We start from the raw sequence: 50,799 nt of genomic DNA, 5'->3' as shown, positions 1-50,799 counted from the left end.
TAATTTCCATCCAAATCTGACCCACGTAGGCACTACTCTGCTTGTTTTAAAAGCGGAGGGAAATTAGGAGTGATAGACGTGGCGACATTGAATGTCATCAGACGTTGGGCATTGCGAGATCAGATGTCCATCCGCGAGATCTCAAGGCGTACAGGCCTGGCTCGCAACACAGTGAAGAAGCACCTGCGATCAGAAGAGAGCGAGCCCAAGTATCCAAGGCGGGTCAGCTCAAGCAAGCTCGATCCCTATGCCGAGAAGCTGGCCACATGGCTGGGAATTGAGGCAACAAAATCGCGGAAACAGCGGCGCACTTTGAGGCAGATCCACACAACTCACCCACAGGTGTCATATCCTCGAGACCGGAAACGACAGCTATCGGTTCAAAAACAGCTCTGCAAAGACCCAGCCAAAAAAGGAGAACATCAAGAACTTATCCACATCGTGAGCACGTTCTGCTCACAAAGAGTGTGGGTCAAGATTCGATGGAAAACTCGGGTCAGACTTCAGCGCAATTCAACAGATGGCCACTATGTAGGCACGATAGTTGGCGATCGGTTGGTTTACCGGGCAATAGATAGAGCGGTGCTTGGCGCCCCCTTTGCTGTTGCTCACCGGGCAGGCAGTGCTAAAGCAACCCGTGCAGCTGCTACTATTTCCGGAGATGAACCAAATATTCCTGATTAGCTTGGAACGGTGTACGTTATTACTTCGTACTTATCTCAGGCTTGTGCCTTGTTAGAGCTAACAGGTTGCTAGGTGTTTCGGTATAAAGAACCTGCTTGAGCCGGTCTTGAAAGCGTTGTTCAAAGCCCTCGTTTCCGCCAGTATAAAAGCCGCCTTCGGGCGGCTTTTATCGTCTGGGTGACCGTGAAGCCACGACTTACCTGCGACTGATTACTGCTCTTCGGTTCAAGCAACCAAAGACGCCGCAAGCTCCCCCACCTTCGCCAACACCGCCTCACGTTGCGCAATCGGCCGGCTGGTCCCGGTGAGATAAGCCGCCACTACAAGCGGCGCACGCCCAGGCGGCCAGAGGATGCCGACGTCGTTGGTGGAGCCGTGACCGCCGGTGCCTGTTTTGTCGCCCACACGCCATCCGGCCGGCAGCAGGGCGCGCAGGCGGTTGTCGCCGGTCTTGTTGTCCAGCAGCCATTGCGTGATCTGTTTGCGTGATGCTTCTGACAGCACTGTGCCCAGAGCTATCTTCTGGATGGTGGTCACCATCGCGTCGGGTGTTGTGGTGTCTCGCTTGTCGCCGGTTGTGGCTTCGTTGAGACTGGGCTCATTGCGGTCCAGGCGGGTCATGGTGTCGCCTAGCGAGCGGGTGTAGGCCGTGAGGCCTTGGGGGCCGCCGAAGGTCGCTAGCAGCAGGTTGGCGGCGGCGTTGTCGCTGAGGGTGATGGTGGCTTCGCACAATTGCGCGATGGTGATGCCCTGTGGGCCGACGTACTGCTTGGTGGTGGGCGAGTGGGTGATGATGTCACTGGCCTTGACGATGACTTTGCGGGCCAACTGTTCCTGGCCTGCGTCTACGCGGTGCAGCACCAGGGCGGCGGCCAGCAGCTTGAAGGTGCTGCACATGGGGAAGCGTTCGCCGGCGCGGTGGCCCCAGCGGGCGCCGTTGGCGGTGTCGAGCACGCTGACGCCCAGCCTGCCGCCGCTTTCGCGCTCCAGGGCCTTCAGGCGTGCGCTGACGGCGTTGCTACTGTCGACCCCCAATGATTTCTGGGCATAGGCTGAAAAGCCCGTTCCGGCCACGATGGCCCCGAGTGCGCCGGTAAATTGCCTTCTTTGCATTGATTCTCCTTGGTTGTTTGATGAAATTGCCTGATTCAAGGCCGCAACGATAAGGAAAACCTGTCATGCCTACAAACGGCAATAATCGGTGCCACCCATAAGTAAATCTTGGCCTTAAATCCAAAATGCACCTTCCCCTGAATGCCCTGCGTGCTTTTGAGGTGTCCGCACGGCACCTGAGCTTCACGCGTGCCGCCGATGAGCTGAATGTCACGCAGACCGCGATCAGCCAGCATGTCAAAAATCTCGAAGAGCGCATGGGCGTGCCGCTCTTTCGGCGGCTGCCGCGCGGCCTGGCCTTGACGGATGAAGGCCTTGCCTTGTTGCCGGCCCTGGCGGAGTCTTTTGGCCGCATAGGCAGCCTGCTCGAACAGTTCCGCGACGGCCGCTTTCGTGAGGTGCTGACCGTGGGCGCGGTGGGCACGTTTGCCGTGGGCTGGCTGATTCCGCGTCTGGCGCAGTTTCAGGAGGCGCATCCTTTTGTGGATTTCCGCCTCTTCACCAACAACAACCGTGTTGACCTGGCGGGCGAGGGGCTGGACTACGCCATCCGCTTTGGCGATGGCGCCTGGCATGGCACCGAGGCGGAGCCCTTGTTTGCCGCGCCGCTGTCGCCGGTGTGTGCGCCGGCGATTGCCTCACGCTTGCGCGAGCCGGTGGACCTGGCCGGTGAACTGCTGCTGCGTTCTTACCGCTCCGACGAGTGGGTCAACTGGTTTGCAGCAGCGGGTGTGGATGCTCCCGTCGTCAGGGGCGCGGTGTTCGATTCTTCACTGACCATGGCGGAAGCGGCGGTGCAGGGCGCGGGCGTGGCGCTGCTGCCGGTGAACCTGTTTGCGCGCGAATTGCAGGCCGGCCGGCTGGCCAGGCCCTTTGCGCTCGAGATTGAAAACGGCAGCTACTGGCTGACCCGGCTCAAGTCAAAACGCACAACCCTGGCGATGAATGTGTTTCGCGACTGGATGCTGGCGTCAACGGCGCCCGGCGCGCCGGCTTCCTGATGCATCAGCGCCGCGCACGATAATTGCTGCCAGCCACCTCCTCAGCCCCGTACACCGGAACCCGCCATGCGCCTGCGCCACATCGAAGTCTTCAACGCCGTCATGCTGACCGGCAGCGTGAGCGGGGCGGCCCGGCTGATCAACGTGACCCAGCCCGCCGTCAGCCGCATCTTGCAACATGCCGAATTGCAACTGGGCTTTGCGCTTTTCCAGCGCACCAAGGGGCGGCTCACGCCGACTTCTGAAGCGCTCACGCTGTACCCGCATATCGAGCGGCTGTTTGCCCAGCTCGACGAAGTGCAGCGCCTGGCCGCCAACCTCAAGACGGGGGAAAGCGCCAAGGAGCTGCGCATCCTCACGGTGCTGGCGCTGAGCTATGAAATCCTGCCGCACGCCATCAAGCTGTTTCGCGTCAAGCATGCCGACGTGGCCATCAGCTTGCAGGCGCTGCATTCACCGCAAATCGTCTCGGCGCTGGCCTTGCAGGAGGCCGACGTCGGCTTTCTCTTCAGCCCGGTGGCGCATTCGGCGCTGGCGCAAGAACACCTGGCCGACGGCCGCATGGTGTGCGTCGCGCCCAAGGGCATGCTGCCTGCGCGACTGGTCAAGCGCGGCAATGTGGCGCTGGCAGATCTGACCAAGGTGCCTGTGGTCGGGCTTGATGTGCTCGACCCTGTGGGCCGCAGCCTCAACCAGGCTTGCCGTGAAGCCGGCGTGGGCCTGGAGTTTCACATCACCGTGCAGACCTATCACTCGGCGTTGGCGCTGGCGCACCACGGCCTCGGTGTTGCGGTGATCGATACCTGCACCGCCGCTTCGGCCGACCCGAACCGGGTTGATGTGCTGGAGCTGGAGCCGCTGATCCCCGTGCCCATCAAGGCCTTGCTGCCCGCGGGCAAGCCGGGCTCGGTGGCGGTGAGGTCGTTTGTGCGTTGCTTCCAGCAGGCCCTGACGCAGCGGGCTTGATCAGCGTGAAATCATGCGGCTGATGCGCTGGGCCGAACCAAACGCCAGCGTGAACCCAAGCGCCCCGTGACCGGTGTTGAACAGCAGGTTGTCCGGCCCCTTTGCATGCACACCAATCACCGGCAGGCCGGTGGGCGTGGCCGGGCGCATGCCGGCCCAGGGGCTGAGGCTTTCAAACGCGCTGGACTCGGGGAACACCGCCTGCGTCGATGCCTTGAGCGAGGCGATCTGCGCCGGGTCAACCGCGCTGTCGTAGCCTGAGAGCTCGGCCATGCCGGCCACCCGCATGCGCGAGCCGATGCGGGCGAACACCACTTTGCGTGCGCTGTCGGTCACACTGACTTTGGGTGCTGCGTCGGCTTCGGGCGCTACATCCACCGTGATGCTGTAACCCTTGAGCGGGTAGACCGGCAGGTGCACACCCACGCTGCCAGCCATGCGGGCTGATGCGGCGCCCAGCGCCATCACAAAGCGGTCGGCTTCAATGTGGCCTTGCGGCGTGGCAATCGCGGCGACGGATTTGCCGCGCAGCACCAATTGGTCTACCTGCGTGCCCAGCAAGAAGCGCACGCCGCGCCGGCGCAGCACTTCCATCAGGCCGTCGCAGGTTTTCTGGCAATCGGCGGCGCATTCGCCTGGGGTGTAGATCGCGCCGGCGATGTGGCCGTGGCGGCTTTTCAGCGCGGGCTCGATTTCCACGCAGCGGTCGGCATCAACAGCCTCCTGCGTGCTGCCCAGCTCACGCTGCAGCAGCATCTGGCGGCGCGCGCCGGCAAAGGCGGCTTCGTCGGAATACAGCACCAGCTTGCCGGTGGCAGAGAAATCGTTATCCAGTTTTTCTTCGAGCATCATCGCGTCGAAAGACTGCCGGCTCAGCGCCGCCAGCGACAGCAGCTGGCCCGTGGTGTCGCGCGATGTTTTGCTGTTGCACGCCGCCAGAAAGCGCACGCCCCACAGCCACTGGTGCACGTCCAGGCGCGGGCGCAGCTTCAGGGGTGAAGAGGGTGAGAGCAGCAGCTTGGGCAGCTGCCGCCAGATGCCCGGGTCGGCCAGCGGCTGGACGTAGGAGTAGCTCAGCTGCGCGCCGTTGCCGCCGCTGGCGCCGCTGCCGGGCGTGGCCCGGTCCACCACGGTGACCTCATGGCCTGCGCGATGCAGGCTGTAGGCAGTTGCCAGACCGACGATTCCCGCACCCAGCACACACACATGCATAACAACCCTTTTGTTCCTTGGATGTGAGCGACTTTACGCAGCGCACGCGGGTTTGAACAATGCTGAATTCGCCCATGGCCATGACTTATGGTTATGCCCTTGCGGGTGTCTTACGGCAAAGAGGGCGGCAAAGGAGGGGCAAAGGAGGGGCAGAGAGGGGCAGAGAGGGGCAGAGAGGGGCAAAAAAGGGACGAAGAAAAGCAAAAAAATTTGCAGCAAAGGCCCCTAGGGACAACCCTGCCACCGAGAGCGGGCGCTTGGGTAAACCATGAGTTTTGGTCATAGGTTTGCCGCGAAAATGAATGACACGGCTGGCGCTCCTCTTCCTACACTAGCGATGCCAGCTTCCCCGAACTACCAACCCCTGCCCCCGAAAGGACAAGCATGAAACTCACTACCCTCATGACCGCCGTGCTGCTGACAGCCGGCCTGGCCACCACCGCAGGCGCACAAACCACGCCCACGCTGAAAAAGGTTGCCGACACCAACAAGATCACCGTGTCCTACCGCGAGGCATCGGTTCCGTTCAGCTACCTGATCGGCTCCAAGACCTCGGTGGGTTTCTCGGCGGAACTGACCGAAGCCATCATTGACGACGTGCGCAAGAAGGTGAAAAAGCCGAATCTCGAAGTCGCCTACATGCCCGTGACCTCGCAAAACCGCATCCCCCTGCTGGTCAACGGCACCTATGACCTGGAGTGCGGCTCCACCACCAACAACACCGCACGCGGCAAAGACGTGGCGTTTGCCATCAACCACTTCTACACCGGCACGCGTCTGCTGGTGAAAAAATCGTCCGGCATCAAGAACTACGCCGACCTGGCCAAAAAGACGGTTGCCAGCACCACCGGCACCACCAATGCCCAGGTGATCCGCAAGTACAGCGCCGACAAGAAACTCGACATGCAGCTCATCCTGGGCAAAGACCATGACGACTCGCTGCTGCTGGTGGAAAGCGACCGCGCCGTGGCCTTCGCCATGGACGACATCCTGCTGTTCGGCCTGATGGCCAACTCCAAGAACCCGGCATCGCTGGAAGTCGTGGGCGACTCCCTGCAAGTTGAGCCCTATGCCTGCATGCTGCGCAAGGACGACCCCGAGTTCAAGAAGCTGGTTGACGGCACCATCACCCGCCTGATGAAGTCGGGCGAGTTCGCCAAGATGTACGCCAAGTGGTTTACCTCGCCGATCCCTCCAAAAGGCGTGAACCTGAACCTGCCCATGAGCGAAGAGCTCAAGGCCAACATCAAAGCGCTGAGCGACAAGCCAGCGATGTAAGCACTGTGGCGGGGGCGCCGCGCGCCGCTTCCCGCCGCTTTGCTTTCACCACTGCCGCGCCCGGCCGGGCCGGCGGCTTTTCTTCCCCCCAATATTCCCAGCCCAGGAGCTTTGTGCTCCAGTGGATGGGTGCGCGCGGAGTTTTGTTTTGGAGTTTCAAGCCATGAGCAGCATTGAAAGGCAGGGCCTGCACAGAACCCGCGTCGTCGGCATCCTGGGCGGCATGGGCCCGGCCGCGGGCGCCGACTTTGCCCGCCTGTTTGTCCAGGCCTGTGCGGACCATATGCGCTTGCTGCACATCCCGGTGTCCGACCAAGCCTTTCCCGAGCACTGGCTGGCCCAGGTGCCGGTGCCTGACCGCAGCACCGCGCTGGGTTCACCCGGCCCGGGCGGCCACCAGCCGCTGGACCCGATGCTGCACGCCATGGGCAAGTTGGCGGCGCTGGGCGCGACTACGGTGGCGGTGGCTTGCAACACGGCCCATGCCTGGCATGGCGCGCTGCAAGAGCGCTTCCCCCAGCTCGAGGTGCTGCATGTGGCGCGCGAGGTCGCACAGACCCTGGCCGCACGCGGCGTGCGCGAGGTAGGCCTGCTCGCCACCGAGGGCACCTACCGCGCCGGCCTCTACGACCAGGCGCTGCGCCAGGCCGGGCTCCAATGCCATATCCCCACCGAGGGCGAGCGTGAGCGGGTGATGCAAGGCATTTACGAAGGCGTCAAGGTGGGCAATATGGCCCTGGCGCATGAATGCTTTGCGGGTGTGGCGCGCGCCCTGGCTGAGCGGCACGGCCTTTCGACGCTGGTGCTGGGCTGCACCGAGATTCCACTGGCCCTCAGCGCGGTGCCGGGCATGGATGCGCTGGACCTGGTGGACCCGGCGGCCCTGCTGGCGCGGACCCTGGCGCAACGGGCTTATGCGGCGGCCTGAGCGTCAGGAGCCCGCGAAACCGGATTGACGGATTCACCCGACCAAATCAATCGGCCGAAGCACTCCAGCGGTTGTTCCAGGCCTTGTCCAGCGTGCGGCGGTCGCGTTTGGTGGGACGGCCGTGTTCCTGGCTGCCGGCCGGGTCGCCCGCCAGCCGGCGCTGCTCGGCGGCTTCGGCCCTCAGGCGCTGGCTTTCTTCGGTTTCTTCATACAGCTGCTGCGCGATGGGCGCGGCGCCGCGCTGGTTGCTGATGCCGCGTACCGTCAGCGTGCGCTGCACCGGGCCCTGGCGCAGCACGACGGTGTCGCCGGCTTTGACTTCGCGGGCGGGCTTGGCTTCAACGCCGTTGACCTTGACACGGCCCTTGTCGATTTCTTCCACCGCCAGCGCACGGGTTTTGTAAAAGCGGGCGGCCCACAGCCATTTGTCGATTCGCAATTTGTCCATTGGCGGCTATTTTGACCCAGCGCGCGGCGCCGTGCGTAGGAGGGCGCCGCAAGCCCAGGACGGTTTCAGGTGATCGGCAGGCGAACCGTCGCGTCCAGCCCGGTCACCCGGCCATGCACCACCCGGTTTTCCAGCGAGATGCCGCCATGCATGGCTTCGGTGATCTCGCGGCAAATCGCCAGCCCCAGGCCCGAGCCATGGCGCACATTGCCGGCCGAAAAGGGCTGAAACAGCCGCGCCGCCAGCTCGTCCGGTATGCCCGGCCCGCTGTCGCTGATGGTCATGGCGACAAAACTCTCGTCGCGCACGATGCGCACCGCCAGGCTGCCGCCGGCCGGCGTGTGTTTGATGGCGTTGTGTAGCAGGTTGCGGGTGAGCTCGCCCAGCATCCATTCGTGCGAGGTCACGCGGGCGGGCACGGTTTCAATCTCAAAGTCGATGTCTTTTTCGGCGATCAGCGGCGACAAGTCCAGCGCCACCGAGCGGACCACCTGCGCCAGGTCGATCGCCTGCAGGTCGGCCTGCTGGCGCAGCTGCTCGACCTTGGCCAGCGCCAGCATCTGGTTGGCCAGCACGGTGGCGCGGTCCACCGTCTGGTTGATGTCGCCCAGGGCGTCGCGCGCCTCCATGTCGCCGCGCAGGGCGGACTGCACCTGCACCTTGAGCACGGCCAGCGGCGTGCGCAGCTGGTGGGCCGCGTCGCGTACAAAGCGCTTCTGGTTGTCCAGCAGGTGCTGCAGCCGGCCCATCACCTGGTTGGTCGCCTCGATAAGCGGCAGCAGCTCGCGCGGCGCGTCGGGCGCGGAGATGGGCGTCAGGTCGCCTTCATGGCGCCCCTGCAGTTCGGCGCTGAGGCGGCGCACCGGGCGGGTGGCGCGCTGCACCACCACCACCGCCACCAGAGCAATCACCGCCAGCAAAATCGCCTGGCGCCATAACGTGTCGAAGAGGATCTTGCGCGCCAGCGTCTTGCGCAGCTCCAGGGTCTCGGCCACCTGCACCACCGCCATGGATCGGCCGGTGGCGCTGGCCACGGGTTGCAGCAGTACCGCGACGCGCACGGGTTGCTCCCGAAACACATCGTCATAAAAATCCACCAGCGCCGAATACGGCGGGCGTATGGGAATGGTGCCGCGCCAAAAGGGCAGTTCCCCAAAGCCCGAGATCATTTCGCCGTTAAGGCTGGACACCCGGTAAAACAGCCGGCTCTGGTTGTCGGCTTCAAAGGCTTCCAGCGCGGCATAGGGCACGGTCACGCGCAACTCGGACTGCTCGTCAAAGCCGGTCACGTCGAGTTGCTCGCCAATCGATTTGGCGGAGGCCAGCAGGGTGCGGTCGTAGGCGGTGTTGACCGCGGACAGCGCCTGGCGGTAAAGGCTGGCGGTGTTGACGATGATCAGCACGCCGACCGGCAGCAAGATGCCGGTCAGCAGATAGCGCCGCAGCGAGATCGCCCTGGTACCGGTGGCCGCGATGGTCACGTATCCACTTTCAGCAGGTAACCCAGGCCGCGCAGGGTGACCAGCGTGACGCCGGTATGCGCGAGCTTTTTGCGCAGCCGGTACACGACCACCTCTACCGCTTCGTACTGCACATCGGTTTCACCGGGGAAGACCAGCTCGAACAGCCGTTCTTTCGACACCGCGTGGCCCGGCTTGGCGATGAGGGACTGCAGCAGCGCCAGTTCGCGCGGTGTGAGTTCAAGCACCTGGTCACGGTGGTAGATGGCGCCGCTGTCTTTTTCGTAACGCAGGTTGCCGACGAATTGCGGGCTGGAGCCTGATTCCGTGCCCACACCCGGCCCGGTACCTGCCGAAGGGCGCCGGCGGCTGAGGGCGCGCAGCCTGGCCTCGAGTTCGTCCAGGTCAAAGGGTTTGGGCAGGTAGTCGTCGGCGCCGGTGTTCAGCCCGACGATGCGGTCGCCCACGGTGCCGCGCGCGGTGAGGATGAGCACCGGGGTGGTCAGCCCCTGGCCGCGGGCCTGCTCCAGCACCTGCAGGCCGTCCAGGCCGGGTAGGGTCAAGTCCAGCACCACCACGTCGGGCTGCGCGGCCGTCCATTGCGCCAGGGCCTGGCGCCCGTCGGTGCAGCCAAAAACTTCCATGCCGCGCCGGCCCAGGGCGCGCTGCAGCGCCGCCTGCATCGAGGCATCGTCTTCTATCAGCAGGAGTTTCACGGCGGGCATCATGGGTTGGGTCTGCAACACAGTGTTAACAGAACACAGAACAGGCCCTCGACATTAGCACTTTCCCCAGTCCCGCCGGACAGCCATTTGACAGCCAGGTGGCGCATGATAGGCAGGTTATCAGCCCCGGGCGCGCCTTTGCGCCTATTCCAAGATTCCCAAGATTTCAAAGGAGACATATTCATGCGTCGCGATACCTTTCTCAAATCCATGGCGGCCCTGGCCGCGACCGGTGCCTTGCCCCTGTCGGCTTTTGCCGCCGCCAATGTGAAGATGATGATCCCCGCCAACCCCGGCGGCGGCTGGGACACCACGGGCCGAGCCCTGGGCAAGGCGCTGACCGACTCCAAGGCAGCCGACACAGTGACCTACGACAACAAGGGCGGCGCCGCCGGTGCGCTGGGCCTGGCCCAGTTCGTCAACGGTTCCAAGGGCGACCCCAATGCCCTGATGGTGATGGGCGCCGTGATGCTGGGCGGCCTGATCACCGGCAAGCCGCCGGTCAGCCTCTCGCAGGCCACGCCGATTGCGCGCCTCTCGAGCGAATACAACGTGTTTGTGTTGCCCGCCAACTCGCCCTTCAAGTCCATGAAGGACGTGGTCGAGCAGCTCAAGAAAGACCCCGGCAGCGTGAAATGGGGCGGCGGCTCGCGCGGCTCCACCGAGCACATCGCTGCGGCCATGATTGCGCAAAAGGTCGGCGCCGATCCTTCCAAGATCAACTACGTCGCCTTCCGTGGCGGCGGAGAGGCCACGGCGGCCATCCTGGGCGGCAACGTCACGGTGGGCGGCAGCGGCTACAGCGAGTTCGCCGAATACATCAAGGCCGGCAAGATGAAGGCCATTGCCGTCACCTCCGGCAAGCGCCTGCCCGGCGTGGATGTGCCCACGCTCAAGGAGCAGGGCATTGACGTTGAAATCGGCAACTGGCGCGGCGTGTATGGCGCCCCCGGCATCACCGATGCACAGCGCAAGGCCCTGACCGACATGGTGCTGGCCGCGCTCAAGTCGCCCACCTGGGCCGAAGCCGTGAAGAAGAACGACTGGACGCCCGCTGTTCTGTCGGGCGACGCGTTCGCCAAGTTCGTCGACGACGACTTCGCCTCGCTGCGCGCCACCATGGTCAAGTCCGGCATGGTCTGACCTTCCGGGTCTTTCACGACCTCGAGGTTTTTACGCCTTGGCGTACCCGCGGCACGCCACCCTGATGCAAATTTGCTGACCCGGATTTGACGAAGGGTGGCGTGCCGCCAGACTGCCCCAGGTCTGCTTCACGTCTTACGGGAACTACAACGATGACAACTTCAGATCCCTCGGCCGTCTGGCCACAAACTCTGGTCGGTGGCGGCGTGCTGCTGACCGGCCTGGCGCTGGCCTTTGGCGCCATCGGTATTTCCTCCGAGGCGGGTTATGGCGGCGTGGGCCCCAACTTTCTGCCCTGGGTGGTGTCCATCGGGCTCACGATTTGCGGCCTCCTCATCATCTGGGAAGCGCGTAGCGGCGGTTTTCGCGAGCTGGACCCGCCTTCGGGCGCAACCCAGGCCTACTGGCCGGGTTTTGTGTGGGTGTCGGCGGGGCTGCTGCTCAATGCGGCGCTGATCACCGCCATCGGCTTTATTTTGAGCTGCACGCTGTGCTACCTGCTGGCGGTGCAAGGCCTGCGCCGCGCGGGCGGCCAGACGGCCGTCAATGCGCCTCGCACCTGGGTGACCGACTTTCTGGTGGGCCTGGCGATTTCCGCGCCGGTGTTCTGGATGTTCACGAAATTCCTGGCGATCAACCTGCCAGGCCTGACCAGCACGGGGTGGATCTGATATGGAAATCTTTAATGCCCTGATGGCGGGTTTCGCCACGGCGATCACGCCGGTGAATCTGCTCTGGTGCCTGGTGGGCTGTGCCCTGGGCACGGCCGTGGGTGTGCTGCCCGGCATAGGCCCGGCGGTCGCGGTGGCCATGCTGCTGCCTATTACCGCCAAGGTCGACATCACTGCCTCGATGATTTTTTTCTCGGGTATTTACTACGGCGCCATGTACGGCGGCTCGACGACTTCCATCCTGCTGAACACGCCGGGCGAGACGGCCAGCATGGTCACGGCGATGGAGGGCAACAAGATGGCCAAGAGCGGGCGCGCGGGTGCGGCGCTTGCGACAGCCGCCATCGGCTCGTTTGTGGCGGGCACGATCGCCACCGTCATCGTCACGCTGTTCGCGCCTTTTGTGGCCGAGTTCGCGGTCAAGCTGGGCCCGCCTGAGTATTTCCTGCTGATGCTGCTGGCCTTCACCACGGTGAGCGCTGTGCTGGGCAAAAGCACGCTGCGCGGCATGACGGCGCTGCTGGTCGGCCTGGCCGCCGGCTGCGTGGGCCTGGACCAGATCTCCGGCCAGGGCCGCTACACCGGCGGCGTTCCGGAGCTGCTGGACGGCATTGAAATCGTGCTGGTGGCCGTTGGCCTCTTTGCGGTGGCTGAGGTGCTCTACGCCGTGCTCTATGAGGGTAAGGTGGTGGAAGACCAGAACAAGCTCAGCCGCGTGCACATGACCAAGGCCGACTGGAAGCGCTCAATTCCGGCCTGGCTGCGCGGCACCGCCATCGGCACGCCCTTTGGCTGCATTCCGGCCGGCGGCACCGAGATTCCGACCTTCTTGAGCTACGCGACTGAAAAGAAGCTGGCAAGTCCTGAGGTCAAGTCCGAGTTCGGCACCAAGGGCGCCATTGAAGGCGTGGCCGGCCCCGAGGCAGCCAACAATGCCACGGTGACGGCGGCGCTGATTCCGCTGCTCACGCTGGGCATCCCGACCTCCAACACCACGGCGATTTTGCTGGGCGCGTTCCAGAACTACGGCATCCAGCCCGGGCCGCAGCTTTTCACCACCTCGGCCGCGCTGGTATGGGCGCTGATTGCCTCCCTCTATATCGGCAACGTCATGCTGCTGGTGCTCAACCTGCCTATGGTGGGCCTGTGGGTCAAGCTGCTGAAGATCCCCAAGCCGCAGCTGTACGCGGGCATTCTCATTTTTGCGACAGTGGGCGCCTATGGCATGCGCCAAAGTGCGTTTGACTTATTTCTTTTGTACGCTATTGGATTGCTGGGGGTGCTGATGCGCCGCTTTGATTTCCCGACCGCCCCTGTGGTGGTCGGCATGATCCTGGGCCCATTGGCCGAAGCGCAGCTGCGTAATGCGGTGTCCATAGGCGAGGGCAGTGCGATGGTGTTTTTCCAGCGTCCGATGTCGATCACGCTGGTTGTGATTGTGGTGGCTGTGCTGGTGTTGCCGCGCCTGGCCAAGTACTGGACGGCCAGAAAATCCGCCAGCTGAGCATTCCCTGAGCGGTCCATTAGTTCCAACAATCGAGGAGACAACATGCTGAATATCAAACGACGCACGGCTTTGGGGGGCATTGCAGGGCTGGGGCTGGCCACGCTGGGTGCTGCACCCGCGTGGGCGCAAACGGCCAAGGCGCCGGTAGCGGCAGCGCAGCCCAAGGGCAAGGCCGCCAAACTGGCGCCCAAGCTTCGCATCGTGATTCCGGCCAATGCCGGCGGCGGTTGGGACCAGACCGGCCGCGCCCTGGGCGCGGCGCTGGTGGGCGCCGGTGCGGCGGACGAGATTGAATATGAAAACAAGGGCGGCAAAGGCGGCACCATAGGCCTGTCTTATTACGCTGAAAAATACAGCGCCGACCCCAACACGCTGCTGATGGGCGGCATGGTGATGGTGGGCGCGGTGGCGCTGCAAAAGCCCGCCGTCGACATGAGCCGCATCCGCCCGATTGCGCGCCTGACCAGCGACTACCTGGTGGTCGTGGTGGCCGCCAGCTCGCCGGTGCGCACCATTGCCGACCTGGCAGGGCGCATGCGCGCCAACCCCAAGGATGTGCCGATTGCGGGCGGCTCGGCCGGCGGTGTGGACCACGTGTTTGCCGGTGTGTTTACCCGGGCGGCCGGCAGCAAGCCGGAAGAGCTGGTGTACCAGCCCTTTGCCGGCGGCGCCGAAGTGGTGCAGGCCGTGCTGACCGGCAAGGCTGCAGCCGGCATCTCGGGCTACAGCGAGTTTGCTGATGAACTGGCCAGCGGCAAGCTGCGCGCCATCGGCGTGTCGTCCAAGCGCGCGGTGTTCGGCATCCCTTCCATCCGCGAGCAAGGGGTGGATGTGGATATGGCCAACTGGCGCGGTGTGTTTACCGGCCAGAACGTGAGCGACGCACGCCAGGCTGAAATGCTGGAAGCGGTGAAGGCCGCGGCAGGCCACGAGTCATGGCAAAAAACCCTGAAGCAAAACCACTGGGAGTCTTCGCTGCTCTCAGGCCCGAGTCTGGCGAGCTTTATCGACTTTGACCTGACCACCTCGCGGGTCATGGTGCATTTGCTCAAGCTCAAGGCTTAAGAGCCTGTCTGCGCATTCCCTCTCGAGCGCGGCCGAATTGAGGCCCGCGCTCGCCCCGTGGCATGGAAAATGCTGCGCTGTGTTGGACGAGGCAGGTACTGGATAAAACACCTATCCGGGGCCCGCAAAGTACCACTACCATGGGTTTGGAGGGAAAACATGACGATCCAACGACGCACCGTTCTCGGCGGTTTCGCCGGCTTTGGGGCTGCCACATTCGGCGCCATCTCTGCACCGGCCTGGGCCCAGCCCGCACCCAAAAAGCTCGCCCCCAAGCTGCGCATTGTCATTCCCGCCATGTCACGCACCGCACTCGATGAGGCGGGCCGCGCCCTGGGCGACGCCCTGGTCGGCCAGGGCCTCACCGACGAGATCGAGTACGAAAACAAAGAGGGTGGGGGCGGCACCGCCGGCCTGGCCTGGTATGTGCAGAAGTACAACGCCGACCCCAATGCTTTCTTCATGGGCGACAGCAACCTGCTCGGTTCGCTGGCGCTGCAAAAGCCCGCCGTTGACCTGACCAAGGTCAAACCCGTGGCGCGGCTGATCACCGATTACCCGGTGGTGGTGGTTGCGGCCGCATCGCCCATCAAGACAATCAACGAGCTGGTGGAGCGCCTGCGTGCCAACGCCAAACAAACGCCTATGGCCATAGGCGCCGCCGGCGGTGCGGACCATGTGTTTGCCGGCCTGCTGGGCAAGGCGGCCGGCAGCCGGCCCGAAGACGTGGTCTACCTGCCGTTTGCCCGCAACTTCGAGCTGGTGGATGCGGTGATGGGCGGCAAGGCTGTGGCGGGGGTTTCCGGCTACGGCACCTTCAGCGCGGAACTCGCCAGCGGCAAGCTGCGCGCCATTGGCGTGTCATCCAAAAAAGCCACTTACGGTGTGCGCTCTGTGCGCGAGCAGGGCCTGGACGTGGACATCACCAACTGGCGCGCCGCGTTTACCGGCCAGGGCGTGCCGGCCGCACGGCAGGCCGAGATGGTGGAGGCGGTGAAGGCCTCGCTGGCTTATGAGCTGTGGAAAAAAACGCTCAAGCAGGCCTATTGGGAGCAGTCCTGGCTGTCGGGGCCGGATCTTTCCAATTTCATCGACTTCGACAACAAGACCACGCAACTGGTGGTGCAGTTGCTCAAGCTCAAAGCCTGAACCGGGGCTCTTTTTTTTATCGGGTTGCGCCCAGGGCCAGGGCCCGCTCGCGCGATGCCGCCTGCGCCTTGGCGGTTTCCGCCGCATCGGCCTGCACAGGCCAGCCCGCCAGATGTTGCTGCGCCACCTCGGCCAGCCCGGCGATCCATTCATGGCTGTCGTTCAGGCAGGGGATGTAGTGAAAATCTGTACCGCCCGCGTGCAGGAAGGCTTCACGCGCTTCCATGTTGATTTCTTCCAGCGTTTCCAGGCAGTCGCCGGTAAAGCCTGGGCAGATCACATCGACACGCTTTACACCGGCCTGCGCCATCGCTACCAGCGTGGGCTCGGTATAGGGCTCCAGCCACTTGGCCTTGCCAAAGCGTGACTGGAAGGTCACCTTGTATTGCGTGGGCTCCAGGCCCAGCTGGTGCGCCAGCAGGCGGGCCGTCTTGTGGCATTCGCAGTGGTAGGGGTCGCCCAGCTTCAGCGTGCGCTCGGGCACACCGTGAAAACTCATGACCAACTGCTCAGCCCGGCCCTGCGTGCGCCAGTGCTCGCGCACGCGCGCGGCCAGGGCGGCGATGTAGCCGGCGTGGTCGTGGTAATGGTTGACGAAGCGGAACTCGGGGATGCGGCGTATGTGCGCGGCCCAGGCATAGACCGCATCAAACACGCTGGCGGTGGTGGTACCGCTGTATTGCGGATAGGCCGGCAGGATCAGCACCCGCGTCACGCCGTCTGCCTTGAGGCGGTCCAGCTGCGAGGCGATGGAAGGGTTGCCGTAGCGCATGGCGTAGCGCACATCAACGGGCTGGCCGCGCACCGCCAGGTAGCCGCGCAGCATGGTGGCCTGCTTCTCTGTCCAGACGCGCAGCGGCGAGCCTTCTTTCATCCAGATGCTGGCGTACTTGGCGGCAGACTTTTTGGGCCGCACGCGCAGGATGATGCCGTGCAGGATCAGCCACCACAGCGGCTTGGGGATCTCGACCACACGCGGGTCGCTTAAAAATTCGGCGAGGTAGCGGCGCAGCGCCGGGGCCGTGGGCTCGTCCGGTGTGCCCAGGTTGCACAGCAGGACGGTAGTGGTAGAGGAGGCGGAGGAGCCGGCCGGCGGCGCGCCATGGGTGAAGGGGGGTTCAGGGGAGAAGCGGGCGCGAAAAAACATGGGTTATTCTCGCCTATCCCTTCGTTCTTTCATATGCTCGACCTGACCCTCATCAAAGCCATCTCGCTCGACCTCGATGACACCTTGTGGCCGATCTGGCCCGCCATTGAAAGGGCCGAAAAAGCACTGGATGACTGGCTCAGCCGGCATGCGCCCATGACGGCGGCCCTGTTTTCAAACCCCGCGGCGCGGCATGAAATCCGCGAGCATGTGACCCGCTCGCGCCCCGAACTCAAATACAACCTGAGCGCCATACGCCGGGAGGCGATACGGCTGGCGCTGTACCGCTCGCGCGAAGACCCCTTGCTGGCCGAGAAGGCCTTTGATGTTTTTTTCGAGGCGCGCAACAAGGTCACGCTGTTTGAGGACGCCGTGCTGGCGCTGGAGTTTTTGTCGGACCGCTACCCCCTGGTAGCCGTGTCCAACGGCAATGCCGATATCAAGCGCATCGGCATCGACGGCTACTTCAAGGCCAACATCAGCGCCCAGCAGTTCGGCGTGGGCAAGCCCGATCCGCGCATCTTTCATGCGGCCGCAGGTGCGGTTGAAGTGCAGCCCACCGAGGTGCTGCATGTGGGCGACGACGCCACGCTCGACGTGCTGGGCGCACTCAACTGCGGCATGCAGACGGTGTGGGTGAACCGATCCGACCAGCTGTGGGCCCACCCGGCAGTGCCGCATGAGACGGTGGCCACGCTGACGGAGCTGTGTGATTTGTTCCCGCGTTGAAACCGCCGGGCTGTTCAGGTTCTAAGGGGCTTTTATGACAGTCAAGATCTACGGCACAGCAGCCTCTCGCGCGGCACGCCCGCTCTGGCTGGTTCACGAAATGGGCCTGGCCCACGAACACATTCCGCTACCCTATGCCGGCGGCGCCACGCGCACGCCCGAGTTCCTGGCCATCAACCCGAATGGCCGCATTCCGGTGGTGGACGACGACGGCGTGCTAGTCTGGGAGTCCATGGCTTGTGTGCTCTACCTGGCCGAACGCTTCAAGACACCCGGCGCGCCTTTGCTGGCCGCGCAAGATCATGCGGAGCAGGCCGAGATCCTGCGCTGGAGCTTCTGGGTGGTGACCGAATGCGAGAAAGACGCGCTGGCGTTTTTGATGCACCGCATCATGATGCCGGCGGACAGGCGCAAACCCCAGCTGGCCGATGATGCCGAGCGGCACCTCTTGATACCGCTGCGTGTGCTGGACCAGCATCTGCAGGACCGCCCGTATCTGGCTGGTGAGCGCTTCACCGCAGCCGATATCTGCGTGGCTTCAGTCCTGGCCTGGGTGCAGGGCGCCGCCAGCCTGATGGCGCAATGCCCTCGGGTGGACGAGTGGCTCAAGCGCTGCCTCTCGCGCCCGGCTTATCGCACCGTGCGCTTGCTGGCGAAAAGCGCCTGAAACCCGCATAGAGATAGCGTGAGCTGCTATCGATTTAATATCGGGGCGTTTTTGCCTGGAGCAGCTCAGTGCAGGCGCCGGGCCGCTTCCAGCCCTGAACGCACAGCGCCTTCCAGCGTGGCGGGGTAGGGCCCCTCGATGTAATCGCCACAGGCCCAAAGGCCGTGCGCCACATCGGCACCGGGGCGCTGCAAGCCGGGCGTGCAGGCAAAGGTGGCGCGCTTTTCCACGATGGTCTGTACCGCCTCCAGCGGGCCCATGCCCAAATGCCACAGCTGCGCTTTTGCCTGTGCGAGCACTTGCGTGGTCAGCGCGGCGCTGTCGCCGGTGCTGGCGCTGATCACAAAAGCCAGCAGGCCGGCCGGGCCGCCAAGCTGGCCGCGGTCAAATACAAACTGGGCCGGCTCATTGGGCTCGGCGGGCAGCGCAAGCATGGGCTGCTCAAGCCGCGCTTCGGGCGCCCAGGCATAGACGGTCGTCAAGGCTTCGTGCTGCAGGCCGCCGGCCTGGGCGAGCCAGTCTTCAGCCGCGACGCCGCTGCCTTCGATCAGCCGGGCCGCCTCATTCGGCGGGCAGGCCAGCACCACGCAGTCAAACGCGGCGCTGACGTCGGTGGTTACCACCCAGCTGGAGCCGACCGGCGCGATCGACTGCACGCGCGCACCCAGACGCGCTGTGCCGCCTTGCGCGCTCAGCCAGGCCAGGGCCGCATCGGGCAGCAGGGCGCTGAGGTCGGTGCGCGGCAGCAGCAGGTTGGAGCCGCCGCTTTCGGAGAAGAGGGAGTCGTGCATCACGCGCAGGAAGACCTGGCCGCTGGCGCGTTCAGCCGGCGTGTTGAGGGCCGACACGCAGAGGGGCTCGATCAGCGAAGCCATGGCGCCGGGCGACAGGCCCCGGCATAAATCCGCCACCGACTGGCCGGGCTCGCACTGGAATTTCTTGAGCTGCCAGCCCACTGCGGTTTTGAGCATCGAAAACTTGTCGGCCAGCGACCAGCCCTGCGCCAGGATGATGCCGGTGAGCGCGTCCAGCGGCGCCGGCAAATTGGGCAGCTTCAGCCCGCTGCCGTCGGGGAATCGCAGCGTCAGCGGCAAGCGCAGCAACGCGGTGTCGGGATCAATGCCCAGGTCTTTCATCAGGCGCAGCGTTTCAGCGTAGGCGCCGATCAGGATGTGCTGGCCGTTGTCGAGGGCGACGGCCTCACCGGCCACCGTGCCGCCCACACGCCGGGCGCGGCCACCGGGGATGCGGGCGGTTTCAAACAGCGTGGTCTGGTAGCCCAGGCGTGTGGCCTCGACGGCGGCGGCGCAGCCGGCCCAGCCGGCGCCAATCACTGCAACCCTCATGGCTTGCACGCTGGCAGCAACGGAGAACAGGTGCGATGAGCGATCACAGGAGCTATATGCAAGCCGGGGCCGCGGAACTGGCTTTGCCAGGCCGCAGGCGCAGCGCCCCCGCGGGGTGCAGCGAACCACACGAAGTGGGGAGCGTGGGGGCTCATTGGATCCGCCCGAAGGCCTGGGTCTTCCACGCCAGCCAGAATTTGCGCAGCGGCGTGAGGCTTACCCGCTGGTGCAGCACCTGGTAGCCGTCAGCGGCGATTTCGCGAAGCAGGGTGCGGTAGATGCTGGCCATCATGAGGCCGGGTTTTTGCGCGCGGCGGTCGGTTTCGGGCAGCATGGCCAGCGCTTCGTCATACAGCGCCAGCGCGCGGTCGGTCTGAAACTTCATGAGGGCGGTGAAGCGCTCGGAGTACTGGCGCTTCAGAATTTCATGCGCCTTCACGTCAAACTGCTGCAGCTCGTTGACGGGCAAATAGATACGCCCGCGCATCGCGTCTTCGCCCACGTCGCGGATGATGTTGGTCAGCTGAAAGGCCAGGCCCAGCTTGTGGGCGTAGGCCGTGGTGGCTTCGTCGGCCTGGCCGAAGATGCGCGCGGCTACCTCACCCACGATGCCGGCCACCAGGTGGCAGTACTGCTTGAGGCCGGGAAAGTCGAGGTAGCGGTTTTGCTCCAGGTCCATCTGGCAGCCGTCAATGACGGCTTGCAGGTGGCGTGCTTCGATGCGGTAGGTGGCGGTCAGCGGCATCAGCGCCTTCATCACCGGGTGGGTCGGCTCACCGGCGTAGGACTTGAGCACCTCGGTTTGCCACCAGGCCAGCTTGGTGCGGGCCACGCCGGGGTCGGTGACCTCGTCCACCACATCGTCGATCTCGCGGCAAAAGGCATAGAAGGCGGTGATGGCGGCGCGCCGCTCTTTGGGTAAAAACAGGAAGGCGTAATAGAAACTGCTGCCGGATGCGGCGGCTTTTTGCTGGACATACTGCTCAGGCGTCATGCGGCAATTGTCCCATGGGAGTTGAGGCCTGCATGCGCGTCAGGCGACTTTGGTGACGGCGATGCGGTGGGCGACATAGACCTTCAGGCCCAGCACGGCGGCGATCAGCGCGGACCAATACGCCAGCACATCGCCAAACTGCCAGAAGAGCCAGAGCGGCGAGCCCAGCTGGCCCAGGAAGGGCAGCAGGAAGGGCTGCAACCGTGGCGTCCAGAAGCCCAGCTTCGCCATGCAGGCCGACACCAGCGGGTCAAAGGCGCCGGGGTTGCATCCAATCATCTGCAGTATTTCGCGCGCCAGATAAGTGCTCAGGAAGGGTGTGCCGAAAGCGATGCAAAACGCGATCAGCCCGATCAGCAGGATCCAGAAGCTGGCTTGCAAGACCTGGTGCAGGCTTTGCTGAAGTGAAATGGTTGCAGGCACGGACGCATGCCGGGCGGTGCTGGCCGGGCTGGGCGAACTGGGGTGTTGCCAGGCATGGCGGCTCCAGGCGATGGCGGCCAGCCAGACCAGGATGAGCCCCCAGAAATTGCGCAGCAGCATGAAGGGGTAGTCGAGTGGCGTGTCTGCAGACAGAAAGGGCGTGAGCCTGAGCGCCAGTGCGTTCTTCAAAAAAGAGCAGGAGCCGGCCCGGATATCCGCGTGGGGCTGGCAGTTGAGCAGCGTCATGGCGTGCTCTGCGATGACGCCGCCTATCAGTGCAAAGCTGACGCAGAAGAGGAACAGGCCCCACACCAGGGCGCGGTAGATGCCCGAAGGTGGCCGTTGTGCCTGTGGAGTTGTCATGCGTTTGTTTGTTGTTTGTTATATGTATCGTTGTCTTGAGCATTGAGCGTGACAAGCCCGCCTGCTACATGAACAGCGCCCGCCAGCCCATCACCACCACATCCCAGGCGCCCAGCTTGGGCCGGCGCTGCAGGGTGTTGAAGCCTTGCGCCTCAATTTTCTCCAGGATCCGCAGGCCGCCTTGCACCACCAGGCGCAGCTCCCAGCCCCCGCGCCCCGGGATTTTTTTAGCCAGGGGTGCGCCTTTTAGCATGGTAGCCCGCGTCGAATGTGCGTAAGCTGCTATCAAATCAAGAGTGGATGGGTTGACTTCCAGCGCCAGTAACTGGGCCTCTTCCACACCGTGGCGCGCCCAGCCGTCGGCCGGCAGGTAGATGCGCCCGCGCGGAATGTCCACGCTCAGGTCCTGCCAGAAGTTGATGAGCTGCAGGGCGGTGCAGATGTCGTCGCTCATTTGCAAAGAAGCGGCGTCCTGGATACCGTAGAGGTGTAGCAGCAGCCGGCCCACCGGGTTGGCCGAGCGGCGGCAGTAGTCGTTCAGTTCAGCCTCGTCGGCGTAACGCTGTTTGACGGCGTCCTGCTCAAAAGCGCTCAGCAAATCGGCGAGCAGGTTTACCGGCAGGCCGAATTGCGCCATCTGGGGCTTCAATTGGCTGAAGACAGCGGCCCAGCGCGGTGAAGGCGGCAAGCCTGCCGCGGTGGCCATCAGGTCAGCCCGGTAGGCCGCCAGGTCGTCCAGGCGGGTTTGTGGCGGGGCGTCGCCTTCGTCGGCAATATCGTCCGCGGTGCGGGCGAACCAGTAAATGGCGGCGATGGGCGGGCGCAGCCGGGGCGGGCACAGCAGGGACGCCACGGGGAAGTTTTCATAATGCGACACGCCTTGAAGCGCGGGTGCTGAAGGGAGGGTGTCGGGGGGCCGGGTGCCTTGGGTCATGCGGGCGATTGTCGCTTGACAAGCCTAGTGATTTACCCTAGATTACTAACCGGTCAGTCAGTAACGTTCTGTTGAACCTGTTTCAGGTGCATCGTTGACGACTTGATCACCCGTCTGCCCGCCCGAGTTTTCATCCCGAATCAGACCATGAATAAAACCGTTTTTTCCCTGGTAAGCGCCGCTGTATTGCTGGCCGCCTGTTCCAAATCCGCCCCGCCTGAGGAGCCGGTTCGCGCCGTCAAGGTGATTACCGTGGGCACCAACGGATTTTCTTCCGTGCATGAATATGCGGGCGAGGTCAAAGCCCAGGTCGAGTCGCGCCTGGGCTTTCGGGTCGGCGGCAAGATCATCAAGCGCCAGGCCGAGCTCGGCCAGCGCGTGAAGGCCGGGCAGGTGCTGGCCCAGCTGGACCCGCAGGACTTCAGGCTGGCCGCCGATGCGGCCCGTGCCCAGGTGGCCGCAGCCACCACCAACCGCGACCTGGCCGCCGCCGACTTCAAGCGCTACAAAGAGCTCAAGGAACAAAACTTCATCAGCGGCGCCGAGCTGGAGCGCCGCGAAACCACGCTCAAGGCAGCCCAAGCGCAGCTGGAACAGGCGCAGTCGCAGTTCTCGGTGCAGGGCAATCAGGCCAACTATGCGTCGCTGGTCGCCGATGTGTCCGGTGTCGTCACGGCGATTGAGGCCGAGCCGGGCCAGGTCGTGACGGCGGGCGCGCCTGTGGTCCGCATCGCGGCGGACGGCGTGCGCGACGTGGTGTTTGCGGTGCCGGAAGACAAGGTAGGCGCCATCAAGGCGGGCTCTGCGGTCAAAACCCGCCTGTGGTCGCAAAGTACTGAATTTGCCGGCAAGGTCAGGGAAGTGGCGGCTAGCAGCGACCCGGTGACGCGCACCTATACCGTCAAGGTATCGATCGACTCCAAAGAGCCGCCGCCGCTGGGCGCGACGGTGTATGTGGTGCCGGAGGCCGGCGGCATCGTCGGCCTGCCGGTGATCAAGCTGCCGACCACGGCCCTGCGCCAGGAAGGCAAGGCCACGGCCGTGTGGGTGGTCGACAAATCCACCATGACGGTCAAGCCGCAGGTGATTCAGGTTGCTACGGCCGACGGCAACGAGGTGGTGGTGGCTTCGGGCCTGCAGCCCGGCATGCTGGTGGTGAGCGCCGGTGTGCATGTGCTGTCGCCCGGGCAGAAGGTCAGCTTCTACCAGCCCAGTGTGGCGCTGGCCGGCGCCACACCGGCGCAGACAGCTGTTAATTCTGTAGCGACCTTGCCTGTGGCATCCACGGCCGCAGCCGCCCCTTCACCCGCGGCACCGGCCGCCTCCACCGCCCCTGCGGCGAAGTGAGGCTGGCATGACGCAAGCCGAACACGACAGCCATTCTGCCGGCGGACTCGATTCGCCTTCCAGCCGCTTTAATCTGTCCAAATGGGCGCTGGACCATCCGGCCCTTACGCGCTACCTGCTGGTGGTGCTGATGATCCTGGGCTTCGCCTCCTACTTCCAGCTGGGGCAGGACGAAGACCCGCCTTTCACCTTCCGTGCCATGGTGGTGCGCACTTACTGGCCGGGCGCCACGGCGCAGCAGGTGGCCGAACAGGTCACCGACAAGCTCGAGCGCACGCTGCAGGAGGTGCCGTTTGCCGACCGCATCCGCAGCTATTCCAAGCCGGGCGAGTCGCAGATCATTTTCCAGATCAAGGATTCGTCCAAGCCGGGCGATGTGCCGAATGTCTGGTACTCGGTGCGCAAGAAGATCGGCGATATGCGCGGCACCTTGCCGGGCGGTATCCAGGGGCCGTTCTTCAACGACGATTTCGGCGATGTGTATGGCGTGATCTACGCGCTGGAAGCCGACGGCTTTAACTACGCCGAGCTCAAGACCTTTGCCGACGACGTGCGCCAGCAACTGCTGCGCGTGCCCGACGTGAGCAAGGTCGAACTCTTTGGCGTACAGGACGAAAAAGTTTTTATCGAGATCTCGCAAAAGCGCCTGGCCCAGCTGGGGCTGGATCTGAACCAGGTGCTGGCGCAACTCGGCCAGCAAAACGCGATCGAGTCGGCCGGTGCGGTGCAGACGCCGCTGGATGTGGTGCAGGTGCGCGTGGCGGGCCAGTTTGAAGTGATTGAGCAGTTGCGCGCCATGCCGATACGCGGCAGCTCGGGCAACCAGCTGCAGCTGGGCGACATTGCCGTGATCAAGCGCGGTTATGTGGATCCGCCTTCCGTGAAGATGCACCACCAGGGCAAAGAGGTGATCGGGCTGGGCGTGTCCATGGGCAAGGGCGGCGACATCATCGCGCTGGGCAAGTCGCTGACGGCGCTGTCGGAGCGCATTGAGAAAACCCTGCCGGCCGGCATCAAGCTGGTGAACGTGCAGAACCAGCCCAAGGCGGTGTCTACGTCGGTCAACGAGTTTGTGCGCGTGCTGATCGAAGCCGTGGTGATTGTGCTGGCGGTGAGCTTCATCGCTCTGGGCTTTCACAAGCGGCCGCACAACGGCCCCGGCCAGCTCCCATTGTGGAAGCGTTATTACATCGACATGCGGCCCGGGCTGGTGGTGGGCATCACGATTCCGCTGGTGCTGAGCCTGACCTTTCTGGCCATGTGGTACTACGGCATCGGGCTGCACAAGATTTCGCTGGGCTCGCTGATCATCGCGCTGGGCCTGCTGGTGGACGACGCGATCATTGCCGTCGAAATGATGGTGCGCAAGATGGAAGAGGGCTACGACAAGGTACGCGCCGCCACCTTTGCCTATGAGATCACCGCCATGCCCATGCTGACGGGCACGCTGATCACGGCCACGGGCTTCTTGCCCATCGGCCTGGCCAAATCCACGACGGGTGAATACACCTTCGCGATTTTTGCGGTGACGGTGATCGCGCTGGTGCTCAGCTGGATCGTCTCGGTTTATTTCGTGCCCTATCTGGGAACGCTGCTTTTGAAGGTTCCGCCGCATGTGCAGGAAGTGGCCGCAGGCCAGGACAGCCCGCACGAGATGTTCGACAGCCCGTTCTACAGCAACTTCCGCAAGACGGTGAACTGGTGCGTAGAGCACCGCTGGCTCACCATAGGCGCCACCGTGCTGATCTTTGTCTTGGGTATTGTCGGCATGGGCAAGGTGCAGCAGCAGTTCTTCCCGGACTCCAGCCGCCCTGAAATCATGGTCGACATCTGGTTCCCGGAAGGCACTTCCTTTGCCGCCAACGAGGTCACGGCCAAGCGGGTGGAGGAGCGCCTCATGAAGGAAGAGGGCGTGAGCACCGTCAGCACCTGGATAGGTTCGGGCGTGCCGCGCTTTTATCTGCCGCTGGACCAGGTCTTTCCGCAGACCAATGTGTCGCAGATGATTGTGGTGCCAAAGGACCTGAAAGTGCGCGAGTCTTTGCGCGTCAAGCTGCCGGCCCTGCTGGCCACCGAGTTTCCTGAAGTGCGCGGCCGCGTCAAGCTGCTGCCCAACGGCCCGCCTGTGCCATATCCGGTGCAGTTCCGCGTCGTGGGCATAGACCCGCTGGTGCTGCGCGAGCGTGCAGACGAGGTCAAGGCCGTGATGCGCGAAAGCGGCAACACCCGCGGTGTGAACGACAACTGGAATGAATCGGTGAAAGTGCTGCGGCTGGAAGTGGACCAGGCCAAGGCGCGTGCCCTGGGTGTGACCAGCCAGTCGATTGCGCAGTCTTCGCGCACCATCCTGGCGGGCACGCCGGTGGGCCAGTTCCGCGAGGGCGACAAGCTGATCGACATCGTGCTGCGCCAGCCGCTGGACGAGCGCAATGCGATCACCGATATCGGCAACGCTTACCTGCCTACGGCCTCGGGCAAGTCGATTCCGCTGACGCAGATTGCCAAGCCGGTGTTTACCTGGGAGCCGGGCGTGATGTGGCGCGAGAACCGCGACTACGCCATCACCGTGCAGAGCGACATTGTGGAAGGCATGCAGGGCGCCACCGTCACCCAGGAACTGATGCCCAAGCTCAAGGCGCTCGAAGCCAAATGGCTGGAAAAAGGCATGCTGGGCTATCGCATCCAGGTGGCCGGTGCGGTCGAGGAAAGCAGCAAGGGCTCGTCGTCGATTGTTGCGGGTCTGCCGGTTGCGCTCTTTATCGTGCTCACCTTGTTGATGCTGCAACTGCACAGCTTCAGCCGTTCCATCCTCGCCTTTGTGACGGGTTTCATGGGCATCGCGGGCGTGGCTGGCGCATTGCTGGTGCTGAACCGGCCGTTTGGCTTCGTCGCGCTGCTGGGCGTGATTGCACTGTTCGGCATGATCATCCGCAACTCGGTGATCCTGATCGACCAGATCGAGCAGGACCGCGCCCGCGGCGTGCCGACCTGGAACGCGATCGTCGAGGCGGCCGTGCGCCGGCTCAGGCCCATCGTGCTGACGGCCGCCGCTGCGGTGCTGGCCATGATCCCGCTGTCGCGCAGCGTCTTCTGGGGCCCGATGGCGGTTGCCATCATGGGCGGCCTGATTGTGGCGACGGTGCTGACGCTGCTGGCCTTGCCGGCGATGTACGCAGCGTGGTTCCGTGTCAAACCGGGCGACAAACTGGAAGTTCAGCCACACGCTGGCGAAAAGCCATTGCCGGCCTGATTCTCTTTGCTATCGGCCCCGGACGCAAAAACCGGGCCCGATAACGGCTAAAATAGAGAGTTGACCGATTTCAAGCGGGGATTCGGAAGTTTTTCGGATTCCCGTTTTTGTTTCCGGCGCGCGGGTGGCGAAATTGGTAGACGCACCAGGTTTAGGTCCTGACGCCAGCAATGGTGTGGGGGTTCGAGTCCCCCCCCGCGCACCACCCTGAGGCTTGCGGGCGGCATTTGCCGCACGCCATGTGCTCAGCCGTTGCGGCAAAGCCCGCAGCATGCCAGGTGAAAACCTGTTTTGACTATTTTTGATCTTAGGAAACCATCATGGCCGTGACTGTTGAAACCCTTGAAAAGCTCGAGCGCAAAATGACGCTGACGCTGCCCGTCAACACCATCCAGTCGGAAGTTGACACCCGCCTGAAGAAGCTGGCCCGCACGGTCAAGATGGACGGCTTCCGTCCCGGCAAAGTCCCCATGAACGTGGTGGCGCAGCGCTACGGCTATTCGGTGCACTACGAAGTCATGAACGACAAGGTGGGCGAGGCTTTTGCCGTTGCCGCCAATGAAGCCAAGCTGCGCGTTGCCGGCCAGCCCCGCATCAGCGAAAAAGAGGGCGCCCCTGAAGGCGAACTCGTGTTCGACGCGGTGTTCGAGGTTTACCCTGAAGTCAAGATCGCCGACCTGTCGGGCGCCGAAGTCGAAAAAGTCAGCGCTGAAGTCAGCGACGCGGCCATCGACAAGACCCTGGACATCCTGCGCAAGCAGCGCCGCACCTTCGCCCAGCGCGCAGCCGATGCGCCGGCGCAAGACGGCGACCGCGCCACCATCGACTTCGAAGGCAAGATCGACGGCGAACCTTTCGCCGGCGGCAAAGCTGAGGACTACCAGTTCCTGATCGGCGACGGCCAGATGCTGAAAGAATTCGAAGATGCCGTGCGCGGCATGAAAACCGGCGAAAGCAAGACTTTCCCGCTGAACTTCCCCGCCGACTACCACGGTAAAGACGTGGCCGGCAAACAGGCCGATTTCCTCGTGACGGTCAAGAAAATCGAAGCCGCCCACCTGCCTGAAGTCAACGAAGCGCTGGCCAAGTCCCTGGGCATCGCTGACGCAACGGTCGAAGGCCTGCGCGCAGACATCAAGAAAAACCTCGAACGCGAAGTCAAGTTCCGCCTGCTGGCCCGCAACAAGAACGCCGTGATGGACGCCCTGGTGGCCAATGCCGAGCTCGACCTGCCCAAGTCCAGCGTGCAGGCTGAACTGGACCGCATGATCGAAGGCGCCCGCGCCGACCTCAAGCAGCGCGGCATCAAGGACGCCGAAAAAGCGCCGATTCCTGAAGAAATCTTCCGCCCGCAAGCTGAAAAGCGCGTGCGCCTGGGCCTGGTGGTCGCCGAACTGGTGCGCAGCAACGAGCTGCAGGCCAAGCCCGAGCAGCTCAAGGCCCACATCGAAGAGCTGGCCGCCAGCTACGAGAAGCCGCAAGACGTGGTGCGCTGGTACCTGAGCGACAACCGCCGCATGGCTGAGGTCGAGGCCGTTGTGATCGAAAACAACGTGACCGACTTCGTGCTGGGCAAAGCCAAGGTCACCGAGAAAGCGATTTCCTTCGACGACCTGATGGGCCAGAACTGATTCTTCCCGGCCTTTGCTGATCTTTCCTGAAATTGGGGCTTGCGCTTTGCGGCGCAGGCCCCAATTTATTTTGGGTACAGTACAAACATCTCTGGAGAAAACATGATGGTCCGAAACAGTATTTACGGCGGCGCCTATACCGGCCCGCAAGCCGGCGCGCAGGATGCACAAGGCCTGGGCATGGTGCCCATGGTTATCGAGCAATCCGGCCGCGGCGAGCGCTCCTACGACATTTACTCGCGCCTGCTGAAGGAACGCGTGATTTTCCTGGTGGGCCCGGTCAATGACCAGACGGCCAACCTGGTGGTGGCCCAGCTCCTGTTCCTGGAAAGCGAAAACCCGGACAAGGACATCTCCTTCTATATCAACTCCCCAGGCGGCTCGGTCACGGCCGGCATGGCGATTTACGACACGATGCAATTCATCAAGCCGGATGTCTCGACTCTCTGCGTGGGCATGGCAGCCAGCATGGGCGCTTTCCTGCTGTCGGCCGGCACCAAGGGCAAGCGCTTCTCGCTGCCCAATTCGCGTGTGATGATTCACCAGCCCTCGGGCGGCGCACAAGGCCAGGCAACGGACATCGAAATCCACGCCCGGGACATCCTCAAGACGCGCGACCAGCTCAACCGGATCATGGCGGCCAACTGCGGTCAACCGGTTGAAAAGATCGAACGCGATACCGAACGTGACTATTTCATGTTTGCGGACGAGGCCAAGGAATACGGCCTGGTCGACCAGGTGATCGCCAAGCGGCCCTGACCCGTCGCATGGGCTTTTGATGGGGCTCAAAGTGGCCAAAATCGCTTAAAGCCCTTCAAGTTGCACTGCAACAACGGCGTTTTCTGTAACAGAAAACGCCGTTTTTTAATTGGTTATCATTAGGTAACAGTTCCTCCTCCAGGCACCTTAAAGGCATCCCCACCAATGGCCGAGAAAAAAGGCTCCTCCAGCGAAAAGACCTTGCACTGCTCTTTTTGCGGCAAAAGTCAGCATGAAGTCAAAAAACTGATCGCTGGCCCCTCGGTTTTTATCTGCGATGAGTGCATCGATCTCTGTAACGAGATCATTCGTGACGAACTGCCAGCGGGCGAAGATGTCCGTGAAACGCGCACCGATTTGCCCACTCCTTCCGAGATCAAGGGAACGCTGGACGGCTATGTGATTGGCCAGGAACCTGCCAAGCGCACCTTGGCCGTGGCTGTGTACAACCACTACAAGCGCCTGCGCCACAAGGAAAAAGCCAAGAAGGACGACGTCGAGCTGACCAAGAGCAACATCTTGCTGATCGGCCCGACCGGCTCCGGCAAGACTTTGCTGGCCCAGACGCTGGCGCGCACGCTGAACGTTCCTTTCGTGATGGCAGACGCCACCACCCTGACCGAAGCCGGTTACGTGGGCGAGGACGTGGAAAACATCATCCAGAAATTGCTGCAGAGCTGCAATTACGAGGTGGAGCGGGCCCAGCAAGGCATTGTTTATATTGATGAAATCGACAAGATCTCGCGCAAGTCCGACAACCCGTCCATCACGCGTGACGTGTCGGGCGAGGGCGTCCAGCAGGCGCTGCTCAAGCTGATCGAAGGCACCATGGCTTCGGTGCCGCCCCAGGGCGGCCGCAAGCACCCGAACCAGGATTTCCTGCAGGTGGACACCACCAACATCCTGTTTATCTGTGGCGGCGCTTTTGCCGGCCTGGAAAAGGTCATTGAAAACCGCACGGAAGCTTCCGGTATGGGTTTTGGCGCGACCGTCAAAAGCAAGAAGTCGCGCACCCTGACCGAGGCCTTCAAGGAAGTCGAGCCGGAAGACCTGATCAAGTTTGGCCTGATTCCCGAACTGGTGGGCCGCATGCCTGTGGTTGCCACGTTGGCCGAACTCAGTGAAGACGCGCTCGTGCAAATCCTGACCGAGCCGAAAAATGCCGTGGTCAAACAGTTCAGCAAGCTGCTTTCCATGGAAGGGGTAGACCTCGAGATTCGCCCCTCGGCCCTCAAGGCGATTGCCCGCAAGGCATTGGCCCGCAAGACGGGCGCCCGCGGCCTGCGCTCCATCCTCGAGCAGTCCCTGATCGACACCATGTTTGACCTGCCCAATGCCAGCAATGTGGACAAGGTTGTTGTGGACGAGTCCACAATCGAAGAAAACAAAGCCCCCCTGCTTGTGTACCGTGAAGCGGCCAAAAAAGCCTGAATACCCAAAGGCTGGCCGGAATGCTTGAAAAGCGCTCCCCTGCGCCCCATGTCTGGGTTGATTGTGTTTCGCCGGGCCACGCAACTGGCCGCCACGGCTAACGTTTAAGGTTTATATGTCCGGACAAACTTCATTGCCTTCCACCCCCATCGACCTTCCTCTCCTGCCTCTGCGGGACGTGGTGGTCTTTCCGCACATGGTGATCCCGCTTTTTGTGGGCCGCCCCAAGAGCATCAAGGCGCTGGAGTCGGCCATGGAAGCCGAACGCCGCATCATGCTGGTGGCGCAAAAGGCCGCCGCCAAAGACGAGCCTTCGGTCGAGGACATGTTCGAAGTCGGCTGTGTCGCCACCATCCTGCAATTGCTCAAGCTGCCTGACGGCACCGTGAAGGTGCTGGTGGAAGGGCAACAGCGCGCCACCGTCAACAAGATTGAAGAGGGCGAGCAGCACTTCACGGCCAACGTCACACCGGTTGAAACGGTTGTTGTGATCGCCGGTGACAAGACCAGCGAAATCGAAGCATTGCGCCGCGCCGTGATGCAGCAGTTTGACCACTACGTCAAACTCAACAAAAAAATCCCGCCAGAAATCCTCACTTCGATTTCCAGCATCGACGATGCCGGGCGCCTGGCCGACACGATCGCAGCGCACTTGCCGCTCAAGCTGGATGCGAAGCAGGTCATCCTAGACCTTGATAACGTCAAGGCGCGGCTTGAGAACCTTTATGAGCAGCTCGAGCGTGAAGTCGACATCCTCAACGTCGACAAGAAAATCCGTGGCCGCGTCAAGCGCCAGATGGAGAAAAACCAGCGCGACTTCTACCTCAATGAGCAGGTGAAAGCCATCCAGAAGGAGCTGGGCGAGGGCGAAGAAGGCGCGGACATCGAAGAGATCGAGAAAAAGATCAAGTCGGCCAAGATGCCGCAAGAGGCCCGTAAAAAGGCCGAGAGCGAGCTCAAGAAGCTCAAGCTCATGTCACCCATGTCTGCCGAGGCGACCGTGGTGCGCACCTACATCGACGTGCTCACCGGCCTGCCGTGGAGCAAGAAGACCAAGATCAAGCACGACCTGGGCAACGCCGAGAACGTGCTCAATGAAGACCACTACGGCCTGGAGAAAGTCAAGGACCGCATTGTTGAATACCTCGCGGTGCAACAGCGCGTCGACAAGCTCAAGGCGCCTATCCTGTGCCTCGTGGGGCCGCCCGGTGTGGGCAAGACCTCTCTGGGCCAGTCGATCGCCAAGGCGACCGGGCGCAAGTACGTTCGCATGGCGTTGGGCGGTATGCGGGACGAAGCGGAAATTCGCGGCCATCGCCGCACTTACATCGGCGCGTTGCCCGGCAAGGTTTTGCAAAGCCTGACCAAGGCCGGCACCCGCAATCCGCTTTTCCTGCTCGATGAAATCGACAAGCTGGGTACGGATTTCCGTGGTGACCCATCCAGCGCGTTGCTGGAGGTGCTGGACCCTGAGCAGAACCACACCTTTGGTGATCACTATGTTGAGGTCGACTTCGACCTGAGCGACGTGATGTTCGTGGCCACATCGAACTCGATGAATATCCCGCCGGCCCTGCTGGACCGCATGGAAGTCATTCGGCTTTCCGGCTATACGGAAGACGAAAAAACCAGCATTGCCATGCGCTACCTGCTGCCCAAGCAGGTCAAGAACAACGGCGTGAAGGAAGGCGAACTCGAAGTTCAGGAGCAGGCCGTGCGCGACATCGTGCGCTACTACACGCGTGAAGCCGGCGTGCGCTCGCTGGAGCGCGAACTCTCCAAGATCTGCCGCAAGGTCATCAAGGGAATCCAGCTCAAGAAGATGACGCCCAAGGTCGTCGTCACGCCGGACAACCTCAATGAGTACCTGGGCGTGCGCAAGTTCAACTACGGCCGGGCCGAGCAGCAAAACCAGGTCGGCCAGGTGGTGGGCCTTGCATGGACGGAAGTCGGCGGCGACCTGCTGACGATTGAAGCCGCCATGATGCCCGGCAAGGGCGTGATCACGCGGACGGGTTCGCTGGGCGACGTCATGAAGGAGTCCGTCGAAGCTGCACGCACGGTGGTGCGCAGCCGTGCCAAGGTGTTGGGCATCAAGGACGAGATGTTCGAGAAGCGCGACATCCACATTCACGTGCCCGATGGCGCAACGCCCAAGGACGGCCCGAGCGCCGGCGCCGCGATGACGACTGCTTTTGTTTCCGCATTGACCGGTATTCCGGTGCGCGGTGACGTCGCCATGACAGGCGAGATCACGCTGCGCGGCGAAGTGACGGCCATCGGCGGGCTGAAAGAGAAATTGCTGGCGGCTTTGCGCGGCGGCATCAAGACGGTGCTGATCCCTGAAGAAAATGCCAAGGACTTGCAGGAGATCCCCGACAACGTCAAGAGCGGTCTGGAGATCGTGCCGGTGAAGTGGATAGACCAGGTTCTGCAGGTCGCACTTGAGCGCCAGCCCGTTCCTCTTACCGATGAAGAAGCAGCCGTTGCTGCGGCTGCCGCAGTGGTGCCACCAGCGGAAGCTGCCGGCACGGTGAAGCATTAATTCAGAAGTTTTTTCGAAGTTCTGGAAAAGGCCGAAAAGTTAAGCTATAATTTGAGGCTGTAATCGCGGGAGTAGCTCAGTTGGTAGAGCGCAACCTTGCCAAGGTTGAGGTCGAGAGTTCGAGACTCTTCTCCCGCTCCAATTCAAAGGGCAGCACTTCAAAATGCTGTCCTTTTTCATTGGAGTTTCGTTGAACACCGGTAAAGCTATTGAGCTTTGCCGGGGCAGACAGAATACGGCGCGGTAACAAAGCGGTTATGTACCGGATTGCAAATCCGGCTAGCCCGGTTCGACTCCGGGCCGCGCCTCCATCAAGCCAGTTGTCATAAGCCCCAGCCATGGGGCTTTTTTGTTTGACAATACGCTGTTTGGTTCGAATACAGCGTTTGTATAAAGAGCTTGAGCCTGAGTGGTGAAATAGGTAGACACAGCGGACTTAAAATCCGCCGCTTCGTGAATAGCGGGCGTACCGGTTCGATTCCGGTCTCAGGCACCACTGCCGGCTCACCCATGCCCCTGGCGCGCCTTTGAAAACTGGGTAAGATAAATTCCATCATGTCCCGCTACAACACACCTTTTGAAATCCACGTCCACGGCGAAGTGCCTTTGCGGCCCGACGTCAGCTTTGAGCAGCTGCAGGAGGCTCTCAAACCTTTGTGGAAGTACGCGGGCTCCAAGTCTTTGGCTGCGGGCGCTGCCAGTGCGTATGAAGAAGAGCCGGGCATCCGTTTTGATGCGAACAAACACTTGCTGCAGATGTGCTGGACAGTTCCGGGCGACGAAGACTTCCGCCAGGCGCTGGACGAGATGTGCATGGGCCTTAACGATCTCGCAGAAGCCGGCGCACCTATCGAGGTGACGTTTTACGACTCCGACTTTGACGAAGAAGAGGGCGCCGACGAAGAAGAGGCGCGTGACGACTTCGCTATGTATTTTGTCGGCCCAACGCCGGCGGCCATCATGCAGGTGCAGCGCGACCTGCTGGTGCAAGACATGATCGGCCTGATGGAGCGCCACTTTGACGGCTCCGAACTTGGTGAAGTGGTTGCAGCGGTCGACAAGCTCTTTGAGCAACGTTTTGATGCGCTGGTGAACTCCATGCAGCTAGGCAAGCCGCCACGAGGCTTGGGCGGGCCGCAGGGGGGCTCGGGCCATGGCGGCGGCCGCAAGCCGCGGCACCTGCACTAAACAGCCTGGGCGGGCCCTGCGCAAGCGGCTACGGCTTGCTGGTCACCCGGAAATCCCATGCCTCGCAGGTAAACGTCGATGGCGCACTGGCCGACTTCCAGCAAATCGAAAGCTTCCGGGTCAAGCAGCCAGTTTTGAATCAGTCCATCGATGAGCGCGTGCAATCCTTGCGCGGCCGTCGATGCTGAAACGGGCAATTTCAGATTCATCTGGGCTGCGGCGGTTTCCATGCCTTGCTGGATGCGGTCCAGAAAGCCTTTGCGCACGGTGAGATGGCGAAGGCGCACCGCCTGGAGTTCTTCGACATATTCCACTTTTTGGGTGGCGACTTCGAAGACCCGCCGTGTCTGGGCGTCGGTCACGATCTGGTGCAGGGCATTGACAGTGGAGTGCCGAATTCTCTCGATCGCATTGAGCTGCGATTCGCCCAGGTTTTCATGCAGCTTGTTTTCGTGGTTGAACGACTCTTCCAGGGGAAGCGTGACCCGCTCCATCATCGCGTTGAAGAGATCTGCCTTGTCCTTGAAATGCCAGTACACCGCGCCACGTGTGGCCCCGGCGCGCCGGGCGATGTCCTGCAGGCTGGTACGCGACACCCCCTGCACCTGAAACAGGTGCTCGGCCGCATCCAGCAGCTTGTGGCGTGTTGCCAGCGCTTCTTCTTTGGTTCGACGGGCCAAGTGGGGTCTCCTGAATGCAATTTTTCTGGTTGTCGTTATACATTCACAAATGTATGTAAACTATAACACTCGCAAAAACCCTTATTCTTTTTGTTTTCGGTGGCCGTGCTTTGCCCGGGCCGCCAGCTTTGCGTTCTGCTTTCGCACTTTTTTCCAAATAATTCGAGGAACAGCATGCCCAAGTCTCGCGTTGTCCATTCATTGATAACCCCCAAATTTGCGTTTCACCACACCCTCGTTGCAGTGGCTACGCTGTCATTGCTGCTTGCCGGCTGCGGCAAGGGCGACGCACAAGGCGGCGGTGCGCCGCCTCCGCCGCAAGTGGGCGTGGTCACGGTAACGCAAGGCGATGTCGGATTGGTTACTGAACTGCCAGGCCGTCTTGAGGCATCACGTGTCGCACAGGTACGGGCGCGCGCGGCCGGCATTCTGCAAAAACGCTTGTTCCGTGAGGGGAGTGATGTGAAAGAGGGCCAGGCGCTCTTCACCATCGACTCCGCGCCTTATGCGGCAGCCGCCGCCAGTGCAAAAGCAGGCCAGGCCCGCGCCGAAGCCAATCTGGCCCAAGCCACCGCTCTGGCTGAACGCTACAAGCCGCTGGTTGAAGCCAACGCCATCAGCAAACAGGAATACGCGAACGCCGTCGCGGCCCAAAAGCAGGCTGAAGCCGACGTTGCAGTCGGCAAGGCCAATGTGCAGACCGCCAGCATCAACCTCGGTTATGCCGCCGTGACGTCCCCCATCTCCGGCCGTATCGGCCGTGCATTGGTTACTGAAGGCGCGCTGGTCGGGCAGGGTGAGGCAACGCAATTGGCGGTGGTCCAGCAGATCAACCCGATGTATGTCAACTTCACGCAGTCCGCTACAGATGTGATGAAGCTGCGCGCCGCGATGGAAAGCGGGCAATTCAAGCGCGCCAGCGGCGCCGATGCCGCCAGCGTGCGCATCGTGCTCGAAGACGGCACCGAATATGCCAAACCCGGGCGCCTGCTGTTTTCCGACCTGACTGTGGATTCCACGACCGGCCAGGTGACATTGCGCGCTGAAGTTCCCAACCCGAACGGTCAGTTGCTGCCTGGTCTCTATGTGCGCGTGCGTCTGGAGCAGGCGCAAGCCACCAACGCCATCACCTTGCCCCAGCAGGCTGTCACGCGCACCAACCAGGGCGACTCCGTCATGGTGGTAGCCGCCGACGGCAAAGTCAGCCCGCGCAACATCAAGATTGGTTCTGCCCAGGGCAACCAGTGGGTGGTTCTCGATGGGTTGAAGACTGGCGAACAGGTCATCGTGGATGGCTTCCAGAAGATGCAGCCGGGCGCTCCCGTGAAGCCGGTGCCATGGCAGCCGCCTGGAGCCACCCCGCCCGCCGGCGCGGCTTCATCCGCGGCAGCGCCAGCCTCCGGCGCCGCCAAAGCCGCAGCGCCTGCCGCCTCCGCCGCATCCTCGGCAGCGAAGTAAGGAGCCCAGTACATGGCCAAGTTTTTTATTGATCGGCCGATCTTTGCCTGGGTGATTGCTTTGTTCATCCTGGTGGTCGGCGGCGTGGCGATCACGCAGCTGCCGGTCGCGCAGTACCCACCGGTGGCGCCGCCCGCCATCGTCGTCAACACGGCTTATCCGGGCGCCTCTGCCCAGACACTCGAAGACAGCGTACTGTCGGTGATCGAGCGCGAAATGAACGGCTCGCCCGGCCTGATCTACATGGAGTCGGTCGCGCAAGCTGACGGCACCGGCAGCATCACGCTGAGCTTTGAACCCGGCACCAATGCCGATCTGGCCCAGGTTGATGTGCAAAACCGGCTGTCTCGCGCCGCACCCCGCCTGCCCGCCGCCGTGACGCAGCAGGGTGTGCGTGTCGACAAGTCGCGCGCCAACTTCCTGCTGTTCATCATGCTGTCGTCCGACAATCCCGCGCACGACCCGGTCGCGCTCGGTGACTACGCTTCGCGCAATGTCGTGCCCGAAATCCAGCGTGTCAAAGGCATCGGCCAGGCCCAGCTCTTCGGCACCGAGCGCGCCATGCGCATCTGGCTGGACCCTGCCAAGCTCACGGGCTACAGCCTGTCGGCGAACGACGTCAACAACGCCATCCGCGCACAAAATGCGCAGGTGTCCGCCGGCAGTATCGGCGACCGCCCGAACGTGGCGGGGCAGGGCATTGCAGCCACTGTGGTAGTCAACGGCCAGCTCGCCAATGTCGAGCAGTTCGGCAACATCGTGCTGCGCGCCAACACCGACGGTTCCTCCGTGCGCCTCAAAGACGTGGCGCGCATTGAGCTGGGTGGGCAGTCTTACGGAACATCGGCGCGCCTGAACGGCAAGCAGGCCATCGGTATCGGTGTGCAGCTTGCCCCCAGCGGCAATGCCCTGGCTTCGGCCAAGGCGGTGCGCGACAGGATGACCGAGCTGGAACGCTTCTTCCCCCAGGGCATGAAGTGGAATATTCCGTACGACAGCTCGCGCTTCGTCAAGATTTCGATCTCCCAGGTGGCCGAGACGCTGTTTGAAGCAGTGGCGCTGGTGTTCCTGGTGATGTTCCTGTTCCTGCAGAACTGGCGCTACACCATCATCCCGACCATCGTGGTGCCTATCGCGCTGCTGGGCACGTTTGCCACGCTGCTCGCGCTGGGTTTTTCGATCAACGTGCTGACCATGTTCGGCATGGTGCTGGTGATCGGTATCGTGGTGGACGATGCGATTGTGGTCGTCGAAAACGTCGAGCGCATCATGACCGAGGAAGGCCTGCCGCCGCTGGAGGCCACACGCAAGGCCATGCAGCAGATCTCGGGCGCCATCATCGGCGTGACGGTGGTGCTGATCTCCGTGTTCGTGCCGCTGGCGTTTTTTGCGGGCTCCACCGGCAATATCTACCGCCAGTTTTCCGCCGTGATGGTTTCGTCCATCGCGTTCTCGGCCTTCATGGCGCTATCGCTCACGCCGGCGTTGTGCGCGACGCTGCTCAAGCCGGTTGAGGCGGGGCACCATCATGAGAAGAAGGGCTTCTTCGGCTGGTTCAACCGCGGGTTCTCGCGCACGGCCAAGAGTTATGAAAGCATGGTTGCCCGCATCCTCAAACGTGCGGCACGCTATCTCATCATCTACGCGGCCATCATCGGCGCCGTGGCGGTGGTATACCTGCGCCTGCCGACATCCTTCCTGCCCAACGAAGACCAGGGTAACCTGATCGTGAACGTGCAACTGCCGCCGGGCGCGACCTACGAGCGCACGCTGGCCGTGATGCAGGATGTCGAAGGTTTCATACTCAAGCAGCCTGAAGTCGAAAGCATGGTCGGCGTGCTCGGTTTCAGCTTCTCGGGCCAGGGCCAAAATGCTGCGTTGGCATTCGTGACGCTCAAGGACTGGCATGAACGCGAGGGCGAAGAGCATTCAGCCAGCGCTCTTGCGGGGCGTGCTTTCGGTGCGCTTATGGGCATTCGCGATGCGTTCATCTTCCCGCTCAGCCCACCACCGATTCCCGAACTGGGCACCGCTTCAGGCTTCAGCTTCCGGCTGCAAGACCGCTCCGGTGCGGGCCATCAGGCGCTCGTCAATGCGCGCAACCAGCTGCTGGGCATGGCGTCCAAGAGCAAGGTGATTACGCAGGTACGGCCCGACGGCCTGGAAGACGCGCCGCAGCTGCAGATCGACATCGACCGTGACAAGGCCAACGCGCTGGGCGTGCCGTTTGACTCGATCAACTCCATCCTGTCGACCGCGCTGGGCTCCAGCTATGTGAACGACTTCCCCAACCAGGGGCGGTTGCAGCGCGTGGTGGTGCAGGCCGATGCGCCAGCACGCATGCAGCCCGACGACCTGCTCAAGCTCAACGCCAGCAACAGCCGCGGCCAGCCCGTGCCGCTCTCGGCATTCGCAACGACGCGATGGATCACCGGCGCGATGCAGACCGTGCGCTACAACGGCTACCCCGCGATGCGCATTGGCGGCAGCGCCGCACCGGGCTACAGCACCGGCGCCGCCATGGCCGAGATGGAAAAGCTCGCCGCGCAACTGCCGCAAGGCTTCGGCTTTGAGTGGACAGGCCAGTCCCGCGAAGAAAAACTCGCCGGCGCTCAGGCCACCTTGCTGTACGGCTTCGCCATCCTGGCGGTGTTCCTGTGCCTGGCCGCGTTGTATGAAAGCTGGAGCATCCCGCTGGCGGTGATTCTGGTTGTGCCGCTGGGCGTGATCGGCGTGCTGCTGGCCACCTTGTTCCGCGGCTACGCGAATGACGTGTACTTCCAGGTGGGGCTGATCACCATCATCGGCCTCTCAGCGAAGAACGCGATTCTGATCATCGAGTTCGCCAAAGACCTGCAGGCGCAGGGCAAGGGCGTGATCGAGTCGGCGCTGGCTGCGGCCCACCTGCGGTTCCGCCCCATCGTCATGACTTCGCTGGCCTTCGGCCTGGGCGTGCTGCCCCTGGTGCTGGCCTCTGGCGCCGGTTCTGCGAGCCAGCGTGCCATCGGCACCGGCGTGATCGGCGGCATGATCACCGGCACGGCTCTCGCGGTGATTTTTGTCCCGGTGTTCTTTGTGGTGGTCCGCGGCCTCTTCAAGGGCAGCGAGCGCCAGAACAGGATGTATTCCGAACATGCCAAAGCGGCGGGCATCACCGGAGAAGAAGGAAATGAAGGCAAGGCCCATGACTAAAACAAGGCTCCCACAACTTCTGACGCTGGGCGCGGCAGCGATGCTGGCCGGCTGCTCGATGATCCCGAAGTACGAACGTCCGGCGGCGCCTGTGGCTGCCGACTGGCCCGTTACGTCCACCTGGGTGGCTGGGTCGGCCCAGGCGCCGGCCGCCACCGCACCGGCAGCGGCTTCGGCGCCTGCCGCAGCCGACATCGAATGGCAGGCTTTCTTCAGCGACCCCAAGCTGCGCCTGCTGATCGACGCCGCCTTGCGCAACAACCGTGACCTGCGTATCGCGGTGCTCAATATCGAGCAGGCGCGCGCGCAGTTCCAGATCCGCCGTGCCGACCAGTTCCCGACGATCAATGCCGGCATCACTGGTTCCCGCCAGCCGAACTCCAACGGCAATGGCAGCATCACCAGCGCCTACACCGGCGGCCTGTTGATGACCTCGTATGAGCTCGACTTTTTCGGCCGGGTCTCCAGCCTGAAAGAGGCGGCGCTGGCGCAGTACCTGGCGACGGAAGAAGGGCGCAAGACCACGCAGATCAGCCTGATCGCCGCCGTGGCCAACACCTACCTCAGCCTGCTGGCTGATGAAGAGCTGCTGGCCATCACGCAGCAAACCCTGGTCACGCGCGAAGAGTCTTTCAAGCTGAGCAAGCTGCGCTTTGACAACGGCGTGTCGTCCGAGCTGGACTTCCGCCAGGCCGAGTCGCTGACCGAAGCTGCCCGTGCTTCCCTGGCCCAGCAAGTGCGCCAGCGTGCACTGGACCAGAACGCGCTGACCCTGCTGTTGGGCCAGCCGCTCACGGGTGACCTGGCTGTCGCCTTGCCGGCCGGCAAGGGCCTGGCCGATGCGCCCATGATGGTTGATGTGCCGGCAGGCCTGCCGTCTGATTTGCTGACCCGCCGCCCTGACATCCGCCAGGCCGAGCAGCAGCTGTTGTCGGCCAATGCGGACATCGGAGCTGCGCGCGCAGCGTTCTTCCCGCGCATCTCGCTGACGGCATCCGCCGGCAGCGCCAGCTCGCACCTGTCAGGCCTCTTCAAGAGCGGCTCATATGGCTGGACGCTGGCGCCGCAACTGATCCTGCCGATCTTTGACGCCGGCCGCAACCGCGCAGGGCTGGATTCCGCCAACGCCGGGCGCGACATCGCCGTGGCGCAGTACGAAAAAACCATCCAGACGGCGTTCCGCGAAGTGTCCGACGCACTGGCAGGCCGCGCCACCTTGGGCGAGCAGTTGCGCGCCCAGCAGGCCCAGGCCAATGCCGAAGCCACGCGCTTCAAGCTGGCCGACTTGCGTTACCAGAACGGCGTTGCCAGCTACCTGGACCAGCTCGATGCGCAGCGCTCGCTGTTCGCCGCGCGCCAGGCCGTGGTGCAAACCCGCCTGGCCCAGCTGCAAAGCCAGGTCACGCTGTATAAGACACTGGGCGGCGGCTGGAAAGAGCCGCCTGAAGAAGGCTTGACGCTCAAGGCTGATACCCAGCTCAGCCGCTGAGCGGGTGTATGACCAGTCCCTTCTGCATCCGGCGGTGCAGAAGGTGCCCAGAGGCGTAAACTCCTCCGCTACTAAATTAATAGCTGCCTGCGCCCATGTCGATTGGGCCGGCGGCTATTTTTTTATCCATTCCCCAGCCGGCAAGACGAACGGCCTGCGTCGGGATCGCTCCAGGACCAACTACCGGCTTCCCCAGCCCTTCAGTTGTGAGCAAGTGTTCCTGATGTATCCAGCTGCCATCATCCTCCCTGCGGGCCTCGCGAAGGCACGCTAATTGCTGAAGGGTTACTCCCTACGGGGCCGCGCTGGGCGCGGCGGTATATTCGCTGCCGACTGACAGGCAAACGTGGACTCTCTCATGGAGGCGAAGCGTTCCATCAACCATGGCGGGCCACAAGCCCGCCAATTTTCTATTCGGGAGTGCAACAAGCATGAGCTCAAACTGGACGATGAAGGCGCTGACAGGCGCCATGCTGCTGGCCTCGGCCGGCATGGTTGCCGCGGCCACCGTGCCCGCGGGCGTGAAACTGCATGAAACGCAGGAACTGGTTCGCAACAACGGCTCCGAGCCTGAAACCCTGGACGCCGCGCTGGCGACCGGCGTGCCGGCCAACAACGTCATCCGCGACATGTTTGAAGGCCTGGCCGCCGCCGACCAGAACGGCAAAATCGTCCCCGGAGTAGCCGAAAGCTGGAAGCAGATGGACCCGCTGACCTGGGTCTTCAAGCTGCGCAAGAACGCCAAGTGGTCCAACGGCGACGCAGTCACCGCCGAAGACTTCATCTACAGCATGCGCCGTTTCGTCGACCCGGCGACCGCCTCGAAATACGCCTCCACCTACGGCGTCTTCCTGCTCAATGCCAAAGAGATCATTGAAGGCAAGAAACCCGTCACCGAACTCGGCGTGAAGGCCGTGGACGCTTACACCCTCGAAATCAAGACGCCTTTCCCGGTCGGCTTCCTGCCCGAAGTTGTTTCCAATCCGCAGCTGGCTCCCCTGCACAAAGCCACCATTGAAAAATTCGGCAAGGACTGGACCCGCCCCGCCAACATGGTGAACAACGGCGCCTTCTCCCTGAAAGACTGGCAGGTCAACAGCAAGATCATCCTGGTCAAGAACCCGGCCTACTGGGACGCGAAGAACGTCCAGCTCACCAAGCTGACCTACCTCTCGGTTGAAGACGGCAATGCCGACGTCAAGCTCTATGAATCCGGCGAGAACGACTGGGTCTACCAGTTGCCGCCCGGCACCTTCGACAAGTACAAGGCACAGTACCCGAAGGAAATCCGCAACACCGACATGCTGGGCTTGCGCTACTACTCGCTCAATAGTGCGGACCCGGCGCTCAAAGACATCCGTGTTCGCAAGGCGCTGTCGATGGCGCTGGACCGCGACATCCTCGCGCAGCGCGTGACGGCCGATGGCCAGACACCTGCTTACGGTGTGATCGTCAAAGGCACCTCGGGCGCCGACGTTACGTCTTACGACTGGGCCAAGTGGCCCGCCGACAAGCGAATCGCCGAAGCCAAAAAGCTGCTGAAGGAAGCCAATCTGCCAGCCGGCACCAAGCTCAAGTTCTCCTACAACACCAGCGACTATCACAAGAAAATGGCCATCTTCGCGGCCTCCGAGTGGAAGACCAAGCTGGGCCTGGACGTTGAGCTCGAAGCGATGGAGTTCAAGGTGCTGATCAAGAAGCGCACCGACAAGGACTACCAGATCGCCCGCAACGGCTGGATCGCCGATTACAACGACGCCACCACCTGGCTGACTTTGGTGCAGTGCGATTCAGACCAGAACTACCACAACAGCTGCAACCGCAAAGCCTCCGCGCTGATCGACGAAGGCAACCAGTCGATGGACCCGGCCAAGCGCAAGACACTGCTGACGCAGGCCGCAAAGATGATCATGGAAGACTATCCCATCATCCCGCTGCTGCAATACACCGTGCCTCGCCTGGTCAAGCCTTACGTGGGCGGTTATTCGACGACCAACGCGCTGGACCGCTACCGCGGCAAGGACCTGTACATCATCAAGCATTGATGTCCGCCCGGGCAGGCGCCGTTGCGTGCCTGCCTGCGGCCTTCTCTTCTTTTTCACCGCATTCCGACATTTTTCTGATGCCATGCCGGCCGTTCAGGGCTAAGCTGTATCCGGCCCATGCGTTTATGCGCTCACACTGACATAGCCCGGAGATATCCCTCATGTGGTCCTACACCTTCAGGCGCATCCTGGCGACGCTTCCGACCTTGCTGGCCGTCGTCACCGTCTGCTACCTCCTGCTGCACGGCACGCCGGGCGGCCCGTTTGACGATGAACGCAAGGTGTCTGCCGCGGTGCTGGCCAACCTGCAGGCCAAGTACCACCTCGATTTGCCGCTGTGGCAGCAGTACCTGTATTACCTTAACAGCCTGCTGCACGGCGACCTGGGCGCTTCCTTCCGTTATGCCGACTGGTCGGTCAATGAGCTGGTAGCCAAGGCGCTGCCGGTGTCTGCCGCCATAGGCGGGGGTGCGATTGTTATCTCATTGTTTGCCGGCGTGTTCCTCGGCACCGTGGCCGCCTTGCGCCAGAACAGCGTGGTCGACTATCTGGTGATGCTGCTCGGCAATGCCGGGCATGTGTTTCCGTCGTTTGTGATCGGCCCGGTGCTGATTCTTGTCTTCGCCGTCTGGCTCAAAGTGGCGCCGGCAGGCGGCTGGGATGATTTTTCGCCGCGCTTCATGGTCCTGCCCATGCTGCTGCTGATTTTTATCAACGTGGCCACCATAGGCCGCGTCATGCGCGGCAGCCTGATTGAGGTGCTGCACAGCAACTTCATCCGCACCGCGCGCGCCAAGGGCCTGCCCATGCGCACCGTCATCCTGCGCCATGCCTTCAAGCCCGCGCTGCTGCCGGTGGTGTCTGTCATGGGCCCGCTGGCGATTTCATCCATCACCTCGGCGATCGTGACCGAGTCGGTGTTCTCGCTGCCGGGTATCGGCAAGCTGATCGTCAACGGCGCTGCCAACCGCGACTACACCCTGGTGCTGGGCCTCGTTGTGCTGGTGACCGTGATCGCCGTGACGCTGAACCTGCTGGTCGATCTGGCCTACGCCTTGCTTGACCCCAAGATCCGGTATTGAAGCGCCAGCCCCATGCTGTTCAGGAACAAAGACAAACAAGACCGCCTGGCTGCGGTGCTGGGCCAGGCGCTGCATGCGGCGCCGGCCGACATTGCGGGCCGCAGCCCCTGGGCCGATGCGCGCGGGCGCTTTTTGCGCAACAAGGCGGCAGTGTTCAGCCTGGGCCTGCTGGCTTTCATCACGCTGTGCTGCATCGCCGGGCCCTGGCTGCTGCCTCACGCCTTCGATGCCGCCGATTGGGACGCCATGAGTTTGCCGCCCACACTCAAGAACGCGCATTTTTTCGGTACTGACGAATCAGGCCGCGACCTGCTGGTGCGCAGCCTGGTCGGCGGGCGTGTGTCGCTGCTGGTGGGTTTTCTGGCCACGCTGTCGGCCGTCACGCTGGGTATCGTCTGGGGTGCGACGGCGGGTTTCCTTGGCGGCCGGGTGGACGCCTTCATGATGCGCGTCGTCGACATGATGTATGCCGTGCCTTACCTCTTGATCGCCATCCTGATGGTGACCATTCTCGGGCGTGCCTTTTACCTGGTGGTGATCACCATCACGGTGTTCTCCTGGATGGACATGGCGCGTGTGGTGCGCGGTCAGACGCTTTCGCTGCGATCCAAGGAATTCATTGAAGCGGCGCGGGCCCTGGGCGTGCCGACGCGGCGCATCATCTTCCAGCACATCGTTCCCAATCTTCTGGGCATTGTGGTGATCTACACCACGGTCACCGTGCCGGCCGTGATTCTGGTGGAGTCGGTGCTGTCTTTTCTGGGCCTGGGCATCCAGGAGCCGATGACGAGCTGGGGCGTGCTGATTCATGACGGCGCCTCGGTCATGGAGGTTTCGTCGTGGATGCTGCTCTTTCCGGCCGGCCTGCTGTCGCTGACGCTCTACTGTTTTAACTACATCGGGGATGGCCTGCGCGATGCGCTGGACCCCAAAGAACGCTGATCGCATGAAGGCACAAGTTTCATCATGAGCCTGATTGAAGTCAAAAACCTCGGCGTCCAGTTTCAAACCCAGGACGGGCTGGTCTATGCCGTCAACGGGATCAACTTCGCGCTTGAGCGCGGCCAGACTCTGGGCATCGTTGGCGAAAGCGGCTCCGGAAAAAGCCAGAGCGTGCTCGCCATGATGGGCCTGCTCGCAGCCAATGGCAAAGCCACCGGACAGGCCTTGTACAAAGGGCAAGACCTGCTGGCCATGAAGCCGTCAGAGCTCAACAAGATACGCGGCAACCGCGTGGCCATGATTTTCCAGGACCCGATGACCTCGCTAAACCCTTACCTCACCGTAGAGCGGCAGATGACCGAGGTGCTGCAGTTCCACAAGGGCATGGACCGCAAGGCGGCGCGCGCCAGGTCGGTGCAACTGCTCGACGCCGTGAAGATTCCCGATGCTGCGGGCCGTATCACCCTGTACCCGCATGAGTTCTCGGGCGGCATGCGCCAGCGCGTGATGATCGCCATGGCCTTGCTGTGCGAGCCCGAGGTGCTGATTGCCGATGAGCCCACCACCGCGCTGGACGTGACGGTACAGGCGCAGATCATTGCATTGCTGCGAGACCTGCAGCGCGACTTCGGCACCGCCATCGTCATGATCACCCACGACCTGGGTGTGGTGGCAGGGCTGTGCGATGAAGTCATGGTGCTCTACGGCGGCCGTGTGATGGAGCAGGGCAGTGCCGACAGTATTTTTTACGGCGCCTCTCACCCCTATACCGTGGGCCTGCTGGGCGCCATACCGCGCCTGGACGCGGACGACGAGGCGCTGGTCGCCATCCCCGGCGCGCCGCCCAATATGGCGCGGCTCCCTGAAGGCTGCCCGTTCAGCGAGCGCTGCACGCTGGCCAGCGCACAGTGCCGGGACGTGATGCCCGCCTTGCTGCCAGCTGCGCACAACCCGGCGGTGCTGAGAGCTTGCCATCAGTCAACAGAAGCCGTGGCCGAACTCGCGGCGAAGGGGGCTGTCCATGCTTGAGGTCACCCAGCCCATTTTGTCGGTGCGTGACCTGAAGGTGCATTTCAGGATCAAGACCGGTGCCTGGCCCTGGTCGGCGGTCAGAACCCTGAAGGCTGTCGACGGCATTTCGTTCGACATCCATGCGGGCGAAACGCTGGGTGTGGTGGGCGAGTCCGGTTGCGGCAAATCGACCCTGGCGCGTGCCGTGCTGAACCTGATCCCCGCCACTGACGGCAGCATTGTCTGGATGGGGCAGGAGATGACGTCCGCTTCCTCTCAGGCCTGGCAGGGCGCCCGGGCAGACATCCAGATGATCTTCCAGGACCCGCTGGCCTCGCTGGACCCGCGCATGACCATTGCGCAAATCATTGCCGAGCCTTTGCGCACGCACCGCCCGGGCATGGGCGAAGCCGAGGTGATGCAGCGAGTCAAGACCATGATGGGCCGCGTCGGCCTGATGCCGCAGCAGATCAACCGCTACCCGCATGAGTTCTCCGGCGGCCAGTGCCAGCGCATCGGCATTGCGCGGGCGCTGATCCTGGAGCCCAAGCTCATCATTTGCGACGAGCCGGTGTCGGCGCTCGATGTCTCCATCCAGGCGCAGATCATCAACCTGCTCAAGGCCCTGCAAAAATCCATGGGCCTGGCGCTGATCTTTATCGCGCACGACCTGGCCGTCGTCAAACACATCAGCGACCGCATTCTGGTGATGTACCTCGGGCATGAAATGGAAGTGGCAAAAAAGAAAGCGCTGTATGCGGCGCCGCGCCACCCCTACACGCAGGCGCTGCTCTCGGCCATCCCGATTCCAGACCCGGTGCTGGAGCGCAAGAAGGTGATCCAGCTGTTGCAAGGCGATTTGCCGTCACCCTTGTCTCCACCCTCAGGGTGCGTGTTCCGCACGCGCTGCCCGGTGGCAGTCGCGCGCTGTGCCGAAGAGGTGCCTGAGCTTCGCCGACTCGACGAGCAGACGGAAGCCGCCTGCCTGTTGGCCTAGAAGCCTTCTAGCGGAAGGCGCAGAGGTAAACCACGAAGACGGCGACCAGCCACAGCGTCTCCACCACCATCAGGACCATAGGCCGCCAGCCGAGTTTGACCAGCGCTTCAAGCGAGGTCTTGATGCCCAGCGCCGAAATGGCGATCACAAGACATGCGCGCGACATCTGGCTCAGCGCGTCGTTAAGCCGCGGCGTCACCACGCCCAGGCTGTTGGCCAGCACCAGCGCCATAAAACCCAGCAGAAAAAAGGGCAGCAGCGGCGCCCGCTTTACGGCATCGCCGTGGCCGCTGCTGCTGTTGCGCCGCCAGTACCAGGCCAGCGCGGCCACTACCGGCACCAGCAGTGTCACGCGAAAGAGTTTGACGATCACCGCGATGTCGCCGGTTTCGTGCGACATCATCAGGCCCGCGCCCACGACCTGCGCCACGTCGTGGATGGTGCCGCCCAGGAAGATGCCGGCGCCGGTGTCGTCCAGCCGCCAACCTTTTGCCAGCAGCGGAAACACCACCATCGCCAATGTCGAGAGGCCGGTGACGCCGACAACGGTGAGCAGCGTGTAGCGCTCGTTCTCCTCGCTTTTGGGCATGACTGCCGCCACGGCCAGCGCTGCGGAGGCACCGCAAATGGAAACGGCCGCGCCGCAAAGCAGGCCGAAATCGGCCTTCAAGCCAAAGCGCCGCGCCAGCCACGCGCCCAGGGCAATCGTGCTGGCAATACCCAGCACAGCGGTGGCCAGCGGCCCGACGCCCAACTGCCCGATCTGCGAGAGCGTGATGCGCGCGCCCAGCAGGGCCACGCCTATGCGCAGCAGGGTTTTGGCGCAGAACTCGATGCCGGGCCGGCAGCGTTCGTCCTGGTGGAGAAAGTGAAAGGCCAGGCCGAACAGCAGGGCATACAGCAGCTGCGGGCCGCCGTAGTGCTCGGACACAAAGGTGGCGGCCAGCATGATGAGCAGCGGCAACGCCACGCCGGGCCAGAGGCTGCGGGAATGGAGAAGCCAGGGACGCGCAGAGCCGGGCATGGTCGTGCAAACCTCGTGGGGAAAGGCCAAGAAAGAAAGGTGAAGGGAGAAAGGCGAAGGCAGGGGCTCAAGGGCCCCGGTGGTCAGGCTTCCAGCGCGGCGAAGCCCTGCTGCAGATCGTTCAGCAGGTCGGCCGGGTCTTCGAGCCCGATGTGCAGGCGGATGATCTGGCCGCGGCCGGACCAGTCGGTCACACTGCGGGCATTGCTGAGATTGGCCAGCGTGACCAGGCTTTCGTAGCCACCCCACGACGCACCCAGGCCGAACAAGCGCAGGCCGTCGATCAGTCTTTCGGCGGCGGCCTGGTCGAAAGTGCGTTGCAACTCGAAGGACAGCAGGCCGTTGGTGCCCGTGCAGTCGCGCTGCCAGATGGCATGGCCCGGATGCTCCGGCAGGGCCGGGCAGAACACGGTCGCCACCTCACTGCGCGCCTGCAGCCAGGCCGCGACTTTCAGGGCATGGCTTTCGTGCAAGGCCAGACGCGCGGCCATGCTGCGTGCGCCGCGCAGCACCAGGTAAGCGTCGTCGGGGCTCACCGTCATGCCGAAAGCGTCGCAGCGTTCGTTCAGCGCCTGCCAGGCATCCCGCGTGGTGGCCACGGTGCCCATCATCACGTCGGAGTGACCCGACAGGTATTTGGTGGCGGCCATCACCGACACGTCGGCGCCCAGCGCCAGCGGCCGGTACTGGGAGCCTGAGCCCCAGGTGTTGTCGGCCACCAGCAGCGCGCCCCGTGCATGGGCGATGGCAGCCAGGCGTGGCAGGTCGCACATTTCATACACCAGCGAGCCCGGGCATTCGGTGTAGATCATGCGCGTGCCGGCCTCGATTTTTTCTTCCACGTCGCTGCCATCGGCTGCAAAAAAAGTGCAGCGGATGTTGTAGGGCGTGAGAAAGGCATCCACCAGCTTGCGCGCAGGTTCGTAAACGCTGTCCGACATCAGCACATGGTCGCCGGGCTTGAGGTAGGACAGCAGCGCCATTGCGATGGCCGCCAGGCCGGTGGGGAACAGTCGCGTCCGATAGGCGCCTTCAAGTTCGCTGACCAGGTCTTCCAGCGCGTAGTTGGTCGGGTTGCCGCGCGCCCCATAGGTGAACACACGCTCTTCGCCGCGGCGCAGGCGCATCTCGCGCTGGTGCGCCGTGTCGTCGAACAGCACGGTGCTGGCGCGCACCACCGGCGGGTTGACCGGCCGGCCACCTTCATAGGCCGGGTGCTTGCCTGCGTGCACCAGGCGGGTCAGGGGCGACTGGCTGGACGGTGAGGTGGCCGGTGGTTTTTTTTTGTTCATGTCGGTGGCGCCTTGATGAATAACGGCTCAGTCTAGCTTGGCGCCCGATAGCTTGACGACGCGAGACCAGCGTGCGATGTCTTCCTTGAGCTGTGCGGCAAAGGCCGCCGGCGTATTACCCACCACTTCACTGCCGCCCTCGGTGATCAGCTTGCTGACTTCCGGTGACTTGAGGGAGCGCACGATGCTGGCGTGCAGATAAGCCACGCGATCAGGGGGCGTGCCGGCCGGCGCGAAGAACCCGTACCAGTCTTCAAAGGTGGTGTTGCGGTAGCCGAGCTCTTCCAGCGTCGGGACCTTGGTGAACACGCCGATGCGGCGCGGGCTGGTGACGGCCAGCGCGCGCATCTTGCCTTGCTGGATGAAGCTGGCTACCGAGGCGGTGGAGGTGATGAGCACGTCTACCTGGCCGCCCAGCAAGTCGGTGATGGCTGGCGCCGCGCCTTTGTAGGGCACGTGGGTCATGCCGATGGCGCTGTCTTTTTCCAGCACGACGCCGACGAGATGCGAGAGTGTTCCATTGCCAGGCGTGGCATAGGTGACCCGGCTGCCGGGGGCTTTGGTTTGCGCGGCCAGGTCGGCAAAGTTTTTAAAGGGCGAGCCGCTGGCCACGACCAGGACCAGCGGCGCTGCGTTGATCTGCGTGATGGGCAGGAAGTTCTTCAGCGGATCAAAGCCGGGTGAGGTGTACAGCGTCGGGTTGACCGCCATCAGCGACACCTGGCCCGTCAGCACGGTGTAGCCGTCGGGTTTGGCGTCGGCCACCGCCTTGGCGCCTATGTTGCCGCCGGCGCCGCCGCGGTTGTCGACCACGGCGCTCTGGCCGGTGATGTCGGGCAGGCGGCTGGTCACGAAGCGTGTGGTGGCGTCATTGCCGCCGCCGGCCGGGAAGGGTGAAACAAACTTGATGGCCTGGTTCGGGAAGCCGCCGACCGGAGCCATGGGCTGCGCCGGCGCGGCGCCGTGCACGGCGAGCAGGGCGCTGCAAAGCAGGGCGGCAGTGGATTTCAGCTTGGCAAACATGGCGGGCTCCTGAAAAAAAGAAAGCACAAAGATGAAGAAGGGCGAGGCGGCCCGGCCGGCAGGGCTCAGGCGGGCGTATGTGCGGCTGCGGCCGTGGTATCAGGCAGTTGAAATGCCTTCAGTTCAAGCGCATCGAGTTGCCCGATCAGGTTGACTTCCCAGGCCAGGTATTGGCGGGCCGCTTCCTTGTTGCCGTCATGCCGGTCGTGCACGAAGAACAGGTAGTCGATGCAGTCGCTGTCGGCAGGCGTGTTTTCCGTCGCTTCCACCGGCAGGCCGGCGGCGCGCCAGGCGTCCAGGCCGCCTTCAAGCAGGCTGGCCTTCAGGCCCAACGCCTGAAGGTCGACGGCCGCGCACGCCGCGACGGCCGGCTCGTCGGCAATCAGCACCACCGGACGGTGTTCGCCGCTGAGGGCCTTTGCCAGTTGCGGCCGTATGGACCAGCGTGTGCCCGGGATAT

At 63.1% G+C, this 50,799-nt stretch carries 41 protein-coding genes, 4 tRNA genes and 2 pseudogenes (1 of these 47 only partly in view); 32 read left to right on the top strand and 15 right to left on the bottom strand.

Features of this window, described 5'->3' with window-relative positions:
* Positions 1-69: 69 nt before the first annotated feature.
* Positions 70-351 (top strand): annotated as a pseudogene (locus BM408_RS07480) (IS21 family transposase); the annotation flags it as partial.
* Positions 329-445, top strand: a pseudogene (locus BM408_RS23045) (ATP-binding protein); the annotation flags it as partial. The pseudogenes BM408_RS07480 and BM408_RS23045, both read left to right, overlap by 23 nt.
* 464 nt (positions 446-909) lie before the next feature.
* On the opposite strand, the gene bla reads toward BM408_RS23045, so the two are convergent.
* Complete coding sequence (gene bla / locus BM408_RS07475) at positions 910-1,797, bottom strand: class A beta-lactamase (RefSeq protein ID WP_092128453.1); 888 nt, start codon at positions 1,795-1,797, stop codon at positions 910-912.
* A 125-nt stretch (positions 1,798-1,922) separates the two neighbouring features.
* Here bla and BM408_RS07470 point away from each other — a divergent pair, with 125 nt between their 5' ends.
* Together BM408_RS07470 and BM408_RS07465 are read left to right on the top strand one after the other, a co-directional pair.
* Entirely contained in the window at positions 1,923-2,798 is an 876-nt protein-coding gene (locus BM408_RS07470; RefSeq protein ID WP_092128451.1) for a LysR family transcriptional regulator, read from the top strand.
* 66 nt (positions 2,799-2,864) lie between these two features.
* Complete coding sequence (locus BM408_RS07465) at positions 2,865-3,764, top strand: LysR family transcriptional regulator (RefSeq protein ID WP_092128449.1); 900 nt, start codon at positions 2,865-2,867, stop codon at positions 3,762-3,764.
* Here BM408_RS07465 and BM408_RS07460 read toward each other — a convergent pair whose 3' ends face one another.
* Positions 3,765-4,976, bottom strand: a complete 1,212-nt coding sequence (locus tag BM408_RS07460) for a D-amino acid dehydrogenase (RefSeq protein ID WP_092128447.1) — start codon at positions 4,974-4,976, stop codon at positions 3,765-3,767.
* A gap of 384 nt (positions 4,977-5,360) precedes the next feature.
* Here BM408_RS07460 and BM408_RS07455 point away from each other — a divergent pair, with 384 nt between their 5' ends.
* The gene (locus BM408_RS07455) at positions 5,361-6,254 is read left to right on the top strand and encodes a transporter substrate-binding domain-containing protein (protein ID WP_092128445.1); all 894 of its coding nucleotides are present in this window, start codon (positions 5,361-5,363) and stop codon (positions 6,252-6,254) included.
* A gap of 163 nt (positions 6,255-6,417) precedes the next feature.
* Positions 6,418-7,182 carry an aspartate/glutamate racemase family protein gene (locus BM408_RS07450; RefSeq protein ID WP_175541714.1) on the top strand — a complete coding sequence of 255 codons (765 nt, stop codon included), beginning with the start codon at positions 6,418-6,420 and terminating at the stop codon, positions 7,180-7,182.
* Positions 7,183-7,228: 46 nt separating this feature from the next.
* On the opposite strand, the gene BM408_RS07445 is transcribed toward BM408_RS07450, so the two are convergent.
* From BM408_RS07445 to BM408_RS07435, 3 genes are all read right to left on the bottom strand, one after another.
* Complete coding sequence (locus BM408_RS07445) at positions 7,229-7,630, bottom strand: RNA-binding S4 domain-containing protein (protein WP_092128443.1); 402 nt, start codon at positions 7,628-7,630, stop codon at positions 7,229-7,231.
* A 65-nt stretch (positions 7,631-7,695) separates the two neighbouring features.
* Complete coding sequence (locus tag BM408_RS07440) at positions 7,696-9,111, bottom strand: sensor histidine kinase (RefSeq protein ID WP_092128441.1); 1,416 nt, start codon at positions 9,109-9,111, stop codon at positions 7,696-7,698.
* Complete coding sequence (locus BM408_RS07435) at positions 9,108-9,818, bottom strand: response regulator transcription factor (protein ID WP_092128439.1); 711 nt, start codon at positions 9,816-9,818, stop codon at positions 9,108-9,110. The genes BM408_RS07440 and BM408_RS07435 overlap by 4 nt, the downstream gene beginning before the upstream one ends.
* A gap of 180 nt (positions 9,819-9,998) precedes the next feature.
* Between BM408_RS07435 and BM408_RS07430 the strand changes: the two genes are divergently transcribed.
* The 5 genes from BM408_RS07430 (at position 9,999) to BM408_RS07410 (ending at position 15,350) form a co-directional block, all read left to right on the top strand.
* Positions 9,999-10,958 carry a Bug family tripartite tricarboxylate transporter substrate binding protein gene (locus BM408_RS07430; RefSeq protein ID WP_092128437.1) on the top strand — a complete coding sequence of 320 codons (960 nt, stop codon included), beginning with the start codon at positions 9,999-10,001 and terminating at the stop codon, positions 10,956-10,958.
* 152 nt (positions 10,959-11,110) lie between these two features.
* A complete protein-coding gene (locus BM408_RS07425; RefSeq protein ID WP_092128435.1) occupies positions 11,111-11,629 on the top strand; it encodes a tripartite tricarboxylate transporter TctB family protein in 519 nt (172 codons plus the stop codon).
* Between the two features lies 1 nt (position 11,630).
* Positions 11,631-13,133, top strand: a complete 1,503-nt coding sequence (locus BM408_RS07420) for a tripartite tricarboxylate transporter permease (RefSeq protein ID WP_092128433.1) — start codon at positions 11,631-11,633, stop codon at positions 13,131-13,133.
* A gap of 45 nt (positions 13,134-13,178) precedes the next feature.
* Positions 13,179-14,201: a Bug family tripartite tricarboxylate transporter substrate binding protein gene (locus BM408_RS07415; protein WP_092128431.1), complete on the top strand. Its 1,023-nt coding sequence runs from the start codon at positions 13,179-13,181 to the stop codon at positions 14,199-14,201.
* 159 nt (positions 14,202-14,360) lie between these two features.
* Complete coding sequence (locus BM408_RS07410; RefSeq protein ID WP_092128428.1) at positions 14,361-15,350, top strand: Bug family tripartite tricarboxylate transporter substrate binding protein; 990 nt, start codon at positions 14,361-14,363, stop codon at positions 15,348-15,350.
* Between the two features lie 16 nt (positions 15,351-15,366).
* Here the strand turns inward: BM408_RS07410 and hemH are convergent, their stop codons facing one another.
* Entirely contained in the window at positions 15,367-16,497 is a 1,131-nt protein-coding gene (hemH, locus tag BM408_RS07405; protein ID WP_092128426.1) for a ferrochelatase, read from the bottom strand.
* A 33-nt stretch (positions 16,498-16,530) separates the two neighbouring features.
* Between hemH and BM408_RS07400 the strand changes: the two genes are divergently transcribed.
* Complete coding sequence (locus tag BM408_RS07400; protein ID WP_092128423.1) at positions 16,531-17,226, top strand: HAD family hydrolase; 696 nt, start codon at positions 16,531-16,533, stop codon at positions 17,224-17,226.
* A gap of 34 nt (positions 17,227-17,260) precedes the next feature.
* Entirely contained in the window at positions 17,261-17,893 is a 633-nt protein-coding gene (locus BM408_RS07395; protein ID WP_092128421.1) for a glutathione S-transferase family protein, read from the top strand.
* A gap of 65 nt (positions 17,894-17,958) precedes the next feature.
* Here BM408_RS07395 and hpnE read toward each other — a convergent pair whose 3' ends face one another.
* From hpnE to hpnC, 4 genes are all read right to left on the bottom strand, one after another.
* Positions 17,959-19,239, bottom strand: coding sequence for a hydroxysqualene dehydroxylase HpnE (gene hpnE, locus BM408_RS07390; protein ID WP_092128419.1), 1,281 nt, complete (start codon positions 19,237-19,239; stop codon positions 17,959-17,961).
* 151 nt (positions 19,240-19,390) lie between these two features.
* Entirely contained in the window at positions 19,391-20,233 is an 843-nt protein-coding gene (hpnD, locus tag BM408_RS07385; protein WP_092128417.1) for a presqualene diphosphate synthase HpnD, read from the bottom strand.
* 39 nt (positions 20,234-20,272) lie between these two features.
* Positions 20,273-21,019: a hypothetical protein gene (locus BM408_RS07380; protein ID WP_139237313.1), complete on the bottom strand. Its 747-nt coding sequence runs from the start codon at positions 21,017-21,019 to the stop codon at positions 20,273-20,275.
* Between the two features lie 64 nt (positions 21,020-21,083).
* Positions 21,084-21,953 (bottom strand): squalene synthase HpnC, encoded by an 870-nt coding sequence (gene hpnC, locus BM408_RS07375; protein WP_092128413.1) that lies wholly within the window; start codon positions 21,951-21,953, stop codon positions 21,084-21,086.
* 147 nt (positions 21,954-22,100) lie between these two features.
* Between hpnC and BM408_RS07370 the strand changes: the two genes are divergently transcribed.
* From BM408_RS07370 to BM408_RS07320, 11 genes are all read left to right on the top strand, one after another.
* Complete coding sequence (locus tag BM408_RS07370) at positions 22,101-23,300, top strand: efflux RND transporter periplasmic adaptor subunit (protein ID WP_092128411.1); 1,200 nt, start codon at positions 22,101-22,103, stop codon at positions 23,298-23,300.
* 7 nt (positions 23,301-23,307) lie between these two features.
* On the top strand, positions 23,308-26,550 hold the full coding sequence (locus BM408_RS07365) for an efflux RND transporter permease subunit (RefSeq protein ID WP_092128409.1): 3,243 nt from the start codon (positions 23,308-23,310) through the stop codon (positions 26,548-26,550).
* A 118-nt stretch (positions 26,551-26,668) separates the two neighbouring features.
* Positions 26,669-26,755 (top strand) — tRNA-Leu (locus BM408_RS07360).
* A 115-nt stretch (positions 26,756-26,870) separates the two neighbouring features.
* Positions 26,871-28,181, top strand: a complete 1,311-nt coding sequence (gene tig / locus BM408_RS07355; protein ID WP_092128407.1) for a trigger factor — start codon at positions 26,871-26,873, stop codon at positions 28,179-28,181.
* Positions 28,182-28,283: 102 nt separating this feature from the next.
* Positions 28,284-28,940 (top strand): ATP-dependent Clp endopeptidase proteolytic subunit ClpP, encoded by a 657-nt coding sequence (clpP, locus tag BM408_RS07350; protein ID WP_305790672.1) that lies wholly within the window; start codon positions 28,284-28,286, stop codon positions 28,938-28,940.
* A gap of 165 nt (positions 28,941-29,105) precedes the next feature.
* Positions 29,106-30,371: an ATP-dependent Clp protease ATP-binding subunit ClpX gene (gene clpX, locus BM408_RS07345; protein WP_092128405.1), complete on the top strand. Its 1,266-nt coding sequence runs from the start codon at positions 29,106-29,108 to the stop codon at positions 30,369-30,371.
* Between the two features lie 115 nt (positions 30,372-30,486).
* Positions 30,487-32,916, top strand: coding sequence for an endopeptidase La (gene lon / locus BM408_RS07340; protein WP_092128403.1), 2,430 nt, complete (start codon positions 30,487-30,489; stop codon positions 32,914-32,916).
* A 65-nt stretch (positions 32,917-32,981) separates the two neighbouring features.
* Positions 32,982-33,057: transfer RNA gene (locus BM408_RS07335), tRNA-Gly, on the top strand.
* Between the two features lie 96 nt (positions 33,058-33,153).
* Positions 33,154-33,227: transfer RNA gene (locus BM408_RS07330), tRNA-Cys, on the top strand.
* A 92-nt stretch (positions 33,228-33,319) separates the two neighbouring features.
* Positions 33,320-33,412 (top strand) — tRNA-Leu (locus BM408_RS07325).
* A gap of 59 nt (positions 33,413-33,471) precedes the next feature.
* Positions 33,472-34,104: a DUF6806 family protein gene (locus BM408_RS07320; protein ID WP_092128401.1), complete on the top strand. Its 633-nt coding sequence runs from the start codon at positions 33,472-33,474 to the stop codon at positions 34,102-34,104.
* Here the strand turns inward: BM408_RS07320 and BM408_RS07315 are convergent.
* Entirely contained in the window at positions 34,101-34,784 is a 684-nt protein-coding gene (locus BM408_RS07315; RefSeq protein ID WP_092128398.1) for a TetR family transcriptional regulator, read from the bottom strand. The genes BM408_RS07320 and BM408_RS07315 overlap by 4 nt on opposite strands.
* Before the next feature lie 174 nt (positions 34,785-34,958).
* On the opposite strand from BM408_RS07315, the gene BM408_RS07310 reads away from it, so the two are divergent.
* The 8 genes from BM408_RS07310 (at position 34,959) to oppF (ending at position 47,000) form a co-directional block, all read left to right on the top strand.
* Entirely contained in the window at positions 34,959-36,242 is a 1,284-nt protein-coding gene (locus tag BM408_RS07310; protein WP_092128395.1) for an efflux RND transporter periplasmic adaptor subunit, read from the top strand.
* 12 nt (positions 36,243-36,254) lie between these two features.
* Positions 36,255-39,434: an efflux RND transporter permease subunit gene (locus BM408_RS07305; protein WP_092128393.1), complete on the top strand. Its 3,180-nt coding sequence runs from the start codon at positions 36,255-36,257 to the stop codon at positions 39,432-39,434.
* A complete protein-coding gene (locus BM408_RS07300) occupies positions 39,427-40,923 on the top strand; it encodes an efflux transporter outer membrane subunit (RefSeq protein WP_092128390.1) in 1,497 nt (498 codons plus the stop codon). The genes BM408_RS07305 and BM408_RS07300 overlap by 8 nt, the downstream gene beginning before the upstream one ends.
* 431 nt (positions 40,924-41,354) lie before the next feature.
* A complete protein-coding gene (locus BM408_RS07295) occupies positions 41,355-42,968 on the top strand; it encodes a peptide ABC transporter substrate-binding protein (RefSeq protein WP_092128388.1) in 1,614 nt (537 codons plus the stop codon).
* A 161-nt stretch (positions 42,969-43,129) separates the two neighbouring features.
* A complete protein-coding gene (oppB, locus tag BM408_RS07290; protein WP_092128385.1) occupies positions 43,130-44,050 on the top strand; it encodes an oligopeptide ABC transporter permease OppB in 921 nt (306 codons plus the stop codon).
* A gap of 12 nt (positions 44,051-44,062) precedes the next feature.
* Positions 44,063-44,992: an ABC transporter permease subunit gene (locus tag BM408_RS07285; RefSeq protein WP_254774730.1), complete on the top strand. Its 930-nt coding sequence runs from the start codon at positions 44,063-44,065 to the stop codon at positions 44,990-44,992.
* Positions 44,993-45,013: 21 nt separating this feature from the next.
* Positions 45,014-46,021 (top strand): oligopeptide/dipeptide ABC transporter ATP-binding protein, encoded by a 1,008-nt coding sequence (locus BM408_RS07280; protein ID WP_305790673.1) that lies wholly within the window; start codon positions 45,014-45,016, stop codon positions 46,019-46,021.
* Positions 46,014-47,000, top strand: a complete 987-nt coding sequence (gene oppF / locus BM408_RS07275) for a murein tripeptide/oligopeptide ABC transporter ATP binding protein OppF (RefSeq protein WP_092128379.1) — start codon at positions 46,014-46,016, stop codon at positions 46,998-47,000. The genes BM408_RS07280 and oppF overlap by 8 nt, the downstream gene beginning before the upstream one ends.
* 7 nt (positions 47,001-47,007) lie before the next feature.
* Here the strand turns inward: oppF and BM408_RS07270 are convergent, their stop codons facing one another.
* The 4 genes from BM408_RS07270 to BM408_RS07255 all read right to left on the bottom strand — a co-directional run.
* Positions 47,008-48,024, bottom strand: a complete 1,017-nt coding sequence (locus BM408_RS07270; RefSeq protein ID WP_092128376.1) for a YeiH family protein — start codon at positions 48,022-48,024, stop codon at positions 47,008-47,010.
* Between the two features lie 83 nt (positions 48,025-48,107).
* Positions 48,108-49,316 (bottom strand): cystathionine beta-lyase, encoded by a 1,209-nt coding sequence (metC, locus tag BM408_RS07265; RefSeq protein ID WP_092128373.1) that lies wholly within the window; start codon positions 49,314-49,316, stop codon positions 48,108-48,110.
* 27 nt (positions 49,317-49,343) lie between these two features.
* The gene (locus BM408_RS07260; protein WP_092128371.1) at positions 49,344-50,339 is read right to left on the bottom strand and encodes a Bug family tripartite tricarboxylate transporter substrate binding protein; all 996 of its coding nucleotides are present in this window, start codon (positions 50,337-50,339) and stop codon (positions 49,344-49,346) included.
* 65 nt (positions 50,340-50,404) lie between these two features.
* On the bottom strand, positions 50,405-50,799 hold the 3' portion of the coding sequence (locus BM408_RS07255; RefSeq protein WP_092128368.1) for a rhodanese-like domain-containing protein. The gene runs 1,207 nt beyond the window's last position; 395 of the gene's 1,602 nt are visible here — the last part of the coding sequence; the start codon falls outside the window, past its right edge; its stop codon occupies positions 50,405-50,407.

It is taken from the genome of Polaromonas sp. YR568 (assembly GCF_900116715.1).
Classification (GTDB): domain Bacteria; phylum Pseudomonadota; class Gammaproteobacteria; order Burkholderiales; family Burkholderiaceae_C; genus Polaromonas.
This window is presented reverse-complemented; position numbering and strand designations above follow the sequence as displayed.

Excerpts from the sequence above, each read along its gene's own strand:
- metC (WP_092128373.1), bottom strand. The coding sequence starts at position 49,316 with ATGAACAAAAAAAAACCACCGGCCACCTCACCGTCCAGCCAGTCGCCC.
- bla (WP_092128453.1), bottom strand. The coding sequence starts at position 1,797 with ATGCAAAGAAGGCAATTTACCGGCGCACTCGGGGCCATCGTGGCCGGA.
- hemH (WP_092128426.1), bottom strand. The coding sequence starts at position 16,497 with ATGTTTTTTCGCGCCCGCTTCTCCCCTGAACCCCCCTTCACCCATGGC.
- BM408_RS07425 (WP_092128435.1), top strand. The coding sequence starts at position 11,111 with ATGACAACTTCAGATCCCTCGGCCGTCTGGCCACAAACTCTGGTCGGT.
- BM408_RS07380 (WP_139237313.1), bottom strand. The coding sequence starts at position 21,019 with ATGACAACTCCACAGGCACAACGGCCACCTTCGGGCATCTACCGCGCC.
- hpnD (WP_092128417.1), bottom strand. The coding sequence starts at position 20,233 with ATGACGCCTGAGCAGTATGTCCAGCAAAAAGCCGCCGCATCCGGCAGC.
- BM408_RS07395 (WP_092128421.1), top strand. The coding sequence starts at position 17,261 with ATGACAGTCAAGATCTACGGCACAGCAGCCTCTCGCGCGGCACGCCCG.
- BM408_RS07300 (WP_092128390.1), top strand. The coding sequence starts at position 39,427 with ATGACTAAAACAAGGCTCCCACAACTTCTGACGCTGGGCGCGGCAGCG.
- BM408_RS07460 (WP_092128447.1), bottom strand. The coding sequence starts at position 4,976 with ATGCATGTGTGTGTGCTGGGTGCGGGAATCGTCGGTCTGGCAACTGCC.
- BM408_RS07310 (WP_092128395.1), top strand. The coding sequence starts at position 34,959 with ATGCCCAAGTCTCGCGTTGTCCATTCATTGATAACCCCCAAATTTGCG.
- BM408_RS07295 (WP_092128388.1), top strand. The coding sequence starts at position 41,355 with ATGAGCTCAAACTGGACGATGAAGGCGCTGACAGGCGCCATGCTGCTG.
- BM408_RS07465 (WP_092128449.1), top strand. The coding sequence starts at position 2,865 with ATGCGCCTGCGCCACATCGAAGTCTTCAACGCCGTCATGCTGACCGGC.
- BM408_RS07370 (WP_092128411.1), top strand. The coding sequence starts at position 22,101 with ATGAATAAAACCGTTTTTTCCCTGGTAAGCGCCGCTGTATTGCTGGCC.
- oppB (WP_092128385.1), top strand. The coding sequence starts at position 43,130 with ATGTGGTCCTACACCTTCAGGCGCATCCTGGCGACGCTTCCGACCTTG.
- BM408_RS07285 (WP_254774730.1), top strand. The coding sequence starts at position 44,063 with ATGCTGTTCAGGAACAAAGACAAACAAGACCGCCTGGCTGCGGTGCTG.
- BM408_RS07305 (WP_092128393.1), top strand. The coding sequence starts at position 36,255 with ATGGCCAAGTTTTTTATTGATCGGCCGATCTTTGCCTGGGTGATTGCT.
- BM408_RS07400 (WP_092128423.1), top strand. The coding sequence starts at position 16,531 with ATGCTCGACCTGACCCTCATCAAAGCCATCTCGCTCGACCTCGATGAC.
- BM408_RS07455 (WP_092128445.1), top strand. The coding sequence starts at position 5,361 with ATGAAACTCACTACCCTCATGACCGCCGTGCTGCTGACAGCCGGCCTG.
- clpX (WP_092128405.1), top strand. The coding sequence starts at position 29,106 with ATGGCCGAGAAAAAAGGCTCCTCCAGCGAAAAGACCTTGCACTGCTCT.
- BM408_RS07270 (WP_092128376.1), bottom strand. The coding sequence starts at position 48,024 with ATGCCCGGCTCTGCGCGTCCCTGGCTTCTCCATTCCCGCAGCCTCTGG.
- BM408_RS07450 (WP_175541714.1), top strand. The coding sequence starts at position 6,418 with ATGAGCAGCATTGAAAGGCAGGGCCTGCACAGAACCCGCGTCGTCGGC.
- hpnC (WP_092128413.1), bottom strand. The coding sequence starts at position 21,953 with ATGACCCAAGGCACCCGGCCCCCCGACACCCTCCCTTCAGCACCCGCG.
- BM408_RS07430 (WP_092128437.1), top strand. The coding sequence starts at position 9,999 with ATGCGTCGCGATACCTTTCTCAAATCCATGGCGGCCCTGGCCGCGACC.
- hpnE (WP_092128419.1), bottom strand. The coding sequence starts at position 19,239 with ATGAGGGTTGCAGTGATTGGCGCCGGCTGGGCCGGCTGCGCCGCCGCC.
- BM408_RS07260 (WP_092128371.1), bottom strand. The coding sequence starts at position 50,339 with ATGTTTGCCAAGCTGAAATCCACTGCCGCCCTGCTTTGCAGCGCCCTG.
- BM408_RS07410 (WP_092128428.1), top strand. The coding sequence starts at position 14,361 with ATGACGATCCAACGACGCACCGTTCTCGGCGGTTTCGCCGGCTTTGGG.
- BM408_RS07435 (WP_092128439.1), bottom strand. The coding sequence starts at position 9,818 with ATGATGCCCGCCGTGAAACTCCTGCTGATAGAAGACGATGCCTCGATG.
- BM408_RS07415 (WP_092128431.1), top strand. The coding sequence starts at position 13,179 with ATGCTGAATATCAAACGACGCACGGCTTTGGGGGGCATTGCAGGGCTG.
- BM408_RS07470 (WP_092128451.1), top strand. The coding sequence starts at position 1,923 with ATGCACCTTCCCCTGAATGCCCTGCGTGCTTTTGAGGTGTCCGCACGG.
- lon (WP_092128403.1), top strand. The coding sequence starts at position 30,487 with ATGTCCGGACAAACTTCATTGCCTTCCACCCCCATCGACCTTCCTCTC.
- oppF (WP_092128379.1), top strand. The coding sequence starts at position 46,014 with ATGCTTGAGGTCACCCAGCCCATTTTGTCGGTGCGTGACCTGAAGGTG.
- BM408_RS07365 (WP_092128409.1), top strand. The coding sequence starts at position 23,308 with ATGACGCAAGCCGAACACGACAGCCATTCTGCCGGCGGACTCGATTCG.
- BM408_RS07420 (WP_092128433.1), top strand. The coding sequence starts at position 11,631 with ATGGAAATCTTTAATGCCCTGATGGCGGGTTTCGCCACGGCGATCACG.
- BM408_RS07445 (WP_092128443.1), bottom strand. The coding sequence starts at position 7,630 with ATGGACAAATTGCGAATCGACAAATGGCTGTGGGCCGCCCGCTTTTAC.
- BM408_RS07320 (WP_092128401.1), top strand. The coding sequence starts at position 33,472 with ATGTCCCGCTACAACACACCTTTTGAAATCCACGTCCACGGCGAAGTG.
- tig (WP_092128407.1), top strand. The coding sequence starts at position 26,871 with ATGGCCGTGACTGTTGAAACCCTTGAAAAGCTCGAGCGCAAAATGACG.
- clpP (WP_305790672.1), top strand. The coding sequence starts at position 28,284 with ATGATGGTCCGAAACAGTATTTACGGCGGCGCCTATACCGGCCCGCAA.